The following is a 50,516-nucleotide window of genomic DNA, read 5'->3' as shown; positions in this document are numbered from 1 at the left end:
CAACAACTCCGTCAGATCGTAGCCTGAGTACGATCTAAACGTACCGGGGACTTGAACCTCGCGCTTTTCTACAGCCGCCAGATCACCCAGGATGTCAAGTAGACACAACTCTTTATTCGCTACATTAGTTATGTCTAATTTTGATACAGTAGAATTGATTCTCGCTCCGTTAACCGTGCTGTAGGCATCTATTCCTATAGCATATTCCGGGTTGAGAACGAAGCGTGAACACAGGAAGTCGAGATATTCGGGCTCGGCTTCCATCAGAATGCAGTCGAAACCCTCGCGCCGCGCGGCTTCTGCGGTGGTGCCGCTTCCGGCAAACATATCGAGGACGACGCCGCCAGGTGGTGTGATGTGGCGGATGAGATACTGCAACAAGGCCACTGGCTTAACGGTTGGGTGCTTGCTGCCTAAACGATCCTGTTTGCTCGCTTTGGCATTGTAGATAGTCGCATCGCCGAGATCGGTTCCGATGAGCCCTGCGTCGATTGCCCACCGGTAGTCGGCCTCGGTAAGCGGGAACTGGTGGAAGAAGCGAGCGGCCGAGCCCTCATCGCCGTAGCCGGTCATAGGCGTGCCAGGAGCGCGGCTCTCGGCGCCGTAGGTTGCACCGTCGTTCGTGCCCTTCCGCATGACGCCCGGCGCGCCGCTGCGCGTGTACGGGAACAGGTCGATCACCTCGGACGATCCGTCCAGGATCAGATTGGCCGGCCTACGACCGTTCTCCCCGTCGTCGACTGTGCAGCCGCCGATGTTGAATGCGCCGACGCCGTGTTTCAGGACGTTCGCCGGCCCGGTCTTCTCGCTGAAGGGCTTCTGGCCGAGGTAGATAGGTTCGAGCGCTGGCTTCTGCGACTGCGTGCCGTAGCCCCATCCTTCCCACTCGGGCAGGCCCTTGATGTAGGTGGGCTTCGGCCAGCCCTGACCGTACACCCATCCATGCATCGGGTGCATGATGAAGCCGGCCGTCTCCATGGCACAGGCCTGCCAGTGGCCAGAGCGGGCGCCAGAGAAGGCGAAGACGTAGCCGCCTGGCAGAAGGATGTCATAGACCAGGCGCCAGAACTCAGGATCGCGCTCGATGCCTGTGGCGTCCCAAGTTTTTTGCATGAAGCCCTTCGACAGGCGCGCGAAGCTGCCGTCGTTGCCCTGCGTGCGAGCCGCAGCCGCGCCGGCCTTGCCGAAGCGCTTGGTGATACTGGTGAGCGCATAGGGCGGATCGCTCACGACCGAATGGACGCGCACGCCCTGGTCGATGAGCCGGCGCAGGCTCAGGCGATTGTCGCCGGCATGAAGTGTGACTGCGCCGCCCATGTTTCGTGATTGTCCCGTAAAAAGTGAAACGTCAGCCGAGCAAATCGCTCAGATCGTACTTGTCTCGATGGACCGCCAGCGCAACCAGCGTGGCGGCCCTGCCTGTCATCTCGTGAGCCTGGTTCAGCGCATCAACGATGAGTTCGGCGCCGTCCCGGTCCCATGCCCAAGCAATGGGAAATTCAAGGCCGCGCTTCGCATCGTAGATGGCACAGAGTTCATCGCTGAAATGTTCCTCGCCGCTGTCGGGGTCTACCCACTCGTAGGAGTAGCGTTGCATCACACGAGCAGTTCGCTCAGGTCGAGCACATCGTCTTCCTGCGCTGTCGGATAGTTAGCCAGCGCCGGCTGCGGCGCCGGTGACGGTTCGGGCTCACGCTTCCCGGTGACGAACTCGACGTGCTCCCGCAGCACCGGCTTAGCCATCAGCAGCCGCTGCTTTGGGTCATAGGGATCGGTCAGGTTTGGCGGTGCTTCGAGCACCGTCAGCAGCGCGGTAGCGGGGTCTTTGCTGCACTGGACGTTGCAGTGATGCGTAAACCAGAACTGGCCGATGACCTGCCAATCCTCGGGCGTGATGTTCAGGGCAAGGCTCATCAGCTTGCCCTTGATCGGATTGCCGTTGGGCAACCTAGAAGCCGTGGCGGCACGCAGCGCCTTGACCAGTCGCAGGCCGAGTTCCGCGTCGTCCATGGTCACACCAGAAGGTCGCTGAGATCGTCGGTAGGTTTGGCAGGCGCGGCTGCGGGCTCGTCGTCGAGCAGCAGATCGTCATCGTTCTTCGGGGCGGGGCCGTCCTCATGCGGCGGTGCCGGCGTCTTGATTGCCGGGTTGTCCTTGCTGATGCCCTGGAAGTCATGCTTCTCGGGCTTGAGTTGGCCGGTCTCCGCGTCAAAGCTCAGTTGCGTCTCAGCGCCCTTGCCGCCCGGATAGGCCTTTTCCAGTTCTTCGAGCAGTGGCGTCTTCTGCAGGTAGAAGCGGAACGTCTTGTCGGTGCCGGGGAAGGGGTAGCAGTCGAACCAAGGATTGCCCTTGGTCTTGCGGATGGCCGCGCGCAGTTCGCCGAGTTTCATGGTGTCTCCGAGATGTTGGGATGGCGGTGGGTGGCGCTCAGATCATGCCGAGCGCGGCTTTGTAGAGATCGAGAATAGACTCGAACTCCTGCCGCTCGGCCTGGTCCTTCTTGCGCTCGCGAATGATTGTGCGGATCGCCTTGGTGTCGAAGCCGGTGCCCTTGGCCTCGGCGTAGATGTCCTTGATGTCATCGGCGATCGTCTTCTTTTCTTCCTCAAGCCGCTCGATGCGCTCGATGATCGCGCGAAGCTGGCCGGCAGCGACGGTCTGGCTCGTGTCGGTCAGATCGTCATCGTCGCTGTTCTTGGGGTATGCCATGCGGTGGTGCCTCCTAAGTGAAAGTCACTATAAACGTGAAATTACGCACGTCAATACAAATTGCGAGCGACCGAGTTCGGCAGAGCGAAAAATTTGTCAACCGGCATGTAGGGGACCGGCCGCTGGTTGTCGTGCTCGACGGGGTAGCCGTGCTGCCGGCAGATGCGGGAGACGCGAGCTTCCGGTATGCCGGTGACTTGCGCGATCTCTCGATAGGTGCAGTTCCAGTTCACCGATATGCCGTAGCGGCGGATCAGGAAGCGGCGGGCAAGGTCTTTGAAGGGACGCGGGCGCATCAGCGCAGATTCCTACCAGCTTCGAGGCTGGACTTTGATGCTGCCACGATCTTCCGAGCGTCGCTCAGTGAGAGCCCATCGCCAAAGTTCTCCACGTTGTCGAACCTGTTGAGTTCGGTGAATGCGGCCTTGGGCTCGGGGTATTTGTCCAGAATCGCCTCAACTGTGACCTGCATGTCGGCGCGCACCTTGTCGAGATTCGCTTTCGGTGGCCGATCGTCGGTCAGCATGTTCTGGATCATCGCGTCGCGGAGAACGACCAGGCTGGCGATTGCCTTGGTGATGTGCGACAGGCGCTGGCCGGGCACGTCGGGATCGTAGTCCTCGCCTTCCCACCACGAGTCGATATGCCCCTTCGCCGCGTCCACGTAGACCGAGGCGCGGACGCCAGCCACGCGGTAGTTGTGCCTGCCGTATTTCGCGGCACCTTCCAGCATGGCGACTCCGACTTCGACAGCCACTGTGGCGGGGACGGTAGCGTACTGGCGCCACTTGCGGGCTCCGATAGAATCTTTTGGATTGCCGTTCTTCTCGCTCATATTTCACCTTTGATGTACTGGATCAGTTTCTGCAGGTCTTCGAGTGAGGCATCACCTTTCATCCTATTGGCCCGCTTGCTGATTACGCGGACGTTGGACGGTATGTAGCCTTTTGTGTTGTCGACTCTGTCGAGACTAGGGCTGTCGTTGCTATTGGCGCCGACACAAAGAAGTGTCCCGAACACCGGACATCGCTCGGGCACAACCACGTCTGCTTTGGTGATGGTGAACTCAAGGCCGGCCGCAGCGGCGCGGTGCCGGGCTGCGTTCAGAACCGATGTCAACCATCCGCCTGCGAGATAATGCTTCCGTTTCGCCGCTTTTAGTTCGGCGGGATCAGTCGCGGCTCTTTTGCGGCGTGAGTATTCTCGGGCATACGCACGGAGCTTTTCGACATTGTTCTTTTTGTAATCTTTCATGTATTGACGCACATGCTCACGGTTGTCGTTGCAATATTGCCTATTGTACTCTCGCCGCTCATCAGCGTGTGTCTTGCGGTATGCGCGATCCTGCTCTTTGCGTCGCGCCGATCGTGGAGTTTTAGGCAACTTTTCCTCATGGTCTTGCCAGCCGCAACGGCCGGCGCAAATATTAGGGATGCTTTGGTTCTGGCCGGCCGTATGCGTGAAGGAATTGGCGACCGGCCACACGCTTGGTGTGAAATCGGTTGAGACGGCGATCGAGCAGATGCAGACCTGGCCGCGCAAAGGACCGATGCTGAAGGCGGCCTATCCGATCTGCTATGGGGTCATGGAGGGCAAGCACACAGTAGACGAGGCGCGCCTGGCCTTTGAGGCTGCCGCGAAAGAGGCCAAGGTTTGGCGGGCTGAGTAGGCTCACGTCAGCAAGGCCCAAATGAGCCACGCGGCCAACGATATGATCGCCGATATGCCGAAGCGGATGAGCGGCATCAGATCGAAACCGTAGCCGCTGGACGGCTCCGGTGGCGTGGCGAAGGTCCAGGTGAACAGGACGATCGTCGTGACCAATGGGAGAAGCCACCATTGGAGCGTTACGGTGATGTTCATGCCGCCTCCGAGGGGAAGTCCAGCGGCCGGAATAGTGGGCGAGTCCAATCCCGCTCGGCTTGAACAGTCGTCAGGCCTCGCTCGATAAGCACCCCTTGGATGTAGCCGAGCCAGCGGTTCAACTTCATGATGGGCAAGCCGTCTCGGCACCCGAACATGAGTTCCATGTTGAACTTCCAGAGCGGATCGGTACTCGGTACGCCGGCAGCGATCTGCATGTCACGATAGCGCTCAGCGCAGCGATGAATGGCCATATGGTACTCGCTCATGCCGCTGCCCTCCGCGCCACGGCAGCGCAGGCACGCTCCCACGCCTCACCGAACGTTCGGCCGCGACCCTCGGTCAGCCAGCCGCCGTGAGGCAGACGTTGAAACTCGACGAGCCACGGGCCTTCCGAATGGGGCACCGGCTTGTGCGTGTCGCCGTTGAAGATGATGGGCGTGTGCTCGTGGGCAGCGCGCTTCAAGAACCAGCCGGAAGGCGGCTCGGGCACCCATGGCTCCAGCTTGTCGCCGAGCGCCGCGATGCTCTCGCGCAGTTCCCGATAGTCCTGGATCACGATGTCCATGGGCACGCCGTTCTTGTAGGCGTCCTTGCACCGCACGGCCGAGTTTATGTGCCAGTCGCACAAGGCCACGGCGGTGGAGAGGGTGCGATCCTGCGCGATGATCACCGCCCGTGCGTTGTTCAGATAACGCTCGCACCATTCCTTCGTGCCGTAGCTGCAGTGGGTGTAGCCATCCGATAGCCAGTCGAGCAGATGCGTGTTTCGCATTTCCCCGCTCGGCCCGTGGGCTTTGAGAACGAGGCTCGACTCGCCCATCGCCATCTCACCGCGCACCCAACTCTCGCGCTGCGCCTGCCACATGGCTTCGCGTTCTTCAGGTGACATCGCTGCGATGTGAGCCTTCGCTTCTTCGAGCAGAACGGAGATCGACTTCTTCTTGGTCATGCTGCGAACTCCCAATCATCTTCGAGAAGATCGCAGCGGGTGACGCCCCAAGGAGCCCTGCGCCCGCTGCCGTCGATGTAGACGAGTTCGGGGTAGGACATGCTGTCGGCCGTGGCCGGCTTGATCCAAACGTATTTGTTTGGCTTCCACGCGCGGCGTCTGACCCTCGCACCTTCGGTCTTCATGCGACTCAGGGCGACGGTGAAATCAAATGTCTCGCTCACGACGCCGCCTCAGAAGGAATGCGGGTTGACGTAGTTGCCCGGCAAGAAGACATCCTGGTTGACGCCTCCACCCTGGAACGACGTGTTGGTGTAGTCGCGGTTGCCGTAGGTCGTGCGATGGTTGGCGCAGCCGGCCGCGAGCAGCAGGGCGCCGATGATCCAGAGATGCTTGATGCTCATGTCGTGTCTCCCTCAGAGTTGGCGTTGATTGATGAAGCCGTAGCCGAGCGCGGCGTCGCGGCCGGCGTTGCAGAGCAGCAGCCAGACGATCGCGGCGGTGACGAAGTGGCCGGCCAGCACGAAGGTCAGCAGCGCGACCCAAAAGGCGTGCCAGGCGTAGGCCACGAGCACGGGGCGCAGGGCGATCAGGAAGTCGCGACGGCCGCGCCAGAGCCGCTTGATGTTGGCGAGGTAGCGGCGCATCAATAGCGTTTCCCGCCTTGCAGCAGCCGGTTCTCCAACTTGTGGTCGGCCCGCTCGCGGTTGAAGCGATTCTTGTCGAGAATGGCGGCGGCCAGGTCGTAGCCACGCGCTGCCGCCGTGTCGAAGATGCGAATGACGCAATCGGCCAGTTCGACTTCGACGGCATTGCGCCACGGCAGCTTGTCGTCCTGCCGCTTGCCCTTGCGATCGGCCTCAAGCGCCTCGGACAGTTCCGAGTGCATGAGCGCGACCACTTCGCCGAAGTTGCGCTCGATCGGCTGCCCGGTTTCCCGGTCGGTGTACCAGCCGGCGTTGGTGGCGGTCTCGTGCGCAAGCTGCTGCGCGGCGCGCAGGCCCTCGAAGGCCTTCAACTCGGTTTCGCTCAGGCCAGGGTGGTGGAATTCAGGTTTGGACTTCACAGTTGTTTCCTTGTAAATCACGTTAAACGTGAATGTTTGGGCGCGCTTCAAGCCGGTATTCGGCCACGTTGCCGGCACCCGCGATCGATTTGCTCACTGTCCAGCCGCCGCGCGCTTTGAGTTTGGCGATGCAGTCATTCGCGCCGGGCAGGGCGTAGAGTTCCCCGAAGGCCTGCGAAGCGTTGAACTCTTGGATGAGTTCGAAGCAGCGCGCCTCGGGCAGTCCAAGCCAACTGAACAGAGACCATGAGCGCGGCCCGCTGGCGCTCGGCTTGATCCCGTGGGCGGCGAAGACCCAATGACGGAAGCCGCGCGTCCAGTCGAGCAGCACGCCGTCGCAGTCGAAAATGAAATGCATGTTGCGGTTCTCCCGTTCGATATCGATGGTCGGCGGCTTCTTCGGCCGCGCGGGGACAGGTGGCGGCGGTGCGCAGTAGCGATCAAGAATCATGAGCGCCACACGTTCAGGCCGAAGACCAGTGCGTTGCGGGCGCCACCACAGATCATGCCGAGGCCTATGGTTATGCCGAGCCAGGTCCAGAAACCCGACACGTAGAATTCGAGAACTTGCATCATTGGTCCGTCTCCTTGGTTGATACCTGCACAACGAATGGCTCGCGCACGCTGCTGCAATGCGCCTGCGCGGCTGACAGGGCGCGCCGCAAGCGCGATGAGGGCTCTCCGCTGCCGCCATGCATATTTCCCTGAGCCCACGTCTTGCCCGTGCCAACGGCCGCATAGTTGGTGTGCTCGGACACGACATACTCGGCACCCACCTTGAACAGCCTGCCGCCGTGGGCGATGAGCATTTCATCAGGCGCAGATTTGCCGACGACCTTCTTCAGGTCGGGCATCACCACCGTGACCAGGTGCGCCATGATGTCGTGGCCAGCCGGCAGCGGCTTGAAATGGTTGCCGTGCTGCAATTGCTGGCCGACGCGGAACGAGCCGGTGAAGCCGATCAGGTACTCTCCGCTCGGGAAGACCTTCGGATTGACCCACGTCTCGATCTCGTCGCCTTCGAAGTTGGCGGAACTGTCCGCGCCCATCCAGACGCGACCCTTGTCGATGAGTCCGATGATGCAAGTCATGGGAGGAAAATTCCTTCTCGCATGATGTGATTGGCGATGGCGTTGCGCTCATCGAACCAGACCTTGCAGACCCAACCATTGGCCTGGTGATAAGCGGGCTCGGGCTTCCCATTGTCAGCCATGACGGTGGTCGCAAAATCGAGCAGTGGCTTCGGCGTGATCTTGATGCGCGCCATCAGTAGACATCCTCGACATTGATCAGGTCGTATTTCGCGGACCAGTTGGGCTCGCAGCGCTTCACAGCGCCGCGCAGATCGCGGGCCTTGACGTAAACGAAGCGGCTGGTCGGATCGCCGGCAGCGGGCGCGGGTATCTGTTTGCCGGTGAGCAAGGCCTGGACTCGAGATGGCATCTGCTCGAAGAACATCACGCGCCAATCAGTGTCAGCCTGCGTGATCGCGGAGATACCGGTGACGACGTGATCCTTGTCCCACTGGAACGGCTTGTGAAAGCCGAACAGCGCGCTTTCCGTGTAGCAGACATCAAGCGCCCAATCCTTGCGCAGGAACATGGTGCAGGCCGACAGGCACAGGCCGTCAATGATCACCTTGGATCGGCCGATCGCCTGCGCCTTTTCCTCGTAGAGTTTGGTCTTGCCGCCAGTGTCGCCGTCGACCAGGAAGGCGATCTCCTTGCCGTGGGCGGCCGTGGTGAGGCTCGAAAGGAAGGCGGTGGCGAGGATGAGCTTACGCATTTTCAACCGCCTCGGGTTTGAAATCCAAGCGCTCGCGGGCATCGCCAGTGCCGCCGCAGGGACGGCAGTCTTCCCATTCGTTGTGGCCGAAACTGCCGTCGCGATAGTAGCCGTGGCCTTCGTGCTTCAAGTAGAAGCCGGCGCCGTTGCAGTCTTTGCATTTGATCTTCTTAGCAGGACTAATCATCCCACTTCTCCGTGGCCTGGCAGATGGCGAGCGCGGCGAGCGCGTTGATGGCAATCACGCCGAAGATGATGAGGGCTGCTGCTATCTCGACGCCGTACATGGCTGTCTCCGTTGATGTCTCTAATTCACACGTTTCTTGGTGAATGTCAATTTAAACGTGAAAGTGGAGCAAGAAAAAAATTAAACCTTGGAACGCTCGATCCGCTCCCGATCTTCGCTCCACAGAATCACGCGCTGCGCATATGCGACTCGCGCTTCACTCGGCAGGAACCAGCGCGCAATCCATCCATCGGGCGGAATAAACCTGGCCAGGCGAAGCAGCAGCAACTGGTCCTCGGTCAGCCTGTCGCCGCTCATTCGACAGCCTCCTTTGAGGCGACGTCCAACAACAGCGCCTCGATCGCCTGCTTGCGCGACGTGTATTCGATGCTGCGCTTCCATTGGCTGGCCGGCTGATAGAACCAGCGCGGCGAGTGCCAGCGGCTCGTGACCCACATCTGGCCGCGCGGCTTACGCTCGAACGTCGCCATCTCATGCATCACCCTGCCGATAACCTTCCCCTCGGCGTTGAGCACGTCATAGCTCTTGAGGGTGGTCGTCTTCGGCCGGCGACGACCGTGCTTCACGGTCCTCTCGCCTTCGCGCTGCTGCAGCATGTAGGCAGTCATTGGTTCACCTTGTAGACGATGCAGTTTTTGCTGTGATCCTCATAGGTGACGATCTCGCGCTGGATGTTTTGGTGCCGATCCACTTCGACCTTGCCGCCAGCGGCTGCAACGACCATTGCGAGGACTTCTGGCGCGACACGGCGCTCAGCTACTCTTTGCAGGGCGGCGATGATGGCTTCCGCGTCATGATGCGGCTCCGGGCCGCGCAGCAAAACGGCTTCCTCGCTTTCGAGATTGGCGGCCGGGCCGAAGATTTCTTCGACCGCCTCGCGGATCATTCGGATTGCGGCAGCGTAAGGAGCCACAGCATCAGCGTAGGTCGGCGAGACCTCTGTTGTGCAGATTTCGTCACCCGTGAGTAGGCAGAAGGACACCGCCAGATGGGACAGTGTACCATCGGGATAGTAGCAATTCGAGTCGGCGCCTTTGCGCGCATGGTTGGCCAACTGCTTATCGAGAGTGACGAATCCTTCGTTCTTGTCCTCTCGCCAAACGATGTAGCGCGGCTTGCCGCTGTCCAACTCCTTGTCGACCTTCGCTTTGGCCTCGGCGAATTTCTCCTTGCTGCACCGAATCTCGACACCTCGGTAGGTGATGGTGATCTCGCTCATCAATTCCAACCTCTCAACTTGTTCGCTCGATCGAGCCAGAACTGGCCCTTGTCGTAGAGCTTTTCCGCCTTGGCCCTCTGCCCTTTTTCGGCAGCCTCGTTCGCGTCGGCCAAGTAGCGGTTTCCGCGTTCCTCCGCATCCTCGATGCGTTCGCCGAGCGGCCGTTTCGGCTTGGGCAGAAAGCTGCGAGTCATGCTTTGACTCTCTCGACATGGCAGGGGCACTTGGCGCAGTCGTCCTTCCAGACCGAACTACGGTAGGGAGGCCACTTGAATAAGTTCGAACTGGTAATGCTGACCGGCAGCGTAGGAAGCTCAGGGACAGGCCACAGGCAACGATAAGCCCGATCGCGCATTACCAGCCTGCCGCGCTTGTCAGGCTCGATCTCCAAGTGCTGACAGGGACCGCGCTTGGGCAGTACGTTCTCAGCCATTCGGCAGCTTCCCTCGCTTGCTCGACACGCGCCAGGTCTCGCCGTGGCAGGATAGCGTGACGATGATTTCGCCCGTGTGCTCGCGGCGCGGCAACGGATGGTCGACCACCTGCGTCACATACTCGATCTGGTCGAACTCGATCGGGATGCCACACTTCGGGCAGCGGATGTCCGTCACCTGAACGCTGTCGACCTTCGATGCCGGCCCGATGGGCGCGAACGGATCGCTGCCAGTGTCGTAATGCGGCAGAAAGGTCACGCCGTCGCGGACGATTGGTTGGCCCCACTGTCCCATCAGCGCATCTCCCGTCGTAGCTCGTCGAGATGTATCAGCAGCGCGTCAACAGCCTCGTCAGGCGTGCTGCCTTCGAAGTTGTAGACGGCTTCGATTTCACCGAGGCAAACATGCTGCGAGGGATTGGAAAGCTCCGCGCTCCACACTCGCCTGCGCGGAGTAACAACCCCGGTATTCTTGGCGGTCCATTCTGGAAAATCCATGAAACGCAGCACGAATTCGTTGTCCTCGCCGCGCTCATCCATGATGGCGATGCAACGGTTCATCTTCTCGGCCAGGTTGTTGGTCATTTCCTCTTTCCCATCGCCGCGACCCGTCTCCTACTGATGCTCAGGTGCATGCAACTCCGAGCCAACTTTGCGAAGGACTCAACCTGCGCGGCGATTGCGTGCGGCAGCTTTTCACCGGCCGCGATCCTGCGCTTGATCTCGCGAGCTTGGGCGAGATAGTCCCATGCCGCGCGGCTGTACTTGTTGGCGTAGTACGTGTCCGAGTTGAAGGGCATTCTAGTCGTATTCCCAATGCCCGCACGTCTTGCAGTGGATAATCGGGGCGCCAAAACCCCAACTGCGCTCCCAAGCGTGCTTGCATTCCTGTGAGGCCTCGTCGAAAGCAGCCTCGGCTTCCTGCGCGAAGCTGGACCGATCTTGGCCGGCATCGATCGCAGCCCTGGCAAGTTTCAACATCTCTTTCATTTCCGCTTAGACCCCCTCTGCTCGATTCGATTTTGAAGACCCTCGGCCCTTCCTGCGAGGGAGTCGATCTGCCGGACCATGGCCAGCGGCAGCCGTTCTTCCTCGGCCGCCTTGTAGGCTTCCATCAGAAGCCGCTTGGCAAGCATCAGTTTCTCGGCGGTTCGGCTGTATGGCATCAACGTCTCCCTGTTCTGGTTTCACTTTTAACGTGAATATCTGCACCCGGTCAAGTGAAATAACGAGCCCTGTGTGATTTTCTCCTACGCGGCTTTTTGCTTAGCCGGTCGAGCCCCATGGTTGGCGTGGAATCCGTAGGCTTTCTCGGCATCCTTGCGTATCCTCACCGCCTCGTCGAGATGGCTGTATGTGCCGAGATAAATCCACTTTCCGTTGATCTTGATCCTGGCCATCCATTTCCTCGACTGCTTGTGCCAGTAGACACCATTTACGCCACTGTCACGCTCGGGGTTTTTCGGCAATCGACGACCGAGGTTGCGGCAGTTTTCGAGATGGGAAACGAGTCGCAGGTTTTCGATCCGATTGTCTTTCCCGTCGCCGTTAATGTGATCGATTTCATAGCCATCAGCCGGCCACTCACCATAGTGGATGGCCCACACGACCCGGTGTGCAAAGAAACTCTGCCTGCGAAAGGTGCCTTGCTTATAGATGCCCTTGTTGTCTGTTTCGAAGCAGCGTTTACCGCGCGCTGACCAGATGCCGTCGCCCAAGCGTTTGTAGATGAAGCCGGTATGAGGATCGTAGATGAAATTTCGTTGCAGTTCGGCTGGAGTGACGGTCGCTTTCAAATCTATTTCTCCGTGGCTGATTTTCTCTGTATCACGTTTGACGTGATTTTACGAACGGATAACGTGTAATTTTCTCTGGGGCCGAGTCGGTCTATTTCTCTGAGACCTATTTCTCCGGGTGGTCCTGGCGCCGGCCGCCCGGTCGATCGAGCCCGGAATCGCGCGACCGATCCCGTCAATAGGACGATTTTCCTATAGTCATGTAATAACATTACGGACTCGCGCTGTCCGCGCGGTCGTGCTACGGAAAGCCCGTCAAAGCTTGTGCTATGGCTTTGATGATTGGGAGTTGCGCGCTGCAACGCGCGACCTTGTGACGGGCAAGGGATAACAGGTTGCCGCCTGCCCTTGCCCGTCATTTCAACCGGGCAGGGGAGATCACATGCGGCGATTGATCGGAATTGCGTTGATTGGCGCGGCAGCCGTCGCGGTTGCCAATGCCATGGTGAATCCGCGACCTGCCATGCAATCGGCCGCGCCGCATGATATCGATTTCGCCAGGTGTAACCGGCTTGCCGAGATCGCTAGCGCGGCAATGGCATTGCGGCAGCTAGGAACGGCCGAGTCCGTTGCCATGCGCCAGGCAAGCGGCGACGCGGAGAGCATCGTTTCCCGTGCCTATGCCGAGCCGATAGCGGCCAGCGGCGATAGGGCATTGGCTGCCCGCAATTTCGCCGACTCGATCAAGCATGAATGCATTAGGGGATAGCTGCCCGAGACCTGCCGAGCGGCAAAAGAAAAGCCCGGCTTAACCGGGCTTTGATCTAGTGCGGCGACACATAGCCTAGCAGCACGGCGCCCCATAGCGCCGCGAGACACAATAGCGGCCAGAAATACCACGGGCGCGGCCGTGGCGCTGCCGGCGCCGCTCGGCTCGGCTCGGGCATTCTCGGGCGCTGCCGTCGCGCCGTGGGCGCTGGCAATTCAACCGCGTGCAACGGCAGCCGGCCGCGCTGGATTGCGACGACGCGGCCAGGTAGCGGCTTGCCCGTGCAATCTGGCGTGCTAACGATTGCCTGCCCGGTTGCTAGCCCGAGAATGCTTGCCGCGCTGATATTGCCCGGCATGGTCTCGGCTGCCGCTTTCAAGGCCTTGTGATGCATTGGAGTGGAAGCGCGCAATGCGTGCTGAATCCGCGTCGCAAGCTGACCGGAAACAATATGCGGGAGATCGCTAGGGGATTGCGTCACGAAAATTAGCCCGACTCCCTTCGATCGAATGAGTCGTGTGATTTGCTCTATTCGCCGCACGATTGCGGCCGTGGCGCCGTCAAAGATTAGATGAGCCTCATCTATCAGCACAAGGAGTCCAGGCGCGGCAACGTCGCCGATTTCGCCGAGCCCCTGATAAAGCCGTTCCAACACATGCGCGGCAAAGGCGCCATATAGGCCGGGCAGCGCGGTTAACTCGGCTGCCGCGTAAACCGTGATTCCCGTTGTGTCGATAGGGTTATGGCTCGGCAGGTCGAAAGCCCATGGCGCGCCGCGTTCCAGGCGCAACAAAGCCCGTTGAACGGCCGCGACGCTAACAGGGGAGATGAGACCATATCGCGCGCTTAGATCATGCTGCAGCGCCGCGTTTAGCAGGTCGCGCAAGTCTGCCAACGTGACAATGGCGCGGCCGGAATCTTCCGCCCACGCCATAGCGATTTGCAAGGCGCCGGCTTGCGCTTCGCTCAGGTCTAAAGCCCGTGCGATCAAGTCGGCGCCCATTGCGTCGACTCGCATGGTAGGCCTTAGAAGCCGCTGCCCGAGCGAAGCCAAATCGCCTTTAGCGTCCAGGATAAGAGTCGGACATGGCGCCCGCTCGGCAATGGCGCCGAGAGTCGTTGTTTTGCCCGAGCCCGTGGCGCCGAAAATGCCGATATGCCGCGTGAGATAGCGCCACGGAATCGCGGCGCCGTTGCCGAGTGGAAGCTGACTCATGCGGTGCGCCTGAGCCGCTGCAATTCCGCGTCAAAGGCTTTGCGATGGTCGCGCTGAATCCGCTGGCAAACTTTCAAGCGGTAGCCATAGGGCGCCGACTCAAGCTCAGCCTTCAAACTGGCATACTCGGCAGGAGTCGCCGGCCGCGTGCGGCGATACCATTCCCAACCGCACGCGCCGTGCTGCCCGATATGAGCGTAACAGGTCATATAGCGGCCGGTTAGGTCGTGTGGCTCGGCAGGGAAAACGGCCGTCACGTCGTCGCCGTGTGTCTTAGGCGCACGATGAACGCGGAATAGAACGGGAGTTATCGGCTCGGCTGCCAGCCGCTTTGCATCTTCGGCAAGCGCGACCATGGCCGGTCCGTCAAAGTCTGCCGAGTCGAGCGGCCGGCCGTTGCGGGCTTTAGCTTCGATGTCGACCAAATCGCCATTGCTGGCGAATTCGAAGGATAGGGAATTGAGCGAGTCGGGCAGCCCGTGGCAATGCCAGGTCGCTTTGAACGCGTCAAGCTCAGCGCGGTTGAACGTGTGCCAGGTCATGACAGATAAACCTTTTCGTCGTCGCCGAAATAGGGATTGAGTTCGCGGTAGCGGCACGCGGCGCTGAGCTTGTCGCCGACTTGGCCGAGTCCTCGATCCCAAAAGCCGACTCCATGGCCGTTGCGCGTGTACCAAAAGTCACGGCCGGCCGCTGCCGCGTCATAGTCGGGTTGCAGGATGTGGGAATAAGCCGCTTCCAAATCGGCCGCGTTCTTTTCCTGAAAGGCGCGGCAATCGGCAATGATCGCTTGCAGGGTCTCGGGCGCCAGATCAGCAAAGCCGACATCGCACGGCAGGACTCCATCCGCCGCGCCTTCCCGCATTGCCTCTTGATGCTCGGCCGTTTTGAATTCTTCCGTTGCGACTTGCGGGCACTCGGAAGTGAAAAAGAGCGCCTCGATATAGCCTTGTGTGAATTCGTCCAGGTCGCTGAAGCTGAGCGACGCGGCCGGCATGTCGACGCGGCCGGAAGACTCTAGAATAAACTCGGGCATTGGTGAAACTCCCGTTAAAAGTGAAATCGTGGGTTAGCGACGGATTCGGATAATCTTCGTGTGAACTTTGGCCGTGACGAACGTGTCAGCCGGAAGCGTTTCCAACGTCTCAGCGTCGCCGCGTTCAAAGGTGATAGGAACTAGCGCGACAAGAGTCGGCGCTTCCGTGTGACCATGGCGCCCGAGCAAGCTAACGGCCGCTGCAACGTGCTTTCGCACGTCGCTAAAAGGCGGATTCATGATTATGCGCGGAAACTCGACCTTGCCCGCAACTTCCCCTGACCATTCCAGAAAGCAGCGGTTCACAACGCTACCGAATGAGTGCAGCCGCGACGCTAGGGAATTGTGCCGCTCGACCTGCACAAGCTCAAACTTGCTATGCCCGGCAGCTAGCAGCGCCCTAGAAAGCTGCCCGGTTCCCGCGCTCGGCTCTAAGGTCAAATAGTCCCCTTGCGGCCCGAGATAGTCGACCATGCGCGCGGCAACGTCGCTAGGCGTCACATGGCATTCCGTGAACTTGTCAACCGTCACGGGCTCGACAATCTGCGGCGCTGCCAGTTTGGCGAAGTCGTCGCGGCGCTTGACTTCAATGCGCATAGGCTTCGCCGGCCTGGAATATATCGCCGGCCGGTTCACGCTACCGACTCCGCGCTTTCCAGTGCCGCGACCGAGTCGGGCAGCGGATGAGCTTTCGAGTCCGTCAAGAATACCGCACACCATCCGGCCATGTAGCGCGGCCCGTCGTGACGCGGGTTCGGGCAAATCTTGAAACGGAATTCACCGCAAAGGGAAAGGCGAGTCCCGCGTTGCTCAGAATAGATTTTCCCATATTCGGCTTTGGTCATCTCGACCACGGGGAAAGTCTCGACCTGATCCCGGTGATAGCGGTGCTTGGCCTGCAGGCTTTTGCACTTGAGATTCAGGATTGGCGGCAAGCCGTCTTTCTTCGCTGGCACTTCATATCCAGCCGATTGCATCAGGTCGCGCCATTCGTCGCCGGAAAGCTCCAAAACGGTATCGTTTGCCAAGTGCAACGGCAGCACGGCCGAGCTTTCAATAACGAAGGTCTCAGCGTCGATTTTCCGGCCTTCTGGCTTGTGGGCGCCATGCTCACGGGCAAAGGCCTGCAAGATGACGGGAGTCAACTCGCCTTCGAACCTAGTAACCGGGCCGAGCAATTCGCGTTCATAGCTGAGCCGGTTTAGCGTGTGCTCGATATAGCGGCGCCGATAATCGCTCTTGATGGTCCGATTTGCTGCGTCAATACATTGCTGCCGCGCCTCTTGCGGCGACACTTCTCCTTTATCAACCTTGCCCCACAAATCCCACGGCGCAAGCGAACCCGTGCTAATGGCGCGGCCGAGCGCAACCTTGATTGCCTCATCCTGAGTAATCTTTTCCCATACCTGCAAGCACAAATGGCCGTGGTTGATGTCGCGTTGCATGTCGCGCAACTCGGCAAGCAACGTCTTAATCCGGCCGGCACGGACTCGGGGATCGTTCTTATAATTCGCGTGCCGCTCGACTCCTTCGGCACGGTAAAGCCAGTAATTGGCCAGTTTTGCAGCCTTGTTTGCATTGGTCATGGCCGAATGCATCCGGGCTTGCGTCTTACGGGCTTTGGCTTCGGAATGATGTCCGACTAGAATAGGCTGGCCGTTCGAAAAGGCTTCGGACAATTCTTGAGCCGCGCGATTATAGGCATTAGCCTGCCGGTGACGCTTGTGCGCCAGTTCGTCGAGTCGCTCAGCTTTGGCTTGCGCCCGCTCGGCCAGGGTCATTTCTTCCGGCTCGATTTCGCCCGCAAGTTCAAGCGCCAGGTCTTCCCGTTTCGGCGACCATTTGGGCGCTACGAAAAGTTCCTGACGCGGCGCCCACGCGAAGCCGGCAGCCTTGACTCGCTCATAGGTTTCGGAGTCGAGCCTTGACGATGCATAGAGCCGGATTTTGTTGTCTTCCGGGCTGTAAGTGGCGCTAATCGTGGTCATGTGAGATTCCTTAGACATGGCTCGGCCGTGGCGCTGAAAAGCGCGGCGCAAAGCCCGGTTGATTTTGAGAGATGGAAAGGCGCGGCCGTTAAGCCGCGCTAGATCACGGCAGCAATTTGAGCGCTGCTAGAACACCAATGCCCACGACGATGATTCCGCCGAGTCGCACGGTAAGCTGCAACGTTTGCCGCTCAATCAAATGCCGCAGTTCGGCAATATCGGCCTTTGTTGCGAGTTCCGGCATTAGGTATTCCCGCGCGACCTTTGCATGTGCTTCGGCCTGCTTGGCAGGCACGCCAGCGCTTTTCAGCGCCTGAGCGTAACCTAGTGTATCAAATTGCGCGGTCATAGGTCAGCCCTGGAAAAAAGAGCGCTTGGCAGCGATACGCGCCAGCCGGTTTTCGCGCCTCACGCGGCCTTCCCGCGTGTTGGCAAAATCGCCGCGACGGTAAGGGGATTCGTATTTCATAGGGATGACTCCTTTGCTGCTATGCCGTCACGTCGTTTCGTGACTTTCACATTAAACGTGAAAGTGCGAGGCGAGTCAACAGGTAAAAATAGTCTGCCCGGCGCCGTCGTTAAACGCGGCCTGCAGCCGCTTGTCACTGGAATTCCAACTCGGCAACCAATCCGAGATAAAATCACCTTCGGCCAGCTTTTCACGTTTTGCCCGAGCGTCTGCAATCCCGTGCATTATCTCGGCGACGCGTTGCCGTATGGTCGCGCAAATGGCAGGGAAAGTGACGCCGTTGCCGCGTGCTGCCCGTCGCTCGGAAAGCAGTTCAAGCGCTACCTTCCTATCTGCCGCAATTTCGTCTGCGAGTTCGCTATAGCGCTGGCCGGCCTGCCATGCGGCCTTGTATTCCCGCTCTTGCTCGGCCGCACGTTGCGCCATGCTATCGGCCGCTCGGGCAGCGTCGCGCGCGTCGTCATGCTCTTGCACGTTGCCGTAATAGTCCCCACGGCAGGAATCGCTTTCGAAGATATGGCCGAGATCGAGAGTCGGCAGCCCGTCGCAATCGTCGTCGCTGGCATAGCCTGCCACAAAGCGCGCTTTGCCGTCGCGGCCGGGCAGTTGATACACGACTCCATAAATCGTTTCCGATTGATCGAGATCGCTATACCAGCCGCACGAGTCGCGGTCGCTCCAAATCTGGCCGCGTGGCGTGTCAGCTTCCACCTTGCCGACAAACCGCAAGCCGGCGCCCGCGACATCTTCCACAAACGCAAGCCGCTCGGCGCGCCTAGAACTGTCGTCGCGCGGCTGCCAGGTGACGGCCGCATATTGGCCGCGCGGATATCGTGCTTTACCTGCCGCGACATCTTGCCGAGCGGCTGCAATCGCCCATTTGGCAGGACCGGCTTTAGCGCAATTCGCGTTGATGTAGCCTGCCGTGGCGTTGCGGAAATGAAACCGGAACGCGTTCAAAAGAGCTTCATTCATGGTCGACTCCTGAATAGCTATGGCCGCACGCTGCAGCCGTGACATCTCGATTAGTGCGATTTCTGCTATGTGATCGGGCGCCACGGCTTAGGCCGACTCGAATTCCAGATATTCGGCACGCGTCGCGGTAGACACATGAATCGCCGAATGACGATTGTCGCGGCTGCCGTATGGCGCAACGTGGGGATAGATCGAAGGATTGCGCTTGTGTGCTTCGCGCCACGCGGCAGCGGCCAGGCTGGCTACGGCCGATTTGCTGCAGCCGACAAAGCCAGAGTCGCGGCAAAGCCGTGCCTCATCTTCGATTGCGGCTTTTAGTTCGCGCCTAGTGTCGACGCGGATGACATAGGCATTGTCGGGCATGTAGCAACCGCGCAAGCCGGTCATGATGTGGAAGTATTTTGACATGGCAGGGACTCCCGTTAGGCCGCAATCTGAGCGGCGATAATTCTTGTGTGATGCTCGGCCAGCGGCCGAAGCTTGTTTCGGATTCGGAAAACTCGAGACCGCAAGCGCGGGCTTTTGAGCGCATTGGCGCACTGCAACGCGTGCCGCATGTGAACGGCCGCAGTTATCGGCAGGCCTGCCCGCATGGCAGCCCGAGCCGACTCGACATGGTAGAACATGGACTCGATATCCATAGCGTGATTCTCCCGTTAAAAGTGAAAGGCGAAGCGCGGCGCCGTGGCGTCGACACATTCGATCGATTGCCAGCCATGCGGCACGCGGGCGCCTTCCCATGCGCTCAGGCAATCGTCGCCGCTGCCCGCGATGAACAACTGCCCGTCATAGGTCGTGACGCGTATTTCGAAGCGCGGCGCCGGCTCGGGCTGAGCGGGCAGGCTGCAGGCAATGGCGAAGCTGCCGACTCCCGTGGCAACCGTGGCTGCAAGCAATTTGGCAAGCATTGGTGATTCTCCCGTTAGAAGTGAAAGTTAAGCCGAGCGCACGCGGCGCCGGAAAGCTGCCATGCGGGCAGCGCGGCGCTTGTCGCGGCGACGGTTGGAACGGTTGCGGCGCCGCTCGGCTTCCGTGAGATAGAGCAAGCCAGCAACGGCCATTGCCAGGGCGACAACGCCGCAAAGCGCAAGCATGACAAGCTGAAAAGCGGTCTCAGGATTGGCAGCGGCGAAAGCGATCAAAGCGGACATTGCGTAATCCCGTTGTTTCGTGACTTTCACATTAAACGTGAAACTAGCAGCCGAGTCAAGCGGCTTTACGCCAGCCGCTCCAATCGATAGCCGCTTGCGTGAAACTGGCTCGGGCTGGCCGTGGTGATATAGCGCTCATCCCATGGCGCGGCGCCGGCTCGGGCAAGGTCAACCGGACCATTGCACCGCTTCGCCATGCGGCCGGCCTTTGCCCTTGCCGCGCTATCACTTTGCAGCCGCTCAGTTGTGATATCAGCCCGCAAGCCGTCGTGGTATGCGTGAAACTCAAATTGCATCGTCATGGCTAAATGATCGCGTTTTGCTTCAATATGCCGTGTTCCTCGATAGCGCGGGCAATGCCGTTATCGGCGCCGCCTTCGTCGCTGCAAATCTCGCCGAGTCGCGTTGCGATCTCGATCAATTCGCGCTTGGACATCTCCCACAGCGGCGCCGCGCTATCTCTACCAGCGTAGCCACCCATGCGTGCCGCTTTATCGCGCGCCTTCCAGGTATGAATGCTCATGGTCTCAGGTCTCCCGCGTTAGTCTTTCACGTTTTAGGTGAAACTCTGACCCATTGTCAAGCGTGCCAGGTCGCGCCGTCAAGCTGCCTCGCGTGCGCGGGATTCCTTCCCGTGCTGCCGCCGCTCGGCGAAGCCCTGCCGTGCTGCCGTGCTGCAGCCGCCGCTCGGCGAAGCCCTGCAGCCGGCCTGCCCGTGGCAAGCTGCCCGGCGCCCGTGCTGCCCGCGTCATGCATCAAAGGCGATTGGATAGGCACAATTGCACGTTGCGTGCGGCAGGCCTGCCCGGTTGCGCGTATCGCATGATCGCTTAGGCCGCAGTTCCCTAGTCGTTTCAATGCGTTGCATCATGGTCGACGATGCAAGTTGAACGTATCGCATTTGCCGCTCGACATCGAAAAAGCGAATGAAGTCAAAGGCTTGGGCGCTCAGGGTCCTTCCCGCGGGGTCGCCGGATGGGCGAGAGGCGCTGAGCGCGATTCACGCAAAATTTGAAAATCCCGGCAGCGAAACGAGTGGCGAGGCAAATATTCCTATCTGATAACCGGTTGGTGATGAATTTTTCGGCGGTGAAACGGCTATACACTTGACTTTGAGACTGTATAGGAGACTGCATAGCTGTAAGGCGTTGATTTTGTTGACCGAATACACTCTATACACTCTATACACTTGGTTTGTAGAGAGACTGAAATAAGATAGGGATGCAAGGAGTGGGCTGAAGCCCGAACACGTGGGAGTCGTGGTCGACGATACGAGTATGGAACCCCGTGTAAAGTGTGTATGTCCTGTATAGAGTGTATAATGGGCCACACGAAATCGATTTGAGCCCATTTTCGTAGATGCGATACGTTCGATCTTCGCGACAAATGCTCTGTATCTCATTTGCACGAAAAAACCCGCCGAAGCGGGTCAAATCGAACAGGGATGATGATCTAAATGAGGCTATTTCTCAGGTCTCGTGTAGACGCGACAATTGCCCCATTTTTTGTTGATTTCCCGCCCGTGCAGGACGCCGGCAGAGCGCGGCCAGCCGACTTGAAGCATGGCGCGGCCGATCTTCACGTTCTCGGTCTGCGGAATCGCGCCGTCGCGGCCTAGCATGGCCTCCCAAATCTCCCGAATGCAGGTCTCCTGGCGATAGACCTTCGGGGCGTCCACGTCCAGATCGTCGAATCGCTCATCGGTGCCGATCGGCTGTTCGAGCCAAGCCGCAATCTGGCCAGCAAGGATGTCTTCCGCGCTCTCGACGCGGCGGCTTTCTTGCATGACGAGTGCCGTCTTGGCCGCCTCGTCGGTCAGGAATAGCGGCAACGGTGCGCCCTGGTAGCGCTTCTCCATGTCGCGGAAGATTTGCAGCGCCTCGGCCCACACCTGCAAAATTTCCCGGCGCAGCCGGGGATTATCGATTTGGCCTTCCAGGTTGCAGACGATCGGCCAGAAGCGTCGACCACCAGTCGCGTCGCGCAGGTACTCGCGGTCATTGGTCGAGCCGATAAAGATGCACTGGCGCGGGTATTCCTGAACGCGCTTGGCAAAGGCAAGGCGGGCCTTGTCATGGGTGCGGCTGACGAACGCCTTGAGGTCGTTGACTTCCGAGCGCTGCATTGCTGAAAGTTCGCCGATTTCCAGTATCCACGAGCCCTGCATGGCCTCGATCATCTGCTTCGGATCGCTGATCTCACCAGTGAGTTCGTTGTACCAGTGCAGGCCGAGAATTTCGATGAAAGTGGATTTGCCTTTGCCCTGCACGCCTTCGAGGATCGGCACGAAATCGAACTTGTGGCCGGGGCGATATACGCGGGCGATAGCGCCAACTAGGGTCATCAACGACGCCTGGCGGTAATAGGGGTTGTCGTCGCAGCCGAGATAGTCGATGAACAGGGTCTCGGCGCGCGGGGTGCCGTCCCATGTTACCGATTCGATCAGTTCTTTGACCGGATGGAAGCGGCGCCGCTGCGCGGCCATATCGATGCCGCCCTTGAGATCGCGGTCAGTGACCTTGATCCCGTAGCCCTTCAACTGCGTCTTGCTCTCGATAAGGGCGCGCACCGCGAAGTCGTGGCTGTCGCTCCAACTGTCTCCGTTGAGTTCATCCTGCACTTCCCACAGACGGCCGTCGAGATTGACCGGATCGTGTCCTGAGTCGCGCTTCCGTGATGCCTTGCGACCGGTGCCACGCAGCACAACCGTCTGCTTGAACTCGCTGAAGGCGACAATGCCGCGCGTGCGCGGATCGCAATCAACGATCAGGGCGACGTTCGGAAGGGTGCTCTTGATCTCGCCTTCCTCGTTGCGGTGCAGCTTGCTCAACCAGTCAGGGTCAACGGCATCCTTTTTGTCCGCTTTCGCGGCAGGTTGGGGGGAGCCGCCGAGCAGGTCGGAAAGGTCATTGGTGTCGGTGCCGAGCAAGTCGGAAAGGTCGTTGCTCGACGCGGCGGGAATGATGGCTGGCAAATCGAAACCGTCGTCATCGTCGTCGAGACCGAGGTCGAGAGCGAGCTTCTTCGTCTGCACCGCCTGGATCAGCGTCGCCATGCGGACGGGATTCTTTGAGCCCTTGAAGGACTTCCAAACGCGCGCCGAGTCCTTGGCGTCGAACTTCGGCGACTGCTTCGCCCATTCGTTCCACCGCTCGAAGCCCGCGTTGGCTCCCTCGAACTGGTGATGCAGCGCGGCGCCGACTGTCAACCACTGGTCACGATCGTCGACCCAATCGGCCGGCAGATCGCGCATGATCTCGTCGATCTTCTCGGGCGCCAGGTCCATCGGCGTTGCGCGCAAGAGCGCGAAAAGGTCGTCCTCATCGTCTTCCGGCTGCGCCGACGCGGCGCTGACGCCCCATGCTTCGACCTGTGACGAGCCGATCTCCATCATCATCGGGAAATCGAGTTCGAGCGGCCGTTCCCAACGATAGGGCAGGCGGGTATTCGGATGGATCGAAGGTGGCAGCACCGCTTGCGCGCCAGTGCCGTAAAGGTCGATCTCCCAATCGTATTTGCGAACCTCGCGCTCCTTCTGCGCGTCCCACACCATCGTGAAGTTGGTGGACTTGGCGAGCTTCTTCTTTGGGAACGGCTTGTCGGTCAGAAAATAGATATGGCGGCTTTCGCCGCCTGATCCGCTGATGCCAGTGGGGAACGACCGCGCTGCCGGCCAGAGTTCGAGCAGCTTTGCCCACGCCTCGGCGGCGAGTTCCGGTTTGCGGATGTCCAGGTCGATCAGATGCAGGTAGCCAATATCGGTCTTCGACGGCTCGCCGAGCCGGATGCCGATGTTGGCGTTGCTACGATAGGACTTGCGGAGCGCGGCTTCGTCCTGAAACGGAGCCTTCGACCATTCGTTTTCGATCGGCCGCTTCTCAAAGGGGACCAACCAATGCAGCGACGCGCCGGCCTCGATCAGAGGGCGGACGGAATCGAGCACGCCGTCGAGCGTGGGAGCACTTGCCATTTTACGCCTTCCCCTGCGGGAATCAGAGGTCGTCGCCGAGATCGAAGAAGGGGATAAGGTCCGCCTTCTTCAACTTGCCCTTCTTCTTGGCTTCATCGCTCTCGGCCGACAACTTGAGCAGCGCTCGGATGGCGTTCTTCGACAGCTTCTGCTCGTTCAGCCACCGGTAGACGGTAAAGCGAGCATTGCCGGTGCCGATTCGGATGGCATCGGTGTCGAGCCGCCCGAATTTGATGTACTTCGAGGGCAGCTTTTCGAGCAGCACCTTGTACAGATCGCCCTCATAGAGCTTGAAGTCGTCATTCTTACGCGGGCGGCCGGTGTGGTTGGGCTTGGCTGCCGCAGCTTCATGCGTGGTGGGTTCCAAATCGCATCCCCTTGGCTGGATTTGACCCGACCTTAGACGCCCGGCTTCATAAAATCAAGTTAAACGTGAAATTTTTGCACACCGGGCTTGAAACGTGCCTTCAAACGTGTTTTAACGACGATGCATTCACGTTTTGCGTGATTTTAAATCAACGTCCAGGAGACACTATGAGCCTCGAAGCTGCCATCGCGGAAAACACCGCAGTCATGAAAGACCTTCTCGCCGCCACCAAAGACCTTCTCGCCCTGCGCAACGACGCGATCGACAAGGTGAGCGCCGCCGTCAACAACAGCGGCAAGGGCGCCAAGGGCAAGGCTGACACCGCTGCCACGACCACCACCGAGACCAAAGGCGACGACGCCGGCAAGGGCCAGATTTCGACCAGCGGCGAAGATCGCAAGAACCCCTACGAGGGCATCAAGGAACTGATCGCCGGCTACCTGGTCGAGATCGACCGGCCCGAGGAACGCGAGGCGCGCAAGGCGAAGATCAAGGCGCTGCTCAACCACGAAAAGGTCAAGAAGGCCGATGTCGCCGATGCCACGGCGGTCGACCACATCAAGGAAGACGCCATCGACCTGTTCAAGGACCAGATCGCCAAGCTGAAGGCGAAGGGTGCGCTGACCGAACCGAAGAAGTCCGACGACCTGGAACTCTGATCTCGGCCCACTGACCGCAGTTCCTCCCGGCAGCGCGCCGGGAGGCGCTTCGGCGGCGAGCAGGCCCTGAGATAGAGCCTCCCAAGCTCTCAGGCACGGCTGTTTCACTGCGGCTCCTGCTCGTCTCCCAAGTGCCTCGAACACCATGGAGAGACAACGGTGAACTTCTTCGGCAAATCCCTTTTCAGCAAGACGCCTTTCGCGAAGATCATGAACCGCGATATCGGCGAACGCCTCGGCAACCCGCTCGGCGAGGGCAGCGGTGCCTTTATGGCTCGCAAGGCCGCCCTGGCTGCGATGACCGGTGGTAAGGGTTTCCGGGTGCCGGCCAAGCAGCCGCGCGTGTACTCGGACGGCTTCACTCGTGGGCAGCGCAAGCGGATGCGGCGCGACATCTGCATCGTGAAGGAGGCGCAGCGCCAGAAGGCCGCGTGCGAGAAGATGGCCGAGCGCAGCGGGCAGAGCTACGACGCGCTCAAGTTCCAGTTCGGTTGCCTGGCTGTACGCTGATGAGCGCCGATATCTTCCCGAACTACCGGCACATCGTCATCGTCGGCGAGAAGCGTTTCCCTGCGAAGATCATCCAGGAGACGCCGAACGCCTTCATGACCAAGCACGGCATGTTCAACAAGGACACCCGCAAGAAGTGGGGCGATCCGACCGTTTCGTTCGACGGCCCGTTCACGGCCGAAGGCGACATGGAGAACCGTCCGTGAATCGCCTTCGCTACTACAAGCCAACGGTCGGCTCGGATTACATCCCCGACCGCTTTGCGTGGGTCGATCGCGTAGCCGCATCGGCTATCACGTTCGCCGCTACTGCGATCCTCGGCGCCACGCTGTTGCACTGGTGGTTCCAATGATCACCTTCGACGAGATCAGGAAGCAGGGCTCGGCCATCCGCGTCCACGGCAACGGCTTCATTCAGATCGACCTGCCCGACAACAAGCGGGTCAACGTGTGGGGTCATCCGGCGATCCCGCGCCAGAACGTGGCGACGCAACTGCACGACCATCGCTTCGATTTCTACAGCTTCGTGCTGCGAGGCGCGATGTGCAATGCGACCTACCATGCGTGGCCTGTTTGCGAGATAGTACGAGCCACCCACGATGTTTACACGCCGCTGGCGCGCGCTGGCGAGGACACCATTCTCGTGCCCTTTGGTGAGCCGCTTCGCGTGGGTCCGTATCACGCTCACGTATATCCGGCCGGCGAAAGCTACCGGCTGCCGGCCGGGATGATCCACGAGACCTTCGTCAACCAGCCGACAGCGACGCTGATGCTGAAGGGCGAGGTTCGCCCGATCCCCGTCCGCGTGTTCTGCCCGATCGGCAAGAAGCCAGACAACGACTTCGTGCGCCATCGGGTTTTGGCTGATGCATCGCTTTGGGAAATCGTGAGGGACGTGTTCGCATGATCACCAAAGATCAGGCCATCCTTTGCTACGAACTCTTCCAGGGAGATCGTGACAGTGAGGTGACGATTTTTAGAAACAAAATGGTCGTGACACGGAAGGAGCATCCCTGCTGCATCTGCACAGGGCTGATCCTTCCGAAGTCGCGCGTCAGGGCGCAAACGGAACGCGAGAACGACGAGAAAATCGTCATGACGTTCTACGCCTGCGGGCCTTGCTGCGAAGCAATGGCCGTACTCGTGCTGACGGGCAACGATGAGCCCATTTATGCACGTCATGATCTAGCGGCGGTTAAATGACTGCCCACGCCCGCCTCTCGCCTTCCGGCTGCGACCGTTGGAGCACCTGCACTGCGTCAGTGGCTCTGATCGACCGTCTGCATCTGGAAGGCGAGATACGCGACCGCGAGTCGTCCGAGTGGTCTGCCGAGGGCACTGTGGCGCATGAAGTGCGCGAGATGTGCTTGAAGTACGGGCTCGATCCACACCACTTCGTCGGCGCCGTCATCAGCGCGGATGGCTTCACCTACACCGTGGACGACGAGATGGCCGGGCACCTGCAGCCAGGTATCGATTGGGTGCGCGAGCACACCGGCAGTCCGCATGTCGAAATCCGCGTCGATGTATCCTCGTGGCTGCCGGGCCAGTTCGGCACTTGCGACACGGGCTGGCTGAGCGATCTGCTGTTCACGACCACGCTGTACATCAGCGATTTGAAATACGGTGCCGGCGTTCCGGTCGATGCCGTGGGCAACAAACAGTTGCGTGTCTACGCGCTCGGCATTTGGGAATTCCTCGGCCGGCCGCAGGTCGACAAGATCGTTCTGAACATCGACCAGCCGCGCGCTGGCGGCATGAAGTTTTGGGAAGTCACGCTCGACGAACTGCTCGCCTTTGGCGAGGAAATGAAGGTGGTTTACCGCAAGATCGAGAGCGGAGATGTCGAGTTTCAGCCGAGCCATAAGGCTTGTCGCTGGTGCCCGGTCAAAGACTTGGTGGGCGGCTGCGCAGCGCGCAACAAGTGGCTGCTCGAAATGTTCGTCGAACTGCTGCTTCGGCTGCTGACCGACCAAGATGTCGACGGGATCGAGATCACGCCTGAGCGCCGCTGGCACATCGTCAAGCACGCACCCGACATCCGCGCCTGGCTCGCGAAGCTGCACGAAGACAGCCTCGCCGCCGCGATCAACGGCACGCCCGATCCGGGCTCGAAGGCCGTGGCCGGCGACCTGGGCGACCGCTACTTCACAGACGGAAAGAAGGCCGAAGCGCTGCTCGTCGATGCGCTCGGCGAGAAGGCCTTCAAACCGAGACAGATCATCGGCATCACCGACATCGAAAAACTGGTGAAGCCGGGACGCAAAAAGCAGGGCCACCCAGAGACATGGGCGAAACTGCAAAAGCTGGTGGATCGAGCACAGGGGAAGCCAAAATTGGTTCCGGCTGACCATGTGCGACCAGCGCTCACCCCGATTGAGGATGAGTTTGACGATCTCGACTGACAACCGCTGCAACCAACTACTGAAAACTGAGCAACAGGAAACCGACAATTATGGCAATTGAAGACAAATCTGACGGCCGCACCGTCCAACTGAAGCGCGTGCGTCTCTCCTTCACCGACTCTCTGCTGGAGAAGAAGAAGACGAGCGATGATCCCAATGCGAAGCCGAAGCACGGCCTGAACGTCATCAACGAAGCGTCGGGTCCGCACTTCAAGGCGAACCAGGACAAGATCATCGGCGCTATGAAGAAGGCCGGCGAAAAGGAGTGGAAGAATCCCGATGCCTACAAGGACATCGCGGAGGATAATCCGAAGCGTGTCTGCTTCAAGAAGGGCGAGAAGTTCAAGAACAAGGAGAACAAGGTTTATGCCGGCTATGAAGGCAACTTTGCATTCTCGGCGTCAGGACCGTCCGCAGGCCAGAAGCGTCCGAAACTTCTCGATCGTCACAAGCGGCCGGTTGAGGAAAAGGACATTCTCGATGTGTTCTACGGCGGCTGCTACGCCGACGTGATCGTGTCGTTCTTCGGCACCGATAAGGGCTCGCGCGGCATCTTTGCCTCGGTCGAGGCTATCCGTTCTCACCAGGAAGGCGAGCGTATGGGCGGCGGCATCTATGTCGACGCCGACGACTTCGACGACATGGAGGATGACGACAGCTTCGACAGCGGCTCGTCCGCGTCGAGCAAGCCCAAGTCCGACGACTTCGACTTCTGAATCCGGAAACTTTGGGGCGGTTTCGGCCGCCCCAACTTTCACGTTTAACGGGAAAGTCTCATGAAATTCACTCACTGCATGATCGACTTGGAGACCATGGGCACTGCTCCGAATGCGCCTGTTGTTGCTATCGGTGCAATCTATTTTGATCCCGATACGGGCGCCCTTGGTGAGACCTTTGACGCGGCGATCGACCTGGAAGACGCAGTGCGCTACGGCCGCGTTTCAGGCTCAACGCTGAAATGGTGGCTCAACCAGGGCGAGGCAGCGCGCCAGAAGGTCGTGCGCGGTCGCCACTCGGCTCAACTCGTGTTTGAGAAGTTCCACGAGTTCTGCCGGAAGCACGGCACCGGAATTAAGCCGTGGGGTAACGGCTCATCGTTCGACATCACCATTCTCGAATATGCCTTCGGCCGCATTCTCGATAAGCCTGCGCCGTGGGATTTCTGGAACGTGCGTGACTGCCGCACGATCAAAGAACTGGCTGCCAACGGCCCGCAGTACACAGGCACTCTGGAAGGCACCGCACACACGGCGCTCGACGATGCCACCCACCAGGCCAAGTGGGTCTCCTTCTACTGGCAGGCCCTGCGCGGCAAGCGAGACGTTGCACCGAAGCCGGTTGCCGCTGACTCGCTCGAAGACCTGCTTGCGTGACCGCCATGCAGAAGTTCCGCCAACGGCCGCTCGACGACTACTCCAACTCCCCCGGAATGTCCCTCCGCGACGCCCTGTTCGAGGCAGTGGGCGATACCGTTGGTATGGCGCACGTCTTTGCCACTCGGTTGATGATCGAGCGGCTTGCTGAGGCGGGCATCCTGTCGACCGAGGACGTGATCTCGATACTCAACTTCGGCCGTGGATGGGGACCGACCCGCAAAAACTACGAGTGGGAGGTTGTTGAGCCGGAGATCGATGACAGAAGTCTTCGGGTCCTGACCGGCGCAGGCGTCCTTTCGAGCGACGAGGGCTTGCTGGTTTGAGCACCATCTTCACCGACATTGAGTGCTATCACGACTTCTTCTACATCGGCTTCAAGCGCGAGGAAGACGGCAAGCGCGTCGGGGTCGAGTACAGCCGGCGCCGGCCTGACTACGACCGCGCCTATGTGCGCAGCGTGCTCATGCGCAACACGTCGGTGGGCTTCAATAGCCTGCCCTACGACTTGCCGATGATCTGGTACTCGCTCGACGAGGACGTGACGCCTGCGAAGTTGAAGGCCGCGTCCGATCGGATCATCCGGGGCAGGGTGCCGTGGTGGGAGGTTGAAGACCTTCTCGGCATCCGCATTCCGTTCGAACTTAAGCAGCGTCACATCGATCTGATTGAGCCGCAGCCGAACGCGATTGCCAGCCTCAAGACGCTCAACGGGCGGATGCACGGCAAGCAGTTGCAAGACCTGCCGTTCGACCCAGACATGCGGCTCAGCGACGAGCAGATGGATATCGTCGCCAACTACTGCCTGCATTCCGATCTCGACGCCACGCACAATCTCTGGAACGCTCTGGCCGAACCGCTCGAACTGCGCCGCGCGCTCGGGCCGCACTACGGCAAGAACTTCATGTCGAAGTCGGACGCGCAGATCGGCGAGATGATCGTCAAGACGCGCGTCGAGCAATTGAGCGGCAGCCGGCCGGAAAAAGCCTCGATCAAGGCCGGCACGACGTTCCGCTATCCGATCCCCGACTTCATGAAGTTCGAGACGCCCGAGTTGCAGGCGATCGTCGATCGGCTCCGCGAAACCGATTTCATGATCACCGACGAGGGCAAGGTCGACATGCCGAAGTGGCTGGCGGAAACGTCCATCACGATCGGCGACACGACCTACCAGATGGGTATCGGCGGGCTCCACTCGACCGAGGCCAACAGGGCTCTCAAGTCCAATGAGACCCACGTCCTAGTCGACGCTGACGTGGCATCGCAGTACCCGGCGATCATTCTGCTGCTCGGCCTCTACCCGAAGGCTCTCGGCGCCCACTTCCTGGAAGTCTATCGCGAGATAAAGGCCGAGCGCCTGAAGGCGAAAAAGCGGTCCAAGGAAATCAAGGATGAACTGAAAAAGGTCAACGATCCCGACCGGAAAAAGGCCCTCGAAGCCGAACTGGAAAGCTGCAAGGTCAAGGACAAGGGCTTCAAGATCGCCCTCAACGGCGTGTACGGGAAGCTCGGGAGCCGGCATAGCGTGCTCTACGCGCCGCACCTGCTGATCTCGGTCACGCTTACCGGGCAGTTGACGCTGCTGATGCTGATCGAGCGCGCCGAGCGCGCGGGCATCAAGGTCGTCAGCGGCAACACCGATGGCGTCATGTTCTATTGCCCGCGTGAGCACTATGCGGGGGTCGACGGCGACCGTTTGAAGTCGTCGCTGCTTGCCGATATCTGCGAACAGTGGGAGCGCGACACCACGCTCGATCTCGAATTTGGTCAGTACCAGGCGATCTACAACCAGTCGGTCAACTCCTACTTCGCGATCAAGCAGGACGGTGGCCATAAGCGCAAAGGCCCGCTCGGCAATCCATGGAGCGAGCACATCGACGACTTCGATCCGGTGCGCGGTCAGTTGATGAAGAACCCGCAGGCGACGATCTGCTCGGACGCTGCGCTGATGCAGATCAAGAATGGCACGCCTGTCGAAGTGACGATTCGAAACTGCCGCGACATCAAGCAGTTCGTCACGGTCATCAAGGCAGCGGGCGGCGCGACCTGGCGCGGGCAATATCTCGGCAAGACGGTGCGCTATTATTGGGGCATCGACGGTGAGCCGATCTTCAAGGCGAAGCCGCACGAGACTACCGGCAACTTCGCCAAGGTGCCGAAAACCGAGGGCGCCATCGAGTGCATGAGGTTGCCCGACGAGTTCCCCGCAGACATCGACTACGCCCGCTACATCGCCGAGGCGGAAAGCATTCTCACCGATCTCGGCTTCTACGGGCCGATTGTTGAACCTCGCAAACCGCTTCGCCTGACGAAGGCCAATCGGATTGCCTTCTACGCAACGTGGGCGATGGCAGCATGAAAAGGAACGCAGTTCACGCTCGGAAGGCGGGCGCCTCGTCGCTTTGCGGTGTACCCGGCCGCCGCTGGATGTCGGCAGTCATCAGCACTGGTGCCCCTGGGCAAGTGACCTGCCGCCGCTGCCTTTCAAAACTGAAGGGGTCATCATGAGCAGCAGCAGAAAATACTGGTCCACCGATCAGCTTCAAAGCGACATCACCTACTGGCGTCGGCAGGAAGCTTTCGCCGACGAGATGATCAAGAAGATTTGGGATCGATCCGGCTACCAGTCGCCGCGTTGGTCGCTCGCCAAGAACAAGGCTTTCATGAACAGGCGAGCATCCGAGGACTTCCTGGCACGCCGGCAGGTGCAAGCAACAGCGCCACATGAGCGCTGCGCGGTGCAATTGCCTCCCCCGCCACGGCCGCAGTTCATGCCATGAAAGTGCTCGACGACTTCGACTTCAGCACGCGCACCCTCGAAGCCAATGAAGAACTCGACGTGGTTGCGTGGGCCGAGAACAACGGCTGGATCGCGCGAAAGATGCAGTATCAGGGCCGCCATAGCTGCCCGGATCGCTTCTTCTTCGGCTACGGGCATATCATCCCGATCGAGATGAAGAAGCGCGGCAAGACGCGCTCGCGCGACGGCAAACTGTCGAAGGGTCAGGAGCAAGAGTTCAAGCGCTTGGCCGATGTCGGCGTGACCGTCCACGTCTTCTATACAGGCGCCGAAGCCATCGAGTTTCTGAAGACCAAGATGCTGCTCGTATGAACCATGCCTATCCGCTTTTCACCCACAACATCGAAGGGTAGTTAAATGACCGAAGATCAAATCAACAAGATGGTAGACCGTTTTCTGGCGTGGAGATTGCCGGAAGATTTCAGACCAGACGCCGGCATCAGCTTCAAGGCCGATTTTAACGAGCATACTGCTCATCCGATGAAGCATAGGCCGGTCGGCACCAATCTGTTTACTGCGGCGCAGGCAACGGAAATGGTTCAGCACATGGTTGCGGGGCAGTCGTTCGCGATGGTGGATGCGTTGAAGTTTTACGCCGATCCTGAAAATTGGATCGACACGCCATCGTGGGATGGTGATCCCTCATACATCACGCCAAAGGCTATACCCGTTACGAAGGAGCAAGACGGCAGTCGGCCCTGTGATTGTGGAGACGTAGCCCGTGCCGCCCTCGCCGCCTCCTCCGATCTGATGGATAGCGACTATGCACGAGACGTGATGGACATCGTGCCGGTGAAGGCGGCGGCACGCAGCATGGAGGTTGAACGGCATATTGCCGAACCGTTCGTCCCCAACAGTGTCATCAAAGCCTTTGAGGATCGCTATAACCGGACCTTCGATCTGGCACCCTTCGACGGAGAATGGGGAAATACTCACCGATACAAGCACGATGGCGTTCAGCAGCGATGGGAAGGGTGGCGTGACAGCTACCTGACCCTTGCAAAGTTGGAGGGCTGACCGATGCCTCATCTCGACCCGGAATGGCTTAAGCAAAAGATCATCGAGGATGGCGATGAAGGTGAGATCGGTGCCGGATTTGAGTTGTTCCCACTGCCGGACGCCACCCCTGCACAGGCGGTGGCACCGACAGAGGGGATCGCCGCATGGCTGATTGAGGGCTTGGGGTGGAAGCGCGTCTTTATCGAAAGGGAAGCAGCCGAGCGGCTGGCTAACATCGATCACGGCGAACTGGTGCCTCTAGTTCCCGCCACCGCCCTCACCAGCCTCTCTGCGGAACGGGATGAGCTTAAAGCGTCGCGCGACAGATCGCTTGAAAGGTTGCTTGACGTAGCCAGGAAACTCGACGCCTCCGAAGCCGAAGCCTCAGACCTGCGCAGGAAGCTGGAGGAAGCGAGGAATGCCGGTGGACAGCAACCACTGACGCTCAAGCCCTGCGAGAAAGACCCGTATCGCTATTGCAACTGCGAGGGCTTCTATCCGGCGTGCCGTCAAGCGCCTGCAAGCAACGCGGGCGATTTCGTGGCAATGGTGAAAAGCGGTTAGACACGGTATGGACTTCGATTTCGACCTGTCGGACCTGCTCGCCGACGAGCCGCCGCCGTCGATCGGACACTATGGTGGCCCGTCGATCCGCCCGCGCTCCGACATGCGAGCGACGCAGCGGCTAATCTCCGACATCATCAAAGGTAGCTCCGCGAAGCTCGTCATCTCGGCCATGGGCTCGGGCAAGACCGGCGCCACGCTGGACGCGCTCTATGACCTGCTAAGCCGGTTCGAGGCGCAGCACGTCCTAGTCATCGCACCTTACTTCGTCGCGGCTAATACCTGGCCTGACGAGATCGGGGCATGGCAGCACACGCGAGCGCTTTCATATGCGGTGGCCGTGGGCGAGCCCGAGGAACGTGCTGCGGCCATCAAGCGCCGTGCCGAAATCACCACCATCAACTTCGAAAACCTTAGCTGGCTCGCGCAGCACATCCGCACAGTCGAGAACTGGTACTGGGACACAGTTGTCATCGACGAGTCGAGCCGGTTCAAGAGCGGCGAGGGCCGCACGAAGGCGACCAAGGTCAAGACCGTCAACGCGGCTGGCGAGATCACGATCCGCGTTCGCAAGGGCGGCAAGCAGACGCGCTTCGGGATCATGACGACCGCGCGGCGTAAGATAGGCCGCATCGTTGAACTGACCGGCACGCCGGCACCGCAGGGGCTCATAGACCTGTGGGGCCAGGCATATCTGCTCGATCAGGGGCAGCGCCTCGGCCGCGACAAGTCGGACTTCGAGCGCCGCTGGTTCGAGAAGGACCAGCGTACGCACACAGTCACGCCACGGTCATATGCCGAGAAGGAAATCCTCGAACGGCTGCACGACCTGCTTGTCACGATCCCGCAGGAAAAGGTCGTCCCTGATCCGCGCTTCATTCCGATGAAGGTGCGGCTGCCGGATCACGCAATGCGTGATTATCGGGAGTTCGAAAAAACACTTTTCAGTGAACCGTATGACGTTCAAGCGGTGTCCAACGGCGTGCTTGCGAACAAGCTTCTGCAATTCGCTAATGGTCATCTCTATAAGGAAGATCGCTCGGTCGTGCACATTCACGACGCCAAAATGGGCGCTCTCGAAGAACTCGTTGAGAGCGCTCAGGGGGAGAACCTTCTGGTTTTCTACAGCTTTAAGTTTGACAAGGACGCGATCCGCAAGCGCTACCCTCATGCGATCGTCGCAAATGAGAACAAGGACGCTGTGACCCTATGGAATCAGCGGAAAATCAAGATGCTGCTCGCTCATCCGGCATCTATCGGGCACGGCACGAATCTGCAATACGGAGGACACATCGCCGCCTGGTACGGTCTCACATTCTCGCTTGAGTTGTGGCTGCAGGCAAACGCTCGACTTCCGAGACCGGGACAGACTGAGCAAGTTTTGATATATCCGATCATCGCAGAAGGCACGTATGACGAGCGTGCGTTAACTATCCTCAACGCTAAGGATGCAACGCAGGACCGTATTATCAGAAATTTCACGCTCCACACTTGACTTTCACTTTTAATGTGCACATTTCTCGACTCAGATGCAGTGGGCGAAAGTGATTTGGCGGTACGAGAGTTGAGAAAAGGAGATTTGCTTGAAGGATATCGCACACCCTGATTTTGCTCGCCGCCTGGAACAGGCCTGCGATGGCAATCCAGATGTACCGCCCCTGAACTACGGCCGCCTCGGCTGGTTCGTCGAAAGACTCGCTCAGCACGGCGTTGAAGTCGCCGCAGAGACTGTTCGCAAATGGTTTGCCGGTGAGACGCTTCCGCGCCGCGCGCCGCAGACGGCCCTGGCTAAGATACTGAAGGTCGATGCGGGCTGGCTTGCAGCCGGCACTTCGCCCGAGTTGAGCGAGGTTCAGCGCAAAACTCGAAACGTCGTCGCTGGCGGCGCTGTCAATGTCGTGGCCGGCTTCATTCAGATGGATGGTGGCCACCCGTCCTTCCCCGAAGACACAGACCAGGTTGCGAAAGACAACAACGTTAACCTGTACGCCATCATCCGTGGGGCTCACTACCGCTTGCACGTGACGCCGATCGTCGGTGAACGCGAGTATTTCCTCATTCCGCCCGAGACGCGGAACGGCACCGTCACGCTTGGTGTGATCCCGATGCCGGATTTCCAAGTCGTCATCTACGAACTCGACTGGCCGACGATCGAGAAGGTGGGAACGCGCAAGGCAAACGGCTACGAGGTTCGCATGGCAGACATTGAGTCGTTTAGGGTTATCCGCACGTTCGCCGAGCGGCTTTGATCATTGCGGCGACAGGGCACCGGCCGCCCAAGCTCGGCGGATACGGGGAAGACGTTCGCGTGGCGCTGCGCATACTGGCCATGAACTACCTGGCAGCCGAACTGCCCGAGCAGGCGGTCAGCGGCATGGCGCTCGGGTGGGACGAAGCCTTCGCGGAGGGTGCTGTTGAACTCGGCATTCCGCTCATCGCGGCCGTGCCTTTCAAGGGGCACGATTCGCGGTGGCCGCCCGAGAGCCGGCGACGGCTCGAAGCGCTCCTGTCCAAGGCCGCGTCCGTCTACGTCGTCAGCGATATTCCTGGCAGCCGCGCAATGCAGAAGCGCAACGAGTGGATGGTGGACCGAGCGAACAAGATGTGCGCTCTTTGGGACGGCTCATGGGGCGGCACTTTCAACTGCCTCAAATATGCCAAGAAGGTGGACCGCCCTTTCGACAATCTTTGGCCGAGATGGGAGAACGATCTGAGCAGCCTGTTAGGCTAGCAGCGCCGTCAGGTCATTCGAATTGCGCTCGGTCAGGTAATTGCTCCACCACTCCATCATCTTCACGCGATCGGCCCAATATTCTGAGCGATTGTAAGCGGATCGCACTTTGTCGCCGTGGACGTGAGCAAGCTGCCGTTCGATCGCGTCGGGGCTCCATAGACCGGACTCGTTGAGCACCGTTGAGGCCGTCGACCGGAAGCCGTGGATGGTCAGGCGACTATGGTAGCCGAGGCGGTAGAGCGCGAAGATCATCGTGTTTTGGCTGATCGGCTTCTGACCGCCAGCGCCGGGCACGATCCAGTCAGAGTCGCCAGCAATGGTTTTCAGTTCGGCCAGGATTGCCTTGCTCTGCCTGGTCAGCGGAACCTTGTGGTCGCGAGACATCTTCATGCGCTCGGCGTCGATCAACCAGTGGTCATCCTTGATCTCGCTCCACTTGCCGAAGCGAAGCTCGTTGGTGCGCAGCATCGTGTGCATGATCAGTTCGATGGCCAGGCGCGTCTGTCGCTCACCGTCATAGGCTTGCAGCTTCGTCATGAACTCGCCGATCTGATCGGCTTCGAGCGCGGCCATGTGCTTGACCTTCGGCTGCGCCTTCAACGCGTCTACCAGATCGGCAGCAGGATCGCGGTCGGCGCGCTCCGTTGCGATAGCGTAGCGGAAGACCTTGCTGATTGACTGGCGGATGCGCTTGGTCACGTCGAGCGCACCGCGCTTCTCAACCTCGCGCAGCACTTCGAGGATTTTCGCAGCCTGGATGTCGCGGCAGCGCATCTTTCCGATCGCCGGGAACACGTCGTTCTCGAAGCGACCGAGCACGCGCTGATAATGCTCGGCAACCCACGCCGGCTTCTGTGCTTCGAGCCATTCGCGGGCAACCGTTTCGAAGCCGTCTAGGCCACCCATGATCGCGGCTACCTTGTGCTCGGCGGGGTCTTTGCCGGCCTTCAAGGTCCGCTTGTTGGCATCGAGCAAAGCCCTCGCCTGCGCAAGCGAGACGCCCGGATACTCGCCCAACGAGAGCAGCTTCTGTTTTCCGTCGAAGCGATAACTCATGCGCCAGTATTTGCCACCGGCCGGCGTTACCGCGAGAAAGAGACCGCCGCCGTCTGCGAACTTGGACGGCGATCCGTCTGCTTTAGGCTTGGCGTTGCGGCACTGGATGTCGGTCAAAGGCATGATAGAACCTACGCAACTGTGGACTCGCGAGACGGCCAACATACCCACAAATGACTCCGCATCAAGGGATGCATTGGGACGTATCGGGACACTGCGCGAGGGTGCCCCATTGATTTCATTGACTTTTTTGATCGTCAAGGAGGGGGCTGGTAGCGGAGGAGGGACTTGAACCCCCGACCCCAGGATTATGATTCCCGTGCTCTAACCAACTGAGCTACTCCGCCAGGAGCGGCGAAGAGGCTCGAAGAACCACACCGGTCGTGGGCAATTCGAGGCGTTCGCCAAGGTCGCGCGGATATAAGGTTGGCAGGGCAAAGCTGTCAAGCCGCACGCATCAGCATAATCTCATCCCGGAAAAGCCGCGCCGGGCAGACGCTGAAGCGCATGCATCGGGGTTGAGTTCGACGGGGCACGTCGCTATGTCTCGGCCACGAAATTCTAGAGTTTGAACGAATGAAGCCGCGCATCGCCGTCCTCGGTTGCGGATACTGGGGCAGCAACCACATCCGCACCCTCAAGGCGCTTGGCGCGCTCCATGCCGTTTCCGACGTCAACCGTGCCCGCGCCGAAGGCTTTGCCAGCGAGCAGGACTGCCTGGCGATCGGGCCGGACCAGTTGTTCGAGCGCGCCGATGTCGACGCCATTGTCATGGCGCTGCCGCCGCAGTTCCATGCCGACATGGCGCTGCGCGCCATCGAGGGCGGCAAGGACGTGCTGGTGGAGAAGCCGATCGCGCTGACGGTCGCGGACGCCGAGCGTTCGGTGCAGGCCGCCAGGAACAATGGCTGCGTCTTCATGGTGGGTCACGTGCTGCGCTTCCACCCCGCCTTCGAAACGCTGAAGGCGCTGATCGACAATGGCGAGCTTGGTGAGGTGCGCTACATCCACTCGCACCGGCTCGGCCTTGGCAAGTTCCACACCGAGAACGACGCGCTCTGGGACCTTGCGCCGCATGACCTCTCGATGATCCTCGCCATCACCGGCACCGAGCCGATCGAGGTCAGGGGCGAGGGCGCGGCACTGCTCGACAACCTCAGCGACTTCGCGCATCTGCACATGCGCTTTCCGAACGGCGTGCGCAGCCATCTCTTCGCTTCTCGTCTCAATCCCTATCGCGAGCGCCGGCTGACCGTGGTCGGAACCAAGGCGATGGCGGTGTTCGACGATGTCGAGCCGTGGGAGCGCAAGCTTGCCGTCTACAGGCACGCTGTCTGGCAGGACAGCGGCCAGTGGGCGTTCACCGCCAACGAGCCTTCCTACGTTGCGGTCGGCGAAGGCATGCCGCTGACGCGCGAGCTCGCCCACTTCATGCAGTGCATCGAGACGCGCGCCGAACCCCGCACCGACGGCGAGGAAGCGATCCGGGTGCTGCGCATCCTGACGGCTGGGACGGTGGCGCATAGCGGGTCGCCCGCTTAAGGCGCGACCACAAAAGGAATCCTGAGGCAAAGCGCCCGATTGAAGGCGTGGGTTACTCGGCGGGGACGTGCGCGGGCTGCTGCGCAAGCCTGGACAGCATCGCCTCGGCCTCGGCGCCGCGCTCGGAGCGCTCGATAAAGCCGCCGCCATAGACTCGCGCCTCATCGCCGTCATCGGAATAGAGCACGCAGGCCTGTCCGGGCGCGATGCCGGATTCGCCGTCGACCAGCTCGACCGAGGTCACGCCGTCGCGGTGATGCAGCACGGCCGGGCGCGGCGGCCGGGTCGAACGGACTTTTGCGAAAAGCTCGATCCCGCCGGCCGGAACGTCGGAGAGCGGGCCGTCGCCGAGCCAGTTCATGGCGCGCAGGTAGATCCTGTGCGTCTCCAGCGCCTCGCGCGGGCCGACAATGACGCGGGCGCGGTCGGCGTCGAGATGGACGACATAGAGCGGCTCGCCCGAAGCGATGCCGATGCCGCGGCGCTGGCCGATCGTGTAGCGCAAGATGCCTTCGTGACGCCCGAGCACGCGACCGTCGATATGGACAATATCGCCCGGATTGGCGGCCGCCGGCTTCAGCTTGGCGATAATGTCGGAGTACTTGCCCTGCGGCACGAAGCAGATGTCCTGGCTGTCCTGCTTGGCGGCGACCGTCAGCCCCATCTCCTCGGCGATCGCCCGCACCTGCGGCTTGGGAAGTCCGCCGAGCGGGAAGCGCAGATAGTCGATCTGCGCCTGGGTCGTGGCGAACAGGAAATAGCTCTGGTCGCGGTCTGCATCGACCGGCCTGTAGAGCGCGCGATGCGCGCCATTGGCGCGCGAGCGGATGTAATGGCCCGTGGCCAAAGCATCGGCGCCGAGATCCTGGGCGGTGGCCAAAAGGTCCGCGAACTTGACCGTCTGGTTGCAGGACACGCAGGGGATGGGCGTCTCGCCGGCGACGTAGCTCTCGGCGAAGGGATCGATGACAGCCTTGCGGAAGCGCTCTTCATAGTCGAGCACGTAATGCGGGATGCCGAGCGTCTCGGAAACGCGGCGGGCATCGTCGATGTCCTGGCCGGCGCAGCAGGAACCGGCGCGGTGCGTTGCCGCGCCGTGGTCGTAAAGCTGCAGGGTGACGCCGACGACATCATAGCCTTCGCGCTTCAGGATGCCGGCAACGACCGATGAATCGACGCCGCCCGACATCGCGACGACGACGCGGGTGTCTTCTGGGCGTCCGGGAAGATCGAGGCTGTTCATGGTTCTTTCAATCTGCGTGGCGCTGGCTGCCAATGGCCGGAATATAGGTCAAGCATCCCGGCGGCGCCAGCTTGGCTCCTCAAGCGATTTTATCGGGCAAAATCAGGGCCGGACCGCGATTATCTCAAATGCCGAACGAAAACCTAACGCGACGTTCACGATCCTTACCTAGTCATTAGGCTTCGCTTAGGCAATTTTTAAAGCTGTGGCGGTATGGTGGCGGGGATTGGGTCTTTGAGTTTTTAGTAGAGAGTACGATGACCGATCTGGTTAGACCTAGAGTCAAATATGTTATCGGGCCCGACGGCAGCCCTCTCACGATAGCCGATCTACCGCCGACGAATACACGGCGCTGGGTTATCCGGCGCAAGGCGGAAGTGGTCGCGGCGGTCCGCGGCGGACTGCTCAGCCTGGAAGAGGCCTGCCAACGCTACAAGCTGACCACCGAGGAGTTTCTCTCCTGGCAGGCATCGATCGACGAATATGGCCTTGCCGGGCTGCGCACGACGCGGATCCAGCAGTACCGGCACTAGGCCAGCGCCGGAACCCAAAGAAGGGCGCGGAACTCCGCGCCCTTTTGCTTCCGGGATCTGCGCTGATCAAACCGTCAGCACAACCTTGCCGATCGGTCGGGTGGCGAGGAAGGCATGGGCGGCACCCGCCTGGTTCAGCGGAAAAGCCTTCGCCACGTGCACGGCGAGCTTCCTGGCATCGACTAGCCTGGCGAGTTCCACCAGCCCCTCGCGATCCGGCACCACCGACATGCGCTCGACGCGGATGTTGCGCTCCCCGGCCTTGACCCTTGTCGCATCGTGGACGTTGAGCAGCGACACCAGCACGCCGCCTTCGCGCAGCACTTTCAGCGACCGGTCGGCATGGTCGCCGCCCATGGCGTCCAGCACTAGATCGATATCGCGGACCTGTTCGGTGAAATCGCCTTTGGTGTAGTCGACGACCTCATCGGCGCCGATCGAGCGGACGTAATCAAGCTTGTCCGGGCTCGCAGTGGCGATGACCCAGGCGCCGCGCGCCTTGGCTATCTGCACGGCAAGATGGCCGACGCCGCCGGCGCCGGCGTGGATCAGGACGCGCTGGCCGGATTGCAAACCGCCGTGGCGGACGAGACCCTGCCAGGCGGTCAGCCCGGCCAGCGGCAGCGCCGCGGCTTGGGCATGGTCGATGGCGGCAGGCTTGGCTGCGATCTCGTCCACCGGCGTGGCGACGAACTCGGCATAGGCGGCGGCCTGCTTGGGGAAGCGCGGCATGCCGAAGACCGCATCGCCGACCTTGAAGGCGGTCACGCCGGTGCCCAGCGCCTCGACGGTGCCCGAGATATCCCAGCCAATGAAAGGTGGTTCGCCGATGAGAGGGAAGTAGCCGGCGCGCACCGCGCCATCGACCGGGTTGATGCCCGCGGCCTTGACGCGGACCAGAACTTCGCTGGCCTTGGGCGAGGGGGCCGGCTGTTCGGCGACGAAAAGGACGTCGGGTTCGCCAACGGAATTCTGGGTAACGGCACGCATTGGATGCTCTCCTGCTTGATTGCTGCCGCTATCATTTGGATAGTAACAATCGCTTGTCTAGTATGCACCTTTCGGATATATAGATACCTCATGGATAGTGAAGACAGCGGTTCCTTTGGCTACGATGCATTCCGGCGCACATGCCCGTCGCATACGGTGCTCGAAATGCTGGCCAGCAAATGGGTCTATCTGACGGTTTGCGCGTTGCGGCGCGGCCGCCTGCGCAATGGCGAGCTCGCCCGCAAGCTGGAAGGCATCACGCCGAAAATGCTGACGCAGACGCTGCGCGTGCTGGAGCGCGACGGGCTCGTCCGGCGCGAGGTCTATCCGGTCATACCGCCGAGGGTCGAGTATGAATTGACGGAGCTCGGCCAGAACCTTGCGGGACTTCTCAGCCAGATCAGGTCCTGGGCGGAAGAGCATGCCCCCGACATCAAGGAAGCCCGAGCGCGGGCATCGGTGGACCATCAGGATGATGAAACGGCGATGCTGCCCTAAGCCGGAGGCCGGGCTTTTTCGGCTCGTGGTTCGAAACGGCGATCAGGCAGCGCTCCGAGGGATCAATTGCGCTCGGCGGTCAGCCGATCATGGCGCTGCGGCCGCCCACTTCCGCGTCGCGGATCTTGCTGTCGCGCGATTCCAGCATCTCCGCCTTGGAAAGCTCCGCTTCAGCTTCGCCGAGTAATGATTCGGCCATGGTTCGCTGCTGGGCGAGATCGTTCTGCGAGTTCCTGAGGTTGTCGCGGCGCAGTCGTGCCGCCTTGGCGAAGGTCGGATAGGCAAAATGATTGATGTCGGTGATGCCGGCTTTTTTCTCTTCAGCGACGATTTGCGCCTCCAACTCGACGGCCATGCGTTCGAATTCGGCGATCATCATGTCCAGCTGCAACAGCTGGCGCCGCTTCTCATTCACCTGAAACTGCTTCAGCCGAACGAGGTTTTCACGTGACTTCATGACTCGGTACTCCGCAAAACGCACACCTGCATATCGTCCCATCGACCTCGAAAGGCCTACGCGTCGCCCGTTTCCACCGGCTTTCCCCGCTCTATGGGAAACAAAGCCCTAAAGATTTTTGCCGGCGGTAACCATTCGTTTACGGGCATTGTTAATCATACGGGCGAGGACTTAAGGCCGGGTAAAAATTCCGGACAGCGGCAGGAAGCGCGGCCTGCGAGTCTCTGGAGTCACTTAGGCTTGCTTATTAATGTGGTACATGAGCGATTTGGGTCCACGATTCGTTATTAGATTCAAGTGGGTGTAGAAAGGGGTTAAAAAATCTGATATCGTGACCGACACGAAATTAGGATTTGTTAACCAGTCGGTGGCACCTTCTGTTCAGGCAATCACTGCTCCGGGTTCGGGACGGGTCGTGACGCGACTCGGCGGCAGAAAAGGGGAATGAAATGCGTGTTCTGCTGATTGAAGACGACAGTGCAACCGCACAGAGCATCGAGTTGATGCTGAAATCGGAAAGCTTCAACGTCTATACGACCGACCTTGGCGAAGAAGGGGTCGATCTCGGCAAGCTCTACGATTACGACATCATCCTCCTCGATCTTAACCTGCCCGACATGTCGGGCTACGAGGTGCTGCGCACGCTTCGCCTCTCCAAGGTCAAGACGCCGATCCTGATCCTCTCCGGCATGGCCGGCATCGAGGATAAGGTGCGCGGCCTCGGCTTCGGCGCCGACGACTATATGACCAAGCCTTTCCACAAGGACGAGCTGGTGGCGCGCATCCACGCCATCGTGCGCCGCTCCAAGGGCCACGCCCAGTCGGTCATCACCACCGGCGACCTGGTGGTCAATCTCGACGCCAAGACGGTCGAGGTGGGCGGCCAGCGCGTGCACCTGACCGGCAAGGAATATCAGATGCTTGAGCTGCTCTCGCTGCGCAAGGGCACGACCCTTACCAAGGAAATGTTCCTCAACCACCTCTATGGCGGCATGGACGAGCCGGAACTGAAGATCATCGACGTCTTCATCTGCAAGCTGCGCAAGAAGCTCGACGCAGCGTCCGGCGGCCAGAATTACATCGAGACGGTGTGGGGCCGCGGCTATGTGCTGCGTGAGCCGGAAGACATCCGCGTCAGCGCCTGATCCTCTGCCAATTCACACAAAAACCCGGCTCAGGCCGGGTTTTTGTTTGGGGTGTCGAAAAGCTCAGGCCGCGATTTTCAGGAAGCGGAAGCTCTCGAGCAACTGCGCGCGGTTGAAGGGCTTCAGCAGGTAACCCTGGGCGCCGGCACGTTTCGCTCGCATGATCGAGCCGACATCGACTTCGACGAGCGAGACCAGGATCTGCGGCTTGACGCGGTTTTCGATGGCACGGATGCGGCGAATGAGGTCGACCGCCTGCATATCCGGCAGGCCGCCGTCGACAACAATGACATCGGGCATGTCGCCGGAGCAGATCTCGATCGCATCAAGCCCGCTGGCCGCCTCGAAGACCACGATGTCCGAGCCGCCAAGGATACGCTTCGCGACCTTCCTGATGACGCTCGAGTCGTCCACGAACAGGCAGCGTTTCATTTCCGGGTCCTCTTTGCCATCTGCCGAACCGGCAATCCGGTAACCGTGAGGCACCCTAGAACAATCTGGTAAAGAAGCCGAAAAGCGGTTAGGTAAAGTTTTTCCAAAGAACCGCTTTGCGCGGTTTTGGCCTGCGATGCATTGCAGTGCCAGGCGGCAGGCAATGCTTCGATCGCACCGCCAGCTGCAAGATCAGTGACAATGGATACTTGACCTGTTCTTGGCTGTCGCCTCAGGCCGCCGACAACACGATCTCATCGGCCGTCGCATGGATCGAGATCGTCATGTTCGCCTCGCGCGCCAGAAGCAGCGTGTAATAAGGCTGGACCGAGTGGGCGTCGATCGGCTCCTCGGGCTTGTGGCCCGAATGCAGCTCGAGGAATTTCGGCGGCACCCGCAGCATGGGGCCGCTCGCCGACAGCGAGAAACGCGGTTCGGTCTCGAGGTTCTCCAGCGTGACAACCATCCTGCCGCCACGCGGTATGGCGGCATTGGCGACAAGAATGAGATTGAGCAGAAGCTTGACCTTGTTCTTGGGCAGCAGCGCGCGGGCGCCGTTCCAGACAAGTTCCGGCTTCTCGTTCTTCAGGAAGGCAATGGCCACGGCCTCGGCGTCGCCGGTATCGATCATCATGCCGGCGGAGCCCGCGGCGCCGAAGGCGATGCGGGCAAACTGCAGCCGCGCCGAGGCGTTCCTGGCGCTCTGGCGAATCAGCTTCATGGCGTCTTCGTCGGCGCCGCCTTCATCGAGCAGTTCGAGGCCGTTGTTTATGGCGCCGACCGGCGAAATGATGTCGTGGCATACGCGGCTGCACAAAAGCGCAGCCAGATCGGGGGCGGAGAGGGTGAAGAGCTCGGCCATCGGAGAAATCCCTGCTGGTTCACATGTCATGGCCGAACGTTGTCGCGCCCGCTACGCGAATCACGCTCTTTTCCAAGGCCTTCTGAATACACAGCGTCCGTCCATGCATCAACAAATCCACAGCTGCGGACAGCGAAAATGGTCCTGATGCCGCGAAATTGAGGCTGATAGAGATCGTGTCAGGCTCTTCAGCCCTCGAACCGCCATCTTCCTGCGCCAGCTTAATGGTTGAAAAAGGATTACGGCATAGTTTGCCTGTAACAGTCATCTCGAAACGGCCGCCAAGAGCCGTAGGGATACGAGGCGTCGGCGAAAGTGCTCCCTGACGGAGATTGGAAGCATGTTTTCCCGATTCTTTGACCGGATGTTCGTCCGCGTCCTCACCATGACGATCGCCCTCTCGGGTGCTCTCATCCTCTCAACCTCGGCGTCGCGGGCCCAGGAATACACCGCGCAAGAGATTGTCGATTCCGGCCACAAGTTCTTCGGCGCGACGTCGGGAGGCCTCGCCACCGTGGTCGAAAAGGTGTTCGCGTCCTACGGCCTGCCAAACGGTTATCTGCTCGGCGAGGAGGGATCCGGCGCGCTGATCGGCGGCCTGACCTATGGCGAGGGCACGCTGTACACCAAGAACGCCGGCGACCATAAGGTGTTCTGGCAAGGCCCATCGCTCGGCTGGGATTTCGGCGGCGAAGGCTCGCGCGTGATGATGCTGGTCTACAATCTCGACGATATCAGCAGCCTCTACAACCGCTTCGGCGGCGTCGCCGGATCGGCTTATGTCGTGGCGGGCGTCGGCTTCAACGTGCTGCAAAGCAACAGAGTGCTGCTCGTTCCGATCCGCACCGGGGTCGGTGCCCGGCTCGGCGTCAATCTCGGCTATCTGAAGCTGACCGAGCGGGCGACGTGGAATCCGTTCTGACCGGACAGGATTGCCACAGCCGCTCGGATAAGACTGATCGTGCCGCGGCGTGCTCTTGCCGCGGCGCTGGATTTCCGCCATGCCAAGGTGGCACAGTCGGCATGGCGGGTTGCCGCCTCGCATACGGATAGTCCACCTTGGTCCAGTCGATCCTGTTCTTCGCACTCGGCTTCCTCTGCGCGGCCTTTCTGGTGTCGCTGATCGCGCCGGCCGTCTGGCGGCGGGCCGTCGTGTTGACACGCCGGCGCCTTGAGGCCTCGATGCCGCTGACGCCTGCCGAGATGCTGGCCGAGAAGGACCGTATCCGCGCCGAGTTCGCCATGAACACGCGCCGACTCGAGATGAACATCAAAAATCTGAAGGAAAAGATGGCCGAGCAACTGGTCGAGATCGGCCGCGCCCAGGAGGCCCTGAAGGGACTGGCGGTCGAGAAGAAGGACAAGACTCAGGCGCTTTCCGATCTGCAGGCCAAGAACGCGGAGCTCAGGCTGCGCGAGGAAGAGTTGCACAAGCTTACAGAAAAGCTGGCGCAGGCGGAGCGCTCGCTGGAGAAGCGCGCGCTGGAGCTGCAAAAGCTCGAGCAGATGTATGACGAAGCCAGCTTTTCTTCCTCAAACCGCCAGATCGAGCTCGTCGCCCGCGAATCGGAACTGGACAAGCTTGCCAATGACATTGCGGTGCTGCGCAGCCAGCGCAAGGAAGCGGACCGGCGCAATCAGGAACTGGCAGCGGAAAGCAAAGCCGCCAGGGACGCGCTCAAGGCGGAGAAGAAGCGGACGGCCGAGCTGGACAAGAAGGTCGAACGGCTGCTTGCAACGCTTGCCGACCGCGAGGAAAAGCTGGACAGGCGCGAAAAGGAGCTTGCGCGGATGCGCGAACGCCCAAGCAAAGATCATGCGGTAAATGGCGGAACGCATAAGGCCGACGAAGTCCAAGGGATCGACAATGCCATCGCCAAGCTCGAAGGCGATCGCGAGCGGCTGGAGGCGCGGCTGACGGCGCTTGCGCGGGAGAACAAGCGGCTCAAGACCGATCTTGCCGCGCTGGAAACGGCACAGCCCGAACAGGCAGCCGAGGCACCGCGCGCCGGTGCGGCGCTTCGCGAACAAATGAACGAACTGGCCGCCGAGGTCGTCAACCTGACGATGAGGCTGGAAGGGCCGGATTCGCCGATCGCCAAGGCCTTGGCGACCCCTCGCGACGAGCGGCAAGATATTGGCGAGCGCGGCATCAGCCTCGCGGACCGTGTCAGGGCCTTGCAGAAGGCCAACGCAAGCAACTGATCCGAATGCCGTGGCGAGCGGAGCGTCTTGGTCGCTGCGCCGCTATCGTTTCGAGAAGTGATGCAGGGCAATGGCCGATGCGGCTGCAACGTTCAGGCTGTCGAATCCCTCCGCCATGCCGATCCGTACGGTCCGCAGGCGACTGAGCAGGGTCTCGGGCAGGCCTTCGCCTTCCGTGCCGAGATAGAGGGCCAGCCGAGACGTTCTTTCCGCAGCACGGATGTCCGTTTCGCCGCGCGGCGAGAGCGCGAACTGGCCGAAGCCCATCCGGTCAAGCGTTGCGGTCAAGCTCATCGCATTGTCGAAGGAGCCGAAGGGCACCTTCAGCGCCGCGCCGACCGAAACGCGGATCGCCTTGCGGTAAAGCGGATCACAGCAGGTGGGATCGAGAAGCACGGCGTCCGCGCCAAAGGCTGCGGCGTTGCGGAAGATCGAGCCCATATTGTCATGATTGGATATGCCGACCAGAACCACGACCAACGCGCTTGCCGGCAAGGTTTCGAGCAGCACCTCGGCCGATTGAGGAGAGCCCCGAACGCCAATCGCCAATACGCCGCGATGCATGTGGAAGCCGGCGATCCGGTCCATGACGTCGCCGTTTACGACATAGATCGGGAGGTCGGCTGGCGCCTTGCGCAAGACACCTTCGAGGCCCGCCCGCCTGTTCTCCAGAATGAGGGCCGATTCCGCCGCGAAGCGTCCGGCCGACAGCAGAAGATCCAGCACCACCTTGCCTTCGGCGACGAAGCGCCCATGTCGTCCGACGAGATCGCGCTCGCGGATATCGAGATAGGCGGCGACACGCGGATCCTGCGGGTCGTCGACAGGGATGAGGTTCATAGAAATCTCGCCGGCGAACGGTCGTCAGCAAGGTAAGGGGCTTTGCAGAGCCCGGGTCAAGTCCCGGCGCGGCGCATCCTGTAGGCCATCTGAGACAGGTCGCCGTCGCCGAAAATGCCTTCCAGCGTGCGAAGCAGCTCGCGCACTGCGTCGGAGTTGCAGGAATAATAGATCATCTGGCGATCGCGACGGGTCTCGACGATATCAAGCGCTCTCAGCTTGGCCAAATGCTGCGACAGAGCGGACTGGCTCAACTGGACTTTCTCGGCGATGGCGCCGACGGACATTTCGCCCTCGATCAGATAGCTGACGATCAGCAGCCGCTTTTCATTGCCCATGAGCGTCAGAAACGCGGCAGCCGATTCGGCGTTGGCGACTAGCTTGCTTGAGATCATGGATCCCCCATGTTTTCTGGCTCATCCAGCTGCCATGGGGGCAATGGCGGCTGATTTCCACGATATTCAGGTCAGGGAGCGCCGCTGAATCGGCGCTGCAACAAAAGGTAGATCATTTTACCTAAATCTCAAGAGTTGCTTTCGATCCGGGACGATTAACTTTCGCTACTGTGCCCGGCCTGCGGCGCGCCCGGCCCTGGCCATCTCGACCAGCACGGACCGCAACTCGCCGGCAGTGCCGAGAGGCCGAGGGAAGAAGACCCTGCAGGTGGCATCCGGAGAAGCCAGATCCATGCCGTCCGCATCGAAACCCGTAGCGATCCAGCCATCGCCTTCGGCCCGGCCGAAATGGCGCGCATAAATGCAAAGCGCATCGCGATGGTCGGCATTCATGTGGTCCAGGGCCGACTGTTCGCTGGCCGCCAGCTCCTCGACGATCGGGCCGCCGGCGATCAGGTCGGCGCGATCCAGAAGATAGGCTTTGCCGAAGCCGCCATTGAGACTGGCGCGTTCAGGCTCGAGCCGGAATATCGAGAAGTCGCCGAGCCCGGCATAGAGTTTCGCCTTCGGATTGCGGTTGAGATAGCGCCGTTCGGCGCGGGCGTGACCCGCCGATCCGCGCTCCAACCGCAGCGCCTGGCATACAAGCGAGATGCGGGGTTGCGCGAGCGGATCGCCCTTGCCGGGTTCGCCGACGAGCAGCGAGCAGCGCGGGTCGGCGAGAAGCGCGCCGGTATGCGCCGACAGCATCGAGACCAGGATCAGCGGCGCGCCGTCGATGTCGGTCGCCACGCCGACCCGGCTTGCCAGCGGCGCCCCGGTGCCGGGCTCGATGGCCGCAAGCGCGCCGAAGCGGGCCGAGCGGACCAGAGTCTTCGCCAGCCTGACGGCCTCGGTGTCGGTCTCGCGGATGACATCCTTCCTGGTCTCGGTCACAGCGCTCACCGCGATAAGTTGATTTCTACTCTCCGGCTATCTGCCAAACAGGCCGGACCTGACAAGGGCTTCAATTTCAGTCTCGTCGATGCCGAAGCGTGCCAGCACAGCCGAAGGCCGGCGGTCGGCGACGGTCGGCGCCGCGGCAAGCGTCGAGGCGGCGTTGGAGAAGCGCGGCGCCGACGTCGGACGTTCGAGCTCGCCCGATCTTGCAAAATTTTGCCGGGCGCGGCTCTGCGGATGATCCCTGGCTTCGGTCAGCGACAGGACCGGAGCGACGCACGCGTCGGTCGGTCCAAACACCTCGGCCCACTCGTCGCGTGTCTTCGCTCTGATTCTCGCGGCAATGGCAGCGCGCATGTCGGGCCACGATGTCCTGTCATATTGACCGCCGACAAAACGCCGGTCGAGCGGCAACAATCGGGCGAACTCGGCAAAGAATTGCGGTTCGAGGCAGCCGATGGCGACATGCCGTCCGTCCGCCGCCTCGTAAACGTCGTAGAAGGGGGCCCCGGAATCGAGCAGGTTCTCACCGCGTCGCTCGCTCCAGAGGCCGGCCGCCATGAAGGCATGGATCGGAGCCGCGAGCATCGATGCACCCTCGACCATGGCGGCATCGATCACCTGACCTTTGCCGGTGCGCGAGCGCTGGAACAGGGCCGCCAGCACGCCGGCGATCAGCATCATGGCGCCGCCGCCCTGGTCGGCGACAAGGTTCAGCGGCGGCACAGGCGGCGCTCCCTGCCGGCCGACGGCATGCAGCAGGCCGGCATAGGCGAGGTAGGTGATGTCATGACCGGCGCGGCGCGATAGCGGCCCGTCCTGGCCGAAACCCGTGAGGCGGCCGTAGATCAGCGCAGGATTGCCTTCCAGCACGACATCAGGCCCGAGGCCCAGCCGCTCCATGACGCCTGGGCGAAAACCTTCGATGAGAACGTCGGCCTTTTCCGCAAGGCGCAGCAGAAGCTCCGCGCCGTCCGGCCGCTTCAGGTCGAGCCTGAGGATGGAGCGGCCGTGGCGGTCGAGGTTGTGGGCCTCGGGCAAGGACAGAAGCGGCTCTTTGGCGTCCGCCCGCTCGATGCGCAGGACGTCTGCGCCCATCTCCGACAGCATCAAGGCGGCGAGCGGCACCGGGCCGAGGCCCGCCATCTCGATCAGCCTGAGGCCAGCCAACGGCCCTGTCTTGTCGGCGGCTGTCGGCGGCGTGCTCATTCGCTTTTATTTGGGCGCCATGCGGATCGCGCCGTCGAGGCGGATGGTCTCGCCGTTCAGCATCTGGTTCTCGATGATGTGGAGCGCGAGTGCTGCATATTCCGAGGGCTCGCCGAGGCGAGGCGGGAAGGGGACCGAAGCGCCGAGCGAATCCTGCACCTCTTGCGGCATGCCGG

Annotated in this window: 82 protein-coding genes and 1 tRNA gene (2 of these 83 running past the window's edge); 26 read left to right on the top strand and 57 right to left on the bottom strand. The window is 60.7% G+C overall.

Annotation, left to right across the window (positions count from 1 at the left end; genetic code table 11):
• The 8 genes in view from CK222_RS21760 to CK222_RS21725 are tightly spaced (at most 50 nt apart) and all read right to left on the bottom strand, a layout consistent with a single transcriptional unit that may run on beyond the window.
• Positions 1–1,317, bottom strand: the 5' portion of a protein-coding gene (locus CK222_RS21760; RefSeq protein WP_095801774.1) for a site-specific DNA-methyltransferase. The gene continues 6 nt to the left of window position 1, outside the view; the window shows 1,317 of its 1,323 coding nt (coding positions 1–1,317); its start codon is at positions 1,315–1,317; its stop codon lies off the left edge, out of view.
• Between the two features lie 31 nt (positions 1,318–1,348).
• Positions 1,349–1,597 (bottom strand): hypothetical protein, encoded by a 249-nt coding sequence (locus CK222_RS21755; protein WP_095801773.1) that lies wholly within the window; start codon positions 1,595–1,597, stop codon positions 1,349–1,351.
• Positions 1,597–2,010, bottom strand: a complete 414-nt coding sequence (locus tag CK222_RS21750; RefSeq protein ID WP_095801772.1) for a hypothetical protein — start codon at positions 2,008–2,010, stop codon at positions 1,597–1,599. Before CK222_RS21750 ends, CK222_RS21755 begins: the two co-directional genes overlap by 1 nt.
• Positions 2,011–2,012: 2 nt before the next feature.
• On the bottom strand, positions 2,013–2,390 hold the full coding sequence (locus CK222_RS21745) for a hypothetical protein (RefSeq protein ID WP_095801771.1): 378 nt from the start codon (positions 2,388–2,390) through the stop codon (positions 2,013–2,015).
• Between the two features lie 37 nt (positions 2,391–2,427).
• Positions 2,428–2,709, bottom strand: coding sequence for a DUF2312 domain-containing protein (locus CK222_RS21740; protein ID WP_095801770.1), 282 nt, complete (start codon positions 2,707–2,709; stop codon positions 2,428–2,430).
• Between the two features lie 50 nt (positions 2,710–2,759).
• On the bottom strand, positions 2,760–3,005 hold the full coding sequence (locus CK222_RS21735) for a hypothetical protein (protein WP_095801769.1): 246 nt from the start codon (positions 3,003–3,005) through the stop codon (positions 2,760–2,762).
• The gene (locus CK222_RS21730) at positions 3,005–3,544 is read right to left on the bottom strand and encodes a dATP/dGTP diphosphohydrolase domain-containing protein (RefSeq protein ID WP_210201938.1); all 540 of its coding nucleotides are present in this window, start codon (positions 3,542–3,544) and stop codon (positions 3,005–3,007) included. The genes CK222_RS21735 and CK222_RS21730 overlap by 1 nt, the downstream gene beginning before the upstream one ends.
• Positions 3,541–3,963, bottom strand: coding sequence for a hypothetical protein (locus tag CK222_RS21725; protein WP_095801768.1), 423 nt, complete (start codon positions 3,961–3,963; stop codon positions 3,541–3,543). The genes CK222_RS21730 and CK222_RS21725 overlap by 4 nt, the downstream gene beginning before the upstream one ends.
• Positions 3,964–4,168: 205 nt before the next feature.
• Here CK222_RS21725 and CK222_RS21720 point away from each other — a divergent pair, with 205 nt between their 5' ends.
• The gene (locus tag CK222_RS21720; protein WP_176477696.1) at positions 4,169–4,378 is read left to right on the top strand and encodes a DUF982 domain-containing protein; all 210 of its coding nucleotides are present in this window, start codon (positions 4,169–4,171) and stop codon (positions 4,376–4,378) included.
• Positions 4,379–4,380: 2 nt separating this feature from the next.
• On the opposite strand, the gene CK222_RS21715 is transcribed toward CK222_RS21720, so the two are convergent.
• The 22 genes from CK222_RS21715 to CK222_RS21620 form a co-directional block, all read right to left on the bottom strand.
• Positions 4,381–4,572, bottom strand: coding sequence for a hypothetical protein (locus tag CK222_RS21715; RefSeq protein ID WP_095801766.1), 192 nt, complete (start codon positions 4,570–4,572; stop codon positions 4,381–4,383).
• Positions 4,569–4,841 (bottom strand): hypothetical protein, encoded by a 273-nt coding sequence (locus CK222_RS21710; RefSeq protein WP_141247098.1) that lies wholly within the window; start codon positions 4,839–4,841, stop codon positions 4,569–4,571. The genes CK222_RS21715 and CK222_RS21710 overlap by 4 nt, the downstream gene beginning before the upstream one ends.
• Positions 4,838–5,524: a hypothetical protein gene (locus CK222_RS21705; RefSeq protein WP_095801764.1), complete on the bottom strand. Its 687-nt coding sequence runs from the start codon at positions 5,522–5,524 to the stop codon at positions 4,838–4,840. The genes CK222_RS21710 and CK222_RS21705 overlap by 4 nt, the downstream gene beginning before the upstream one ends.
• Positions 5,521–5,748, bottom strand: a complete 228-nt coding sequence (locus CK222_RS21700; RefSeq protein ID WP_141247097.1) for an MW1434 family type I TA system toxin — start codon at positions 5,746–5,748, stop codon at positions 5,521–5,523. The genes CK222_RS21705 and CK222_RS21700 overlap by 4 nt, the downstream gene beginning before the upstream one ends.
• 9 nt (positions 5,749–5,757) lie before the next feature.
• Positions 5,758–5,928, bottom strand: coding sequence for a hypothetical protein (locus CK222_RS32440; protein WP_176477695.1), 171 nt, complete (start codon positions 5,926–5,928; stop codon positions 5,758–5,760).
• Between the two features lie 12 nt (positions 5,929–5,940).
• Positions 5,941–6,171 (bottom strand): hypothetical protein, encoded by a 231-nt coding sequence (locus CK222_RS21695; RefSeq protein WP_095801762.1) that lies wholly within the window; start codon positions 6,169–6,171, stop codon positions 5,941–5,943.
• Positions 6,171–6,641: a hypothetical protein gene (locus CK222_RS21690; RefSeq protein WP_245433120.1), complete on the bottom strand. Its 471-nt coding sequence runs from the start codon at positions 6,639–6,641 to the stop codon at positions 6,171–6,173. Before CK222_RS21690 ends, CK222_RS21695 begins: the two co-directional genes overlap by 1 nt.
• On the bottom strand, positions 6,613–7,041 hold the full coding sequence (locus CK222_RS21685) for a hypothetical protein (protein WP_095801761.1): 429 nt from the start codon (positions 7,039–7,041) through the stop codon (positions 6,613–6,615). Before CK222_RS21685 ends, CK222_RS21690 begins: the two co-directional genes overlap by 29 nt.
• On the bottom strand, positions 7,038–7,166 hold the full coding sequence (locus CK222_RS33405; protein WP_280951778.1) for a hypothetical protein: 129 nt from the start codon (positions 7,164–7,166) through the stop codon (positions 7,038–7,040). Before CK222_RS33405 ends, CK222_RS21685 begins: the two co-directional genes overlap by 4 nt.
• A complete protein-coding gene (locus CK222_RS21680; protein ID WP_095801760.1) occupies positions 7,163–7,681 on the bottom strand; it encodes a hypothetical protein in 519 nt (172 codons plus the stop codon). Before CK222_RS21680 ends, CK222_RS33405 begins: the two co-directional genes overlap by 4 nt.
• Complete coding sequence (locus tag CK222_RS21675) at positions 7,678–7,857, bottom strand: hypothetical protein (RefSeq protein WP_095801759.1); 180 nt, start codon at positions 7,855–7,857, stop codon at positions 7,678–7,680. Before CK222_RS21675 ends, CK222_RS21680 begins: the two co-directional genes overlap by 4 nt.
• Positions 7,857–8,375 (bottom strand): hypothetical protein, encoded by a 519-nt coding sequence (locus tag CK222_RS21670; RefSeq protein WP_095801758.1) that lies wholly within the window; start codon positions 8,373–8,375, stop codon positions 7,857–7,859. Before CK222_RS21670 ends, CK222_RS21675 begins: the two co-directional genes overlap by 1 nt.
• Positions 8,368–8,562 carry a hypothetical protein gene (locus CK222_RS21665; RefSeq protein ID WP_095801757.1) on the bottom strand — a complete coding sequence of 65 codons (195 nt, stop codon included), beginning with the start codon at positions 8,560–8,562 and terminating at the stop codon, positions 8,368–8,370. Before CK222_RS21665 ends, CK222_RS21670 begins: the two co-directional genes overlap by 8 nt.
• 180 nt (positions 8,563–8,742) lie before the next feature.
• Entirely contained in the window at positions 8,743–8,919 is a 177-nt protein-coding gene (locus CK222_RS32435) for a hypothetical protein (protein ID WP_176477694.1), read from the bottom strand.
• The gene (locus CK222_RS21660; protein WP_095801756.1) at positions 8,916–9,230 is read right to left on the bottom strand and encodes a hypothetical protein; all 315 of its coding nucleotides are present in this window, start codon (positions 9,228–9,230) and stop codon (positions 8,916–8,918) included. The genes CK222_RS32435 and CK222_RS21660 overlap by 4 nt, the downstream gene beginning before the upstream one ends.
• Positions 9,227–9,841: a hypothetical protein gene (locus CK222_RS21655; RefSeq protein ID WP_095801755.1), complete on the bottom strand. Its 615-nt coding sequence runs from the start codon at positions 9,839–9,841 to the stop codon at positions 9,227–9,229. The genes CK222_RS21660 and CK222_RS21655 overlap by 4 nt, the downstream gene beginning before the upstream one ends.
• A complete protein-coding gene (locus tag CK222_RS21650) occupies positions 9,841–10,035 on the bottom strand; it encodes a hypothetical protein (protein WP_176477693.1) in 195 nt (64 codons plus the stop codon). The genes CK222_RS21655 and CK222_RS21650 overlap by 1 nt, the downstream gene beginning before the upstream one ends.
• Positions 10,036–10,266: 231 nt before the next feature.
• Positions 10,267–10,569, bottom strand: a complete 303-nt coding sequence (locus tag CK222_RS21645) for a hypothetical protein (RefSeq protein WP_095801754.1) — start codon at positions 10,567–10,569, stop codon at positions 10,267–10,269.
• Complete coding sequence (locus CK222_RS21640) at positions 10,569–10,859, bottom strand: hypothetical protein (RefSeq protein WP_095801753.1); 291 nt, start codon at positions 10,857–10,859, stop codon at positions 10,569–10,571. Before CK222_RS21640 ends, CK222_RS21645 begins: the two co-directional genes overlap by 1 nt.
• Positions 10,856–11,074 carry a hypothetical protein gene (locus tag CK222_RS21635; RefSeq protein ID WP_095801752.1) on the bottom strand — a complete coding sequence of 73 codons (219 nt, stop codon included), beginning with the start codon at positions 11,072–11,074 and terminating at the stop codon, positions 10,856–10,858. Before CK222_RS21635 ends, CK222_RS21640 begins: the two co-directional genes overlap by 4 nt.
• A 186-nt stretch (positions 11,075–11,260) precedes the next feature.
• Complete coding sequence (locus CK222_RS21625) at positions 11,261–11,440, bottom strand: hypothetical protein (RefSeq protein ID WP_095801750.1); 180 nt, start codon at positions 11,438–11,440, stop codon at positions 11,261–11,263.
• Positions 11,441–11,524: 84 nt separating this feature from the next.
• A complete protein-coding gene (locus CK222_RS21620; RefSeq protein ID WP_095801749.1) occupies positions 11,525–12,070 on the bottom strand; it encodes an HNH endonuclease in 546 nt (181 codons plus the stop codon).
• A gap of 382 nt (positions 12,071–12,452) precedes the next feature.
• Here CK222_RS21620 and CK222_RS21615 point away from each other — a divergent pair, with 382 nt between their 5' ends.
• Positions 12,453–12,779, top strand: a complete 327-nt coding sequence (locus CK222_RS21615; protein WP_095801748.1) for a hypothetical protein — start codon at positions 12,453–12,455, stop codon at positions 12,777–12,779.
• 55 nt (positions 12,780–12,834) lie between these two features.
• On the opposite strand, the gene CK222_RS21610 is transcribed toward CK222_RS21615, so the two are convergent.
• The 14 genes from CK222_RS21610 to CK222_RS21545 all read right to left on the bottom strand — a co-directional run bounded on the left by CK222_RS21610 (position 12,835) and on the right by CK222_RS21545 (position 23,951).
• Positions 12,835–13,995: a helicase HerA-like domain-containing protein gene (locus CK222_RS21610; protein ID WP_095801747.1), complete on the bottom strand. Its 1,161-nt coding sequence runs from the start codon at positions 13,993–13,995 to the stop codon at positions 12,835–12,837.
• Positions 13,992–14,537, bottom strand: a complete 546-nt coding sequence (locus CK222_RS21605; protein WP_095801746.1) for a hypothetical protein — start codon at positions 14,535–14,537, stop codon at positions 13,992–13,994. Before CK222_RS21605 ends, CK222_RS21610 begins: the two co-directional genes overlap by 4 nt.
• Positions 14,534–15,031, bottom strand: a complete 498-nt coding sequence (locus tag CK222_RS21600) for a hypothetical protein (protein ID WP_095801745.1) — start codon at positions 15,029–15,031, stop codon at positions 14,534–14,536. Before CK222_RS21600 ends, CK222_RS21605 begins: the two co-directional genes overlap by 4 nt.
• Before the next feature lie 33 nt (positions 15,032–15,064).
• The gene (locus CK222_RS21595; RefSeq protein ID WP_245433119.1) at positions 15,065–15,628 is read right to left on the bottom strand and encodes a methyltransferase type 11; all 564 of its coding nucleotides are present in this window, start codon (positions 15,626–15,628) and stop codon (positions 15,065–15,067) included.
• Between the two features lie 35 nt (positions 15,629–15,663).
• Complete coding sequence (locus tag CK222_RS21590) at positions 15,664–17,019, bottom strand: DUF3560 domain-containing protein (protein WP_095801743.1); 1,356 nt, start codon at positions 17,017–17,019, stop codon at positions 15,664–15,666.
• A gap of 103 nt (positions 17,020–17,122) precedes the next feature.
• Positions 17,123–17,368, bottom strand: coding sequence for a hypothetical protein (locus CK222_RS21585; protein ID WP_095801742.1), 246 nt, complete (start codon positions 17,366–17,368; stop codon positions 17,123–17,125).
• A 195-nt stretch (positions 17,369–17,563) separates the two neighbouring features.
• Complete coding sequence (locus CK222_RS21580; RefSeq protein ID WP_095801741.1) at positions 17,564–18,463, bottom strand: hypothetical protein; 900 nt, start codon at positions 18,461–18,463, stop codon at positions 17,564–17,566.
• A gap of 87 nt (positions 18,464–18,550) precedes the next feature.
• Positions 18,551–18,871: a hypothetical protein gene (locus CK222_RS21575; protein ID WP_095801740.1), complete on the bottom strand. Its 321-nt coding sequence runs from the start codon at positions 18,869–18,871 to the stop codon at positions 18,551–18,553.
• Between the two features lie 248 nt (positions 18,872–19,119).
• A complete protein-coding gene (locus CK222_RS21565; RefSeq protein WP_095801738.1) occupies positions 19,120–19,371 on the bottom strand; it encodes a hypothetical protein in 252 nt (83 codons plus the stop codon).
• Positions 19,372–19,398: 27 nt separating this feature from the next.
• Positions 19,399–19,614: a hypothetical protein gene (locus tag CK222_RS21560; protein WP_095801737.1), complete on the bottom strand. Its 216-nt coding sequence runs from the start codon at positions 19,612–19,614 to the stop codon at positions 19,399–19,401.
• Between the two features lie 65 nt (positions 19,615–19,679).
• Positions 19,680–19,916 carry a hypothetical protein gene (locus CK222_RS21555; RefSeq protein WP_095801736.1) on the bottom strand — a complete coding sequence of 79 codons (237 nt, stop codon included), beginning with the start codon at positions 19,914–19,916 and terminating at the stop codon, positions 19,680–19,682.
• A 2-nt stretch (positions 19,917–19,918) separates the two neighbouring features.
• A complete protein-coding gene (locus CK222_RS31815) occupies positions 19,919–20,137 on the bottom strand; it encodes a hypothetical protein (protein WP_141247096.1) in 219 nt (72 codons plus the stop codon).
• Positions 20,138–21,076: 939 nt separating this feature from the next.
• Positions 21,077–23,011 carry a VapE domain-containing protein gene (locus tag CK222_RS21550; RefSeq protein WP_245433118.1) on the bottom strand — a complete coding sequence of 645 codons (1,935 nt, stop codon included), beginning with the start codon at positions 23,009–23,011 and terminating at the stop codon, positions 21,077–21,079.
• 595 nt (positions 23,012–23,606) lie between these two features.
• Positions 23,607–23,951, bottom strand: coding sequence for a hypothetical protein (locus CK222_RS21545; protein ID WP_095801734.1), 345 nt, complete (start codon positions 23,949–23,951; stop codon positions 23,607–23,609).
• 167 nt (positions 23,952–24,118) lie between these two features.
• On the opposite strand from CK222_RS21545, the gene CK222_RS21540 reads away from it, so the two are divergent.
• The 18 genes from CK222_RS21540 to CK222_RS21460 all read left to right on the top strand — a co-directional run bounded on the left by CK222_RS21540 (position 24,119) and on the right by CK222_RS21460 (position 35,991).
• Positions 24,119–24,610 carry a hypothetical protein gene (locus CK222_RS21540; RefSeq protein ID WP_095801733.1) on the top strand — a complete coding sequence of 164 codons (492 nt, stop codon included), beginning with the start codon at positions 24,119–24,121 and terminating at the stop codon, positions 24,608–24,610.
• A gap of 159 nt (positions 24,611–24,769) precedes the next feature.
• Positions 24,770–25,120, top strand: a complete 351-nt coding sequence (locus tag CK222_RS21535; protein ID WP_095801732.1) for a hypothetical protein — start codon at positions 24,770–24,772, stop codon at positions 25,118–25,120.
• Positions 25,120–25,326, top strand: a complete 207-nt coding sequence (locus CK222_RS21530) for a hypothetical protein (RefSeq protein WP_095801731.1) — start codon at positions 25,120–25,122, stop codon at positions 25,324–25,326. The genes CK222_RS21535 and CK222_RS21530 overlap by 1 nt, the downstream gene beginning before the upstream one ends.
• Positions 25,323–25,472: a hypothetical protein gene (locus CK222_RS32430; protein ID WP_176477692.1), complete on the top strand. Its 150-nt coding sequence runs from the start codon at positions 25,323–25,325 to the stop codon at positions 25,470–25,472. Before CK222_RS21530 ends, CK222_RS32430 begins: the two co-directional genes overlap by 4 nt.
• On the top strand, positions 25,469–26,026 hold the full coding sequence (locus CK222_RS21525; RefSeq protein WP_095801730.1) for a hypothetical protein: 558 nt from the start codon (positions 25,469–25,471) through the stop codon (positions 26,024–26,026). Before CK222_RS32430 ends, CK222_RS21525 begins: the two co-directional genes overlap by 4 nt.
• Positions 26,023–26,322: a hypothetical protein gene (locus CK222_RS21520; RefSeq protein ID WP_095801729.1), complete on the top strand. Its 300-nt coding sequence runs from the start codon at positions 26,023–26,025 to the stop codon at positions 26,320–26,322. The genes CK222_RS21525 and CK222_RS21520 overlap by 4 nt, the downstream gene beginning before the upstream one ends.
• Positions 26,319–27,524 carry a DUF2800 domain-containing protein gene (locus tag CK222_RS21515; protein ID WP_095801728.1) on the top strand — a complete coding sequence of 402 codons (1,206 nt, stop codon included), beginning with the start codon at positions 26,319–26,321 and terminating at the stop codon, positions 27,522–27,524. Before CK222_RS21520 ends, CK222_RS21515 begins: the two co-directional genes overlap by 4 nt.
• Before the next feature lie 50 nt (positions 27,525–27,574).
• Complete coding sequence (locus CK222_RS21510) at positions 27,575–28,240, top strand: ssDNA-binding protein (protein WP_095801727.1); 666 nt, start codon at positions 27,575–27,577, stop codon at positions 28,238–28,240.
• Between the two features lie 60 nt (positions 28,241–28,300).
• Positions 28,301–28,897, top strand: coding sequence for a 3'-5' exonuclease (locus tag CK222_RS21505; RefSeq protein WP_095801726.1), 597 nt, complete (start codon positions 28,301–28,303; stop codon positions 28,895–28,897).
• Complete coding sequence (locus CK222_RS21500; protein WP_141247095.1) at positions 28,894–29,223, top strand: hypothetical protein; 330 nt, start codon at positions 28,894–28,896, stop codon at positions 29,221–29,223. Before CK222_RS21505 ends, CK222_RS21500 begins: the two co-directional genes overlap by 4 nt.
• Positions 29,220–31,256: a DNA polymerase domain-containing protein gene (locus CK222_RS21495; protein ID WP_095801724.1), complete on the top strand. Its 2,037-nt coding sequence runs from the start codon at positions 29,220–29,222 to the stop codon at positions 31,254–31,256. Before CK222_RS21500 ends, CK222_RS21495 begins: the two co-directional genes overlap by 4 nt.
• Positions 31,257–31,401: 145 nt before the next feature.
• A complete protein-coding gene (locus CK222_RS21490; protein ID WP_095801723.1) occupies positions 31,402–31,677 on the top strand; it encodes a hypothetical protein in 276 nt (91 codons plus the stop codon).
• The gene (locus tag CK222_RS21485) at positions 31,674–32,009 is read left to right on the top strand and encodes a hypothetical protein (protein WP_095801722.1); all 336 of its coding nucleotides are present in this window, start codon (positions 31,674–31,676) and stop codon (positions 32,007–32,009) included. The genes CK222_RS21490 and CK222_RS21485 overlap by 4 nt, the downstream gene beginning before the upstream one ends.
• 45 nt (positions 32,010–32,054) lie before the next feature.
• Complete coding sequence (locus tag CK222_RS32425; protein WP_176477691.1) at positions 32,055–32,714, top strand: hypothetical protein; 660 nt, start codon at positions 32,055–32,057, stop codon at positions 32,712–32,714.
• A 3-nt stretch (positions 32,715–32,717) separates the two neighbouring features.
• Entirely contained in the window at positions 32,718–33,260 is a 543-nt protein-coding gene (locus CK222_RS21475; RefSeq protein WP_095801721.1) for a hypothetical protein, read from the top strand.
• Between the two features lie 7 nt (positions 33,261–33,267).
• Positions 33,268–34,755, top strand: coding sequence for a DEAD/DEAH box helicase (locus tag CK222_RS21470; protein ID WP_095801720.1), 1,488 nt, complete (start codon positions 33,268–33,270; stop codon positions 34,753–34,755).
• Positions 34,756–34,843: 88 nt separating this feature from the next.
• Complete coding sequence (locus CK222_RS21465) at positions 34,844–35,509, top strand: hypothetical protein (protein WP_095801719.1); 666 nt, start codon at positions 34,844–34,846, stop codon at positions 35,507–35,509.
• Positions 35,506–35,991: an SLOG family protein gene (locus tag CK222_RS21460; protein ID WP_095801718.1), complete on the top strand. Its 486-nt coding sequence runs from the start codon at positions 35,506–35,508 to the stop codon at positions 35,989–35,991. The genes CK222_RS21465 and CK222_RS21460 overlap by 4 nt, the downstream gene beginning before the upstream one ends.
• On the opposite strand, the gene CK222_RS21455 is transcribed toward CK222_RS21460, so the two are convergent.
• Positions 35,983–37,311, bottom strand: a complete 1,329-nt coding sequence (locus CK222_RS21455; protein ID WP_210201937.1) for an integrase arm-type DNA-binding domain-containing protein — start codon at positions 37,309–37,311, stop codon at positions 35,983–35,985. The two genes, CK222_RS21460 and CK222_RS21455, sit on opposite strands and share 9 nt — an antisense overlap.
• Before the next feature lie 9 nt (positions 37,312–37,320).
• Positions 37,321–37,397, bottom strand: a tRNA-Met gene (locus tag CK222_RS21450).
• A 229-nt stretch (positions 37,398–37,626) separates the two neighbouring features.
• On the opposite strand from CK222_RS21450, the gene CK222_RS21445 reads away from it, so the two are divergent.
• Positions 37,627–38,592, top strand: a complete 966-nt coding sequence (locus CK222_RS21445; protein ID WP_066994138.1) for a Gfo/Idh/MocA family oxidoreductase — start codon at positions 37,627–37,629, stop codon at positions 38,590–38,592.
• Between the two features lie 52 nt (positions 38,593–38,644).
• On the opposite strand, the gene mnmA is transcribed toward CK222_RS21445, so the two are convergent.
• Positions 38,645–39,835, bottom strand: coding sequence for a tRNA 2-thiouridine(34) synthase MnmA (gene mnmA / locus CK222_RS21440; RefSeq protein ID WP_095781230.1), 1,191 nt, complete (start codon positions 39,833–39,835; stop codon positions 38,645–38,647).
• Positions 39,836–40,092: 257 nt separating this feature from the next.
• Here mnmA and CK222_RS21435 point away from each other — a divergent pair, with 257 nt between their 5' ends.
• A complete protein-coding gene (locus CK222_RS21435; RefSeq protein WP_006203587.1) occupies positions 40,093–40,368 on the top strand; it encodes a DUF1153 domain-containing protein in 276 nt (91 codons plus the stop codon).
• A 66-nt stretch (positions 40,369–40,434) separates the two neighbouring features.
• On the opposite strand, the gene CK222_RS21430 is transcribed toward CK222_RS21435, so the two are convergent.
• Entirely contained in the window at positions 40,435–41,358 is a 924-nt protein-coding gene (locus CK222_RS21430; RefSeq protein ID WP_095801716.1) for an NADP-dependent oxidoreductase, read from the bottom strand.
• A 90-nt stretch (positions 41,359–41,448) separates the two neighbouring features.
• Between CK222_RS21430 and CK222_RS21425 the strand changes: the two genes are divergently transcribed.
• Entirely contained in the window at positions 41,449–41,856 is a 408-nt protein-coding gene (locus CK222_RS21425; protein ID WP_095777256.1) for a helix-turn-helix domain-containing protein, read from the top strand.
• A gap of 79 nt (positions 41,857–41,935) precedes the next feature.
• Here the strand turns inward: CK222_RS21425 and CK222_RS21420 are convergent, their stop codons facing one another.
• Positions 41,936–42,313, bottom strand: a complete 378-nt coding sequence (locus CK222_RS21420; RefSeq protein WP_095777257.1) for a flagellar export protein FliJ — start codon at positions 42,311–42,313, stop codon at positions 41,936–41,938.
• 449 nt (positions 42,314–42,762) lie between these two features.
• Between CK222_RS21420 and ctrA the strand changes: the two genes are divergently transcribed.
• The gene (ctrA, locus tag CK222_RS21415; protein WP_006203583.1) at positions 42,763–43,458 is read left to right on the top strand and encodes a cell cycle two-component system response regulator CtrA; all 696 of its coding nucleotides are present in this window, start codon (positions 42,763–42,765) and stop codon (positions 43,456–43,458) included.
• A 63-nt stretch (positions 43,459–43,521) separates the two neighbouring features.
• Here ctrA and CK222_RS21410 read toward each other — a convergent pair whose 3' ends face one another.
• From CK222_RS21410 to CK222_RS31810, 3 genes are all read right to left on the bottom strand, one after another.
• Positions 43,522–43,890 carry a response regulator gene (locus CK222_RS21410; protein ID WP_067326373.1) on the bottom strand — a complete coding sequence of 123 codons (369 nt, stop codon included), beginning with the start codon at positions 43,888–43,890 and terminating at the stop codon, positions 43,522–43,524.
• A gap of 232 nt (positions 43,891–44,122) precedes the next feature.
• The gene (locus CK222_RS21405; protein ID WP_095801715.1) at positions 44,123–44,752 is read right to left on the bottom strand and encodes a histidine phosphotransferase family protein; all 630 of its coding nucleotides are present in this window, start codon (positions 44,750–44,752) and stop codon (positions 44,123–44,125) included.
• 19 nt (positions 44,753–44,771) lie between these two features.
• On the bottom strand, positions 44,772–45,020 hold the full coding sequence (locus tag CK222_RS31810; RefSeq protein ID WP_141247094.1) for a hypothetical protein: 249 nt from the start codon (positions 45,018–45,020) through the stop codon (positions 44,772–44,774).
• A 117-nt stretch (positions 45,021–45,137) separates the two neighbouring features.
• Here CK222_RS31810 and CK222_RS21400 point away from each other — a divergent pair, with 117 nt between their 5' ends.
• Positions 45,138–45,674: an EipA family protein gene (locus CK222_RS21400; RefSeq protein ID WP_245299591.1), complete on the top strand. Its 537-nt coding sequence runs from the start codon at positions 45,138–45,140 to the stop codon at positions 45,672–45,674.
• A 137-nt stretch (positions 45,675–45,811) separates the two neighbouring features.
• Positions 45,812–46,957: a hypothetical protein gene (locus tag CK222_RS21395; RefSeq protein ID WP_095801714.1), complete on the top strand. Its 1,146-nt coding sequence runs from the start codon at positions 45,812–45,814 to the stop codon at positions 46,955–46,957.
• A 42-nt stretch (positions 46,958–46,999) separates the two neighbouring features.
• On the opposite strand, the gene CK222_RS21390 is transcribed toward CK222_RS21395, so the two are convergent.
• The 5 genes from CK222_RS21390 to CK222_RS21370 all read right to left on the bottom strand — a co-directional run.
• Entirely contained in the window at positions 47,000–47,797 is a 798-nt protein-coding gene (locus CK222_RS21390; RefSeq protein ID WP_095801713.1) for an RNA methyltransferase, read from the bottom strand.
• Between the two features lie 56 nt (positions 47,798–47,853).
• Entirely contained in the window at positions 47,854–48,192 is a 339-nt protein-coding gene (locus CK222_RS21385; protein ID WP_066994170.1) for a metalloregulator ArsR/SmtB family transcription factor, read from the bottom strand.
• A 165-nt stretch (positions 48,193–48,357) separates the two neighbouring features.
• Positions 48,358–49,128, bottom strand: coding sequence for a HugZ family protein (locus CK222_RS21380; protein ID WP_095801712.1), 771 nt, complete (start codon positions 49,126–49,128; stop codon positions 48,358–48,360).
• Between the two features lie 36 nt (positions 49,129–49,164).
• Positions 49,165–50,340 carry a CaiB/BaiF CoA-transferase family protein gene (locus CK222_RS21375; protein WP_095801711.1) on the bottom strand — a complete coding sequence of 392 codons (1,176 nt, stop codon included), beginning with the start codon at positions 50,338–50,340 and terminating at the stop codon, positions 49,165–49,167.
• A 6-nt stretch (positions 50,341–50,346) separates the two neighbouring features.
• Positions 50,347–50,516, bottom strand: partial view of a 3-hydroxyacyl-CoA dehydrogenase gene (locus tag CK222_RS21370; RefSeq protein ID WP_066994178.1) — the end only. 592 nt of this gene lie beyond the right edge of the window; the window shows 170 of its 762 coding nt (coding positions 593–762); its start codon lies off the right edge, out of view — the gene reads right to left on this strand; the stop codon is at positions 50,347–50,349.

Source organism: Mesorhizobium sp. WSM3866, assembly GCF_002294795.1.
In the GTDB taxonomy this organism is placed as follows: Bacteria; Pseudomonadota; Alphaproteobacteria; order Rhizobiales; family Rhizobiaceae; genus Mesorhizobium.
Note: the sequence above shows the minus strand (reverse complement) of the source record. Positions and strands in the feature narration are given on the sequence as shown.

Coding starts and splice junctions, on each gene's coding strand:
- CK222_RS21755 (WP_095801773.1), bottom strand. CDS start 1,597: ATGCAACGCTACTCCTACGAGTGGGTAGACCCCGACAGCGGCGAGGAA.
- CK222_RS21750 (WP_095801772.1), bottom strand. CDS start 2,010: ATGGACGACGCGGAACTCGGCCTGCGACTGGTCAAGGCGCTGCGTGCC.
- CK222_RS21745 (WP_095801771.1), bottom strand. CDS start 2,390: ATGAAACTCGGCGAACTGCGCGCGGCCATCCGCAAGACCAAGGGCAAT.
- CK222_RS21740 (WP_095801770.1), bottom strand. CDS start 2,709: ATGGCATACCCCAAGAACAGCGACGATGACGATCTGACCGACACGAGC.
- CK222_RS21735 (WP_095801769.1), bottom strand. CDS start 3,005: ATGCGCCCGCGTCCCTTCAAAGACCTTGCCCGCCGCTTCCTGATCCGC.
- CK222_RS21730 (WP_210201938.1), bottom strand. CDS start 3,544: ATGAGCGAGAAGAACGGCAATCCAAAAGATTCTATCGGAGCCCGCAAG.
- CK222_RS21725 (WP_095801768.1), bottom strand. CDS start 3,963: ATGAAAGATTACAAAAAGAACAATGTCGAAAAGCTCCGTGCGTATGCC.
- CK222_RS21715 (WP_095801766.1), bottom strand. CDS start 4,572: ATGAACATCACCGTAACGCTCCAATGGTGGCTTCTCCCATTGGTCACG.
- CK222_RS21710 (WP_141247098.1), bottom strand. CDS start 4,841: ATGAGCGAGTACCATATGGCCATTCATCGCTGCGCTGAGCGCTATCGT.
- CK222_RS21705 (WP_095801764.1), bottom strand. CDS start 5,524: ATGACCAAGAAGAAGTCGATCTCCGTTCTGCTCGAAGAAGCGAAGGCT.
- CK222_RS32440 (WP_176477695.1), bottom strand. CDS start 5,928: ATGAGCATCAAGCATCTCTGGATCATCGGCGCCCTGCTGCTCGCGGCC.
- CK222_RS21695 (WP_095801762.1), bottom strand. CDS start 6,171: ATGCGCCGCTACCTCGCCAACATCAAGCGGCTCTGGCGCGGCCGTCGC.
- CK222_RS21685 (WP_095801761.1), bottom strand. CDS start 7,041: ATGATTCTTGATCGCTACTGCGCACCGCCGCCACCTGTCCCCGCGCGG.
- CK222_RS33405 (WP_280951778.1), bottom strand. CDS start 7,166: ATGATGCAAGTTCTCGAATTCTACGTGTCGGGTTTCTGGACCTGGCTC.
- CK222_RS21680 (WP_095801760.1), bottom strand. CDS start 7,681: ATGACTTGCATCATCGGACTCATCGACAAGGGTCGCGTCTGGATGGGC.
- CK222_RS21675 (WP_095801759.1), bottom strand. CDS start 7,857: ATGGCGCGCATCAAGATCACGCCGAAGCCACTGCTCGATTTTGCGACC.
- CK222_RS21670 (WP_095801758.1), bottom strand. CDS start 8,375: ATGCGTAAGCTCATCCTCGCCACCGCCTTCCTTTCGAGCCTCACCACG.
- CK222_RS21665 (WP_095801757.1), bottom strand. CDS start 8,562: ATGATTAGTCCTGCTAAGAAGATCAAATGCAAAGACTGCAACGGCGCC.
- CK222_RS32435 (WP_176477694.1), bottom strand. CDS start 8,919: ATGAGCGGCGACAGGCTGACCGAGGACCAGTTGCTGCTGCTTCGCCTG.
- CK222_RS21660 (WP_095801756.1), bottom strand. CDS start 9,230: ATGACTGCCTACATGCTGCAGCAGCGCGAAGGCGAGAGGACCGTGAAG.
- CK222_RS21655 (WP_095801755.1), bottom strand. CDS start 9,841: ATGAGCGAGATCACCATCACCTACCGAGGTGTCGAGATTCGGTGCAGC.
- CK222_RS21650 (WP_176477693.1), bottom strand. CDS start 10,035: ATGACTCGCAGCTTTCTGCCCAAGCCGAAACGGCCGCTCGGCGAACGC.
- CK222_RS21645 (WP_095801754.1), bottom strand. CDS start 10,569: ATGGGACAGTGGGGCCAACCAATCGTCCGCGACGGCGTGACCTTTCTG.
- CK222_RS21640 (WP_095801753.1), bottom strand. CDS start 10,859: ATGACCAACAACCTGGCCGAGAAGATGAACCGTTGCATCGCCATCATG.
- CK222_RS21635 (WP_095801752.1), bottom strand. CDS start 11,074: ATGCCCTTCAACTCGGACACGTACTACGCCAACAAGTACAGCCGCGCG.
- CK222_RS21625 (WP_095801750.1), bottom strand. CDS start 11,440: ATGCCATACAGCCGAACCGCCGAGAAACTGATGCTTGCCAAGCGGCTT.
- CK222_RS21615 (WP_095801748.1), top strand. CDS start 12,453: ATGCGGCGATTGATCGGAATTGCGTTGATTGGCGCGGCAGCCGTCGCG.
- CK222_RS21610 (WP_095801747.1), bottom strand. CDS start 13,995: ATGAGTCAGCTTCCACTCGGCAACGGCGCCGCGATTCCGTGGCGCTAT.
- CK222_RS21605 (WP_095801746.1), bottom strand. CDS start 14,537: ATGACCTGGCACACGTTCAACCGCGCTGAGCTTGACGCGTTCAAAGCG.
- CK222_RS21600 (WP_095801745.1), bottom strand. CDS start 15,031: ATGCCCGAGTTTATTCTAGAGTCTTCCGGCCGCGTCGACATGCCGGCC.
- CK222_RS21595 (WP_245433119.1), bottom strand. CDS start 15,628: ATGCGCATTGAAGTCAAGCGCCGCGACGACTTCGCCAAACTGGCAGCG.
- CK222_RS21590 (WP_095801743.1), bottom strand. CDS start 17,019: ATGACCACGATTAGCGCCACTTACAGCCCGGAAGACAACAAAATCCGG.
- CK222_RS21585 (WP_095801742.1), bottom strand. CDS start 17,368: ATGACCGCGCAATTTGATACACTAGGTTACGCTCAGGCGCTGAAAAGC.
- CK222_RS21580 (WP_095801741.1), bottom strand. CDS start 18,463: ATGAATGAAGCTCTTTTGAACGCGTTCCGGTTTCATTTCCGCAACGCC.
- CK222_RS21575 (WP_095801740.1), bottom strand. CDS start 18,871: ATGTCAAAATACTTCCACATCATGACCGGCTTGCGCGGTTGCTACATG.
- CK222_RS21565 (WP_095801738.1), bottom strand. CDS start 19,371: ATGCTTGCCAAATTGCTTGCAGCCACGGTTGCCACGGGAGTCGGCAGC.
- CK222_RS21560 (WP_095801737.1), bottom strand. CDS start 19,614: ATGTCCGCTTTGATCGCTTTCGCCGCTGCCAATCCTGAGACCGCTTTT.
- CK222_RS21555 (WP_095801736.1), bottom strand. CDS start 19,916: ATGACGATGCAATTTGAGTTTCACGCATACCACGACGGCTTGCGGGCT.
- CK222_RS31815 (WP_141247096.1), bottom strand. CDS start 20,137: ATGAGCATTCATACCTGGAAGGCGCGCGATAAAGCGGCACGCATGGGT.
- CK222_RS21550 (WP_245433118.1), bottom strand. CDS start 23,011: ATGATGATGGAGATCGGCTCGTCACAGGTCGAAGCATGGGGCGTCAGC.
- CK222_RS21540 (WP_095801733.1), top strand. CDS start 24,119: ATGAGCCTCGAAGCTGCCATCGCGGAAAACACCGCAGTCATGAAAGAC.
- CK222_RS21530 (WP_095801731.1), top strand. CDS start 25,120: ATGAGCGCCGATATCTTCCCGAACTACCGGCACATCGTCATCGTCGGC.
- CK222_RS21525 (WP_095801730.1), top strand. CDS start 25,469: ATGATCACCTTCGACGAGATCAGGAAGCAGGGCTCGGCCATCCGCGTC.
- CK222_RS21520 (WP_095801729.1), top strand. CDS start 26,023: ATGATCACCAAAGATCAGGCCATCCTTTGCTACGAACTCTTCCAGGGA.
- CK222_RS21515 (WP_095801728.1), top strand. CDS start 26,319: ATGACTGCCCACGCCCGCCTCTCGCCTTCCGGCTGCGACCGTTGGAGC.
- CK222_RS21510 (WP_095801727.1), top strand. CDS start 27,575: ATGGCAATTGAAGACAAATCTGACGGCCGCACCGTCCAACTGAAGCGC.
- CK222_RS21505 (WP_095801726.1), top strand. CDS start 28,301: ATGAAATTCACTCACTGCATGATCGACTTGGAGACCATGGGCACTGCT.
- CK222_RS21490 (WP_095801723.1), top strand. CDS start 31,402: ATGAGCAGCAGCAGAAAATACTGGTCCACCGATCAGCTTCAAAGCGAC.
- CK222_RS21485 (WP_095801722.1), top strand. CDS start 31,674: ATGAAAGTGCTCGACGACTTCGACTTCAGCACGCGCACCCTCGAAGCC.
- CK222_RS32425 (WP_176477691.1), top strand. CDS start 32,055: ATGACCGAAGATCAAATCAACAAGATGGTAGACCGTTTTCTGGCGTGG.
- CK222_RS21475 (WP_095801721.1), top strand. CDS start 32,718: ATGCCTCATCTCGACCCGGAATGGCTTAAGCAAAAGATCATCGAGGAT.
- CK222_RS21470 (WP_095801720.1), top strand. CDS start 33,268: ATGGACTTCGATTTCGACCTGTCGGACCTGCTCGCCGACGAGCCGCCG.
- CK222_RS21445 (WP_066994138.1), top strand. CDS start 37,627: ATGAAGCCGCGCATCGCCGTCCTCGGTTGCGGATACTGGGGCAGCAAC.
- mnmA (WP_095781230.1), bottom strand. CDS start 39,835: ATGAACAGCCTCGATCTTCCCGGACGCCCAGAAGACACCCGCGTCGTC.
- CK222_RS21435 (WP_006203587.1), top strand. CDS start 40,093: ATGACCGATCTGGTTAGACCTAGAGTCAAATATGTTATCGGGCCCGAC.
- CK222_RS21430 (WP_095801716.1), bottom strand. CDS start 41,358: ATGCGTGCCGTTACCCAGAATTCCGTTGGCGAACCCGACGTCCTTTTC.
- CK222_RS21425 (WP_095777256.1), top strand. CDS start 41,449: ATGGATAGTGAAGACAGCGGTTCCTTTGGCTACGATGCATTCCGGCGC.
- CK222_RS21420 (WP_095777257.1), bottom strand. CDS start 42,313: ATGAAGTCACGTGAAAACCTCGTTCGGCTGAAGCAGTTTCAGGTGAAT.
- ctrA (WP_006203583.1), top strand. CDS start 42,763: ATGCGTGTTCTGCTGATTGAAGACGACAGTGCAACCGCACAGAGCATC.
- CK222_RS21410 (WP_067326373.1), bottom strand. CDS start 43,890: ATGAAACGCTGCCTGTTCGTGGACGACTCGAGCGTCATCAGGAAGGTC.
- CK222_RS21405 (WP_095801715.1), bottom strand. CDS start 44,752: ATGGCCGAGCTCTTCACCCTCTCCGCCCCCGATCTGGCTGCGCTTTTG.
- CK222_RS31810 (WP_141247094.1), bottom strand. CDS start 45,020: ATGACTGTTACAGGCAAACTATGCCGTAATCCTTTTTCAACCATTAAG.
- CK222_RS21400 (WP_245299591.1), top strand. CDS start 45,138: ATGACGATCGCCCTCTCGGGTGCTCTCATCCTCTCAACCTCGGCGTCG.
- CK222_RS21390 (WP_095801713.1), bottom strand. CDS start 47,797: ATGAACCTCATCCCTGTCGACGACCCGCAGGATCCGCGTGTCGCCGCC.
- CK222_RS21385 (WP_066994170.1), bottom strand. CDS start 48,192: ATGATCTCAAGCAAGCTAGTCGCCAACGCCGAATCGGCTGCCGCGTTT.
- CK222_RS21375 (WP_095801711.1), bottom strand. CDS start 50,340: ATGAGCACGCCGCCGACAGCCGCCGACAAGACAGGGCCGTTGGCTGGC.